51 protein-coding genes and 1 tRNA gene are annotated in these 57,671 nt (G+C 51.2%); 27 read left to right on the forward strand and 25 right to left on the reverse strand.

Features of this window, described 5'->3' with window-relative positions; translation table 11 throughout:
• Positions 1 to 357: 357 nt before the first annotated feature.
• Together B0I18_RS00005 and B0I18_RS00010 are read left to right on the forward strand one after the other, a co-directional pair.
• Positions 358 to 603, forward strand: a complete 246-nt coding sequence (locus tag B0I18_RS00005) for a heavy-metal-associated domain-containing protein (RefSeq protein WP_106520601.1) — start codon at positions 358 to 360, stop codon at positions 601 to 603.
• Between the two features lie 427 nt (positions 604 to 1,030).
• Positions 1,031 to 1,705 (forward strand): hypothetical protein, encoded by a 675-nt coding sequence (locus B0I18_RS00010; protein WP_146146615.1) that lies wholly within the window; start codon positions 1,031 to 1,033, stop codon positions 1,703 to 1,705.
• Between the two features lie 36 nt (positions 1,706 to 1,741).
• Here B0I18_RS00010 and B0I18_RS00015 read toward each other — a convergent pair whose 3' ends face one another.
• Positions 1,742 to 2,899, reverse strand: a complete 1,158-nt coding sequence (locus tag B0I18_RS00015; RefSeq protein WP_106520603.1) for a thioredoxin family protein — start codon at positions 2,897 to 2,899, stop codon at positions 1,742 to 1,744.
• 178 nt (positions 2,900 to 3,077) lie between these two features.
• Between B0I18_RS00015 and B0I18_RS00020 the strand changes: the two genes are divergently transcribed.
• The 7 genes from B0I18_RS00020 (at position 3,078) to B0I18_RS00050 (ending at position 10,496) form a co-directional block, all read left to right on the forward strand.
• Positions 3,078 to 4,175, forward strand: coding sequence for a sensor histidine kinase (locus B0I18_RS00020; protein ID WP_106520604.1), 1,098 nt, complete (start codon positions 3,078 to 3,080; stop codon positions 4,173 to 4,175).
• On the forward strand, positions 4,172 to 4,894 hold the full coding sequence (locus B0I18_RS00025) for a LytR/AlgR family response regulator transcription factor (protein WP_106520605.1): 723 nt from the start codon (positions 4,172 to 4,174) through the stop codon (positions 4,892 to 4,894). The genes B0I18_RS00020 and B0I18_RS00025 overlap by 4 nt, the downstream gene beginning before the upstream one ends.
• Before the next feature lie 185 nt (positions 4,895 to 5,079).
• The gene (locus tag B0I18_RS00030) at positions 5,080 to 5,295 is read left to right on the forward strand and encodes a hypothetical protein (protein WP_106520606.1); all 216 of its coding nucleotides are present in this window, start codon (positions 5,080 to 5,082) and stop codon (positions 5,293 to 5,295) included.
• Between the two features lie 277 nt (positions 5,296 to 5,572).
• Complete coding sequence (locus B0I18_RS00035; RefSeq protein WP_106520607.1) at positions 5,573 to 8,815, forward strand: Ig-like domain-containing protein; 3,243 nt, start codon at positions 5,573 to 5,575, stop codon at positions 8,813 to 8,815.
• Between the two features lie 175 nt (positions 8,816 to 8,990).
• The gene (locus B0I18_RS00040) at positions 8,991 to 9,197 is read left to right on the forward strand and encodes a hypothetical protein (protein WP_106520608.1); all 207 of its coding nucleotides are present in this window, start codon (positions 8,991 to 8,993) and stop codon (positions 9,195 to 9,197) included.
• 130 nt (positions 9,198 to 9,327) lie between these two features.
• Positions 9,328 to 10,083, forward strand: a complete 756-nt coding sequence (locus B0I18_RS00045) for a peptidase associated/transthyretin-like domain-containing protein (protein ID WP_181358264.1) — start codon at positions 9,328 to 9,330, stop codon at positions 10,081 to 10,083.
• Between the two features lie 2 nt (positions 10,084 to 10,085).
• Entirely contained in the window at positions 10,086 to 10,496 is a 411-nt protein-coding gene (locus B0I18_RS00050) for an energy transducer TonB (RefSeq protein WP_106520610.1), read from the forward strand.
• Here B0I18_RS00050 and B0I18_RS00055 read toward each other — a convergent pair whose 3' ends face one another.
• The gene (locus B0I18_RS00055; protein ID WP_106522002.1) at positions 10,497 to 11,048 is read right to left on the reverse strand and encodes an AAA family ATPase; all 552 of its coding nucleotides are present in this window, start codon (positions 11,046 to 11,048) and stop codon (positions 10,497 to 10,499) included.
• 58 nt (positions 11,049 to 11,106) lie between these two features.
• Between B0I18_RS00055 and B0I18_RS00060 the strand changes: the two genes are divergently transcribed.
• Together B0I18_RS00060 and B0I18_RS00065 are read left to right on the forward strand one after the other, a co-directional pair.
• Positions 11,107 to 12,798 carry a S41 family peptidase gene (locus tag B0I18_RS00060; protein ID WP_181358265.1) on the forward strand — a complete coding sequence of 564 codons (1,692 nt, stop codon included), beginning with the start codon at positions 11,107 to 11,109 and terminating at the stop codon, positions 12,796 to 12,798.
• A gap of 139 nt (positions 12,799 to 12,937) precedes the next feature.
• Entirely contained in the window at positions 12,938 to 14,974 is a 2,037-nt protein-coding gene (locus tag B0I18_RS00065) for a T9SS type B sorting domain-containing protein (protein ID WP_106520612.1), read from the forward strand.
• A 75-nt stretch (positions 14,975 to 15,049) separates the two neighbouring features.
• Here the strand turns inward: B0I18_RS00065 and B0I18_RS00070 are convergent, their stop codons facing one another.
• From B0I18_RS00070 to B0I18_RS00090, 5 genes are all read right to left on the reverse strand, one after another.
• On the reverse strand, positions 15,050 to 17,425 hold the full coding sequence (locus tag B0I18_RS00070) for a M14 family metallopeptidase (RefSeq protein WP_106520613.1): 2,376 nt from the start codon (positions 17,423 to 17,425) through the stop codon (positions 15,050 to 15,052).
• Positions 17,426 to 17,578: 153 nt separating this feature from the next.
• Complete coding sequence (gene mdh / locus B0I18_RS00075; protein WP_106520614.1) at positions 17,579 to 18,517, reverse strand: malate dehydrogenase; 939 nt, start codon at positions 18,515 to 18,517, stop codon at positions 17,579 to 17,581.
• 79 nt (positions 18,518 to 18,596) lie between these two features.
• A complete protein-coding gene (locus B0I18_RS00080; protein ID WP_245882017.1) occupies positions 18,597 to 19,295 on the reverse strand; it encodes a YdcF family protein in 699 nt (232 codons plus the stop codon).
• Positions 19,296 to 19,315: 20 nt separating this feature from the next.
• Positions 19,316 to 20,647, reverse strand: a complete 1,332-nt coding sequence (locus B0I18_RS00085) for an MFS transporter (RefSeq protein WP_106520615.1) — start codon at positions 20,645 to 20,647, stop codon at positions 19,316 to 19,318.
• Between the two features lie 5 nt (positions 20,648 to 20,652).
• Positions 20,653 to 21,819 (reverse strand): sigma-54-dependent transcriptional regulator, encoded by a 1,167-nt coding sequence (locus B0I18_RS00090; RefSeq protein ID WP_106520616.1) that lies wholly within the window; start codon positions 21,817 to 21,819, stop codon positions 20,653 to 20,655.
• A gap of 154 nt (positions 21,820 to 21,973) precedes the next feature.
• On the opposite strand from B0I18_RS00090, the gene B0I18_RS00095 reads away from it, so the two are divergent.
• Complete coding sequence (locus tag B0I18_RS00095) at positions 21,974 to 24,304, forward strand: patatin-like phospholipase family protein (RefSeq protein WP_106520617.1); 2,331 nt, start codon at positions 21,974 to 21,976, stop codon at positions 24,302 to 24,304.
• Between the two features lie 194 nt (positions 24,305 to 24,498).
• On the opposite strand, the gene B0I18_RS00100 is transcribed toward B0I18_RS00095, so the two are convergent.
• From B0I18_RS00100 to ruvC, 10 genes are all read right to left on the reverse strand, one after another.
• The gene (locus B0I18_RS00100) at positions 24,499 to 27,234 is read right to left on the reverse strand and encodes a PKD domain-containing protein (RefSeq protein WP_106520618.1); all 2,736 of its coding nucleotides are present in this window, start codon (positions 27,232 to 27,234) and stop codon (positions 24,499 to 24,501) included.
• A 56-nt stretch (positions 27,235 to 27,290) separates the two neighbouring features.
• Entirely contained in the window at positions 27,291 to 27,674 is a 384-nt protein-coding gene (locus B0I18_RS00105) for a hypothetical protein (protein WP_106520619.1), read from the reverse strand.
• Positions 27,675 to 27,799: 125 nt separating this feature from the next.
• On the reverse strand, positions 27,800 to 30,112 hold the full coding sequence (locus B0I18_RS00110; protein ID WP_106520620.1) for a PKD domain-containing protein: 2,313 nt from the start codon (positions 30,110 to 30,112) through the stop codon (positions 27,800 to 27,802).
• Positions 30,113 to 30,140: 28 nt separating this feature from the next.
• Complete coding sequence (locus B0I18_RS00115; RefSeq protein ID WP_146146616.1) at positions 30,141 to 30,554, reverse strand: hypothetical protein; 414 nt, start codon at positions 30,552 to 30,554, stop codon at positions 30,141 to 30,143.
• Between the two features lie 237 nt (positions 30,555 to 30,791).
• The gene (locus B0I18_RS00120) at positions 30,792 to 31,088 is read right to left on the reverse strand and encodes a putative quinol monooxygenase (RefSeq protein ID WP_106520622.1); all 297 of its coding nucleotides are present in this window, start codon (positions 31,086 to 31,088) and stop codon (positions 30,792 to 30,794) included.
• A complete protein-coding gene (locus B0I18_RS00125; RefSeq protein WP_106520623.1) occupies positions 31,085 to 31,870 on the reverse strand; it encodes an SAM hydrolase/SAM-dependent halogenase family protein in 786 nt (261 codons plus the stop codon). The genes B0I18_RS00120 and B0I18_RS00125 overlap by 4 nt, the downstream gene beginning before the upstream one ends.
• Before the next feature lie 52 nt (positions 31,871 to 31,922).
• Entirely contained in the window at positions 31,923 to 33,293 is a 1,371-nt protein-coding gene (locus tag B0I18_RS00130) for an efflux RND transporter periplasmic adaptor subunit (protein WP_106520624.1), read from the reverse strand.
• 63 nt (positions 33,294 to 33,356) lie between these two features.
• The gene (gene metG / locus B0I18_RS00135) at positions 33,357 to 35,474 is read right to left on the reverse strand and encodes a methionine--tRNA ligase (RefSeq protein WP_106520625.1); all 2,118 of its coding nucleotides are present in this window, start codon (positions 35,472 to 35,474) and stop codon (positions 33,357 to 33,359) included.
• A gap of 100 nt (positions 35,475 to 35,574) precedes the next feature.
• On the reverse strand, positions 35,575 to 36,057 hold the full coding sequence (locus B0I18_RS00140) for a hypothetical protein (RefSeq protein WP_106520626.1): 483 nt from the start codon (positions 36,055 to 36,057) through the stop codon (positions 35,575 to 35,577).
• 32 nt (positions 36,058 to 36,089) lie between these two features.
• Positions 36,090 to 36,662 carry a crossover junction endodeoxyribonuclease RuvC gene (gene ruvC / locus B0I18_RS00145; protein WP_245882019.1) on the reverse strand — a complete coding sequence of 191 codons (573 nt, stop codon included), beginning with the start codon at positions 36,660 to 36,662 and terminating at the stop codon, positions 36,090 to 36,092.
• A 72-nt stretch (positions 36,663 to 36,734) separates the two neighbouring features.
• Between ruvC and B0I18_RS00150 the strand changes: the two genes are divergently transcribed.
• Positions 36,735 to 37,697, forward strand: a complete 963-nt coding sequence (locus B0I18_RS00150) for a lysylphosphatidylglycerol synthase domain-containing protein (protein WP_181358266.1) — start codon at positions 36,735 to 36,737, stop codon at positions 37,695 to 37,697.
• A gap of 75 nt (positions 37,698 to 37,772) precedes the next feature.
• Here the strand turns inward: B0I18_RS00150 and B0I18_RS00155 are convergent, their stop codons facing one another.
• Positions 37,773 to 39,176, reverse strand: coding sequence for an MBL fold metallo-hydrolase (locus B0I18_RS00155; protein WP_106520628.1), 1,404 nt, complete (start codon positions 39,174 to 39,176; stop codon positions 37,773 to 37,775).
• Positions 39,177 to 39,290: 114 nt separating this feature from the next.
• A complete protein-coding gene (locus tag B0I18_RS00160; protein ID WP_106520629.1) occupies positions 39,291 to 40,031 on the reverse strand; it encodes a formyltransferase family protein in 741 nt (246 codons plus the stop codon).
• A gap of 195 nt (positions 40,032 to 40,226) precedes the next feature.
• On the opposite strand from B0I18_RS00160, the gene B0I18_RS00165 reads away from it, so the two are divergent.
• From B0I18_RS00165 to B0I18_RS00175, 3 genes are all read left to right on the forward strand, one after another.
• The gene (locus B0I18_RS00165) at positions 40,227 to 40,811 is read left to right on the forward strand and encodes a peroxiredoxin (RefSeq protein ID WP_106520630.1); all 585 of its coding nucleotides are present in this window, start codon (positions 40,227 to 40,229) and stop codon (positions 40,809 to 40,811) included.
• Between the two features lie 110 nt (positions 40,812 to 40,921).
• Positions 40,922 to 41,497: a carboxymuconolactone decarboxylase family protein gene (locus B0I18_RS00170; RefSeq protein ID WP_106520631.1), complete on the forward strand. Its 576-nt coding sequence runs from the start codon at positions 40,922 to 40,924 to the stop codon at positions 41,495 to 41,497.
• A 128-nt stretch (positions 41,498 to 41,625) separates the two neighbouring features.
• Positions 41,626 to 42,294: a M15 family metallopeptidase gene (locus B0I18_RS00175; RefSeq protein WP_106520632.1), complete on the forward strand. Its 669-nt coding sequence runs from the start codon at positions 41,626 to 41,628 to the stop codon at positions 42,292 to 42,294.
• Positions 42,295 to 42,383: 89 nt separating this feature from the next.
• Here B0I18_RS00175 and B0I18_RS00180 read toward each other — a convergent pair whose 3' ends face one another.
• Together B0I18_RS00180 and B0I18_RS00185 are read right to left on the reverse strand one after the other, a co-directional pair.
• Positions 42,384 to 43,106 (reverse strand): pyridoxine 5'-phosphate synthase, encoded by a 723-nt coding sequence (locus B0I18_RS00180; protein WP_106520633.1) that lies wholly within the window; start codon positions 43,104 to 43,106, stop codon positions 42,384 to 42,386.
• Between the two features lie 128 nt (positions 43,107 to 43,234).
• The gene (locus tag B0I18_RS00185; RefSeq protein WP_106520634.1) at positions 43,235 to 43,732 is read right to left on the reverse strand and encodes an RNA polymerase sigma factor; all 498 of its coding nucleotides are present in this window, start codon (positions 43,730 to 43,732) and stop codon (positions 43,235 to 43,237) included.
• A 225-nt stretch (positions 43,733 to 43,957) separates the two neighbouring features.
• Between B0I18_RS00185 and B0I18_RS00190 the strand changes: the two genes are divergently transcribed.
• From B0I18_RS00190 to B0I18_RS00210, 5 genes are all read left to right on the forward strand, one after another.
• On the forward strand, positions 43,958 to 44,599 hold the full coding sequence (locus tag B0I18_RS00190) for a DnaJ domain-containing protein (protein WP_106520635.1): 642 nt from the start codon (positions 43,958 to 43,960) through the stop codon (positions 44,597 to 44,599).
• Between the two features lie 107 nt (positions 44,600 to 44,706).
• Positions 44,707 to 46,173, forward strand: coding sequence for a glycoside hydrolase family 10-like protein (locus B0I18_RS00195; protein WP_181358267.1), 1,467 nt, complete (start codon positions 44,707 to 44,709; stop codon positions 46,171 to 46,173).
• Between the two features lie 64 nt (positions 46,174 to 46,237).
• On the forward strand, positions 46,238 to 46,807 hold the full coding sequence (locus B0I18_RS00200) for a thymidine kinase (protein ID WP_106520637.1): 570 nt from the start codon (positions 46,238 to 46,240) through the stop codon (positions 46,805 to 46,807).
• 36 nt (positions 46,808 to 46,843) lie between these two features.
• On the forward strand, positions 46,844 to 47,872 hold the full coding sequence (gene ruvB, locus B0I18_RS00205) for a Holliday junction branch migration DNA helicase RuvB (RefSeq protein ID WP_106520638.1): 1,029 nt from the start codon (positions 46,844 to 46,846) through the stop codon (positions 47,870 to 47,872).
• 213 nt (positions 47,873 to 48,085) lie between these two features.
• Positions 48,086 to 48,871 carry a T9SS type A sorting domain-containing protein gene (locus tag B0I18_RS00210; protein WP_181358268.1) on the forward strand — a complete coding sequence of 262 codons (786 nt, stop codon included), beginning with the start codon at positions 48,086 to 48,088 and terminating at the stop codon, positions 48,869 to 48,871.
• A gap of 71 nt (positions 48,872 to 48,942) precedes the next feature.
• Here the strand turns inward: B0I18_RS00210 and B0I18_RS00215 are convergent, their stop codons facing one another.
• The 3 genes from B0I18_RS00215 to B0I18_RS00225 are packed head-to-tail and all read right to left on the reverse strand — an operon-like array spanning position 48,943 to position 51,421.
• The gene (locus tag B0I18_RS00215; protein ID WP_181358269.1) at positions 48,943 to 49,425 is read right to left on the reverse strand and encodes a gliding motility lipoprotein GldH; all 483 of its coding nucleotides are present in this window, start codon (positions 49,423 to 49,425) and stop codon (positions 48,943 to 48,945) included.
• 37 nt (positions 49,426 to 49,462) lie between these two features.
• Positions 49,463 to 50,353 (reverse strand): YicC/YloC family endoribonuclease, encoded by an 891-nt coding sequence (locus tag B0I18_RS00220; protein WP_106520641.1) that lies wholly within the window; start codon positions 50,351 to 50,353, stop codon positions 49,463 to 49,465.
• A 39-nt stretch (positions 50,354 to 50,392) separates the two neighbouring features.
• Positions 50,393 to 51,421, reverse strand: coding sequence for a class I SAM-dependent methyltransferase (locus tag B0I18_RS00225; RefSeq protein WP_106520642.1), 1,029 nt, complete (start codon positions 51,419 to 51,421; stop codon positions 50,393 to 50,395).
• A gap of 151 nt (positions 51,422 to 51,572) precedes the next feature.
• Here B0I18_RS00225 and B0I18_RS00230 point away from each other — a divergent pair, with 151 nt between their 5' ends.
• The 6 genes from B0I18_RS00230 to lipB all read left to right on the forward strand — a co-directional run bounded on the left by B0I18_RS00230 (position 51,573) and on the right by lipB (position 56,682).
• Positions 51,573 to 52,415, forward strand: coding sequence for a hypothetical protein (locus B0I18_RS00230; protein ID WP_106520643.1), 843 nt, complete (start codon positions 51,573 to 51,575; stop codon positions 52,413 to 52,415).
• A gap of 67 nt (positions 52,416 to 52,482) precedes the next feature.
• The gene (locus B0I18_RS00235; RefSeq protein WP_106520644.1) at positions 52,483 to 53,445 is read left to right on the forward strand and encodes a LysM peptidoglycan-binding domain-containing protein; all 963 of its coding nucleotides are present in this window, start codon (positions 52,483 to 52,485) and stop codon (positions 53,443 to 53,445) included.
• Between the two features lie 98 nt (positions 53,446 to 53,543).
• Positions 53,544 to 53,625: transfer RNA gene (locus B0I18_RS00240), tRNA-Leu, on the forward strand.
• A gap of 102 nt (positions 53,626 to 53,727) precedes the next feature.
• A complete protein-coding gene (locus tag B0I18_RS00245) occupies positions 53,728 to 55,104 on the forward strand; it encodes a trigger factor (RefSeq protein WP_106520645.1) in 1,377 nt (458 codons plus the stop codon).
• A 209-nt stretch (positions 55,105 to 55,313) separates the two neighbouring features.
• Entirely contained in the window at positions 55,314 to 55,823 is a 510-nt protein-coding gene (locus B0I18_RS00250; RefSeq protein WP_106520646.1) for a calcium-binding EGF-like domain-containing protein, read from the forward strand.
• A gap of 67 nt (positions 55,824 to 55,890) precedes the next feature.
• Entirely contained in the window at positions 55,891 to 56,682 is a 792-nt protein-coding gene (gene lipB / locus B0I18_RS00255; protein ID WP_106520647.1) for a lipoyl(octanoyl) transferase LipB, read from the forward strand.
• 32 nt (positions 56,683 to 56,714) lie between these two features.
• Here the strand turns inward: lipB and B0I18_RS00260 are convergent, their stop codons facing one another.
• Positions 56,715 to 57,599, reverse strand: coding sequence for a ChaN family lipoprotein (locus tag B0I18_RS00260; RefSeq protein ID WP_106520648.1), 885 nt, complete (start codon positions 57,597 to 57,599; stop codon positions 56,715 to 56,717).
• Positions 57,600 to 57,671 lie beyond the last annotated feature (72 nt).

Raw genomic sequence — 57,671 nt, forward strand, 5'->3', positions numbered from 1 at the left:
CTCATGAGCACCAATAAGAAAATAAAAACACAGCGAATAAATGCTGCAGGACGCCGTATAGAAAGAAATACAGTTCCCACAGTCTGGCCCTGTACTTTAATTCGTTCGTCATTCCTTCGTCCATTTTTTGCTACCGCCCGGAATATTTCTTTTAGGCGTACAAGGCATTTTTAGCAATTTTCTACAGTCTTGATTTTTGCTTCTTTGTATCAAGACAAAGAAGAATAAAAAATATCAGGGTAAGTATACCCCCCAGATATTCCACTTGATCCAATAAATGTTGTAAATAAACCCGGGAATAATGTAACAGTACCTTAGCCCTGATACCGGAAATTTGTACTATAAAAAAAGAAGAACATGAAAAATATAACGTTAAGCATACCCGGCATGCAAAGCAGCCATTGCCAATCGAGGGTGCGCAGCGCAATAGAGGCCGTGAGCGGGGCAACCGTAGAAAACCTGGCTGCAGGCGAGCTGACTGCGACTGTAGCCAACAACGAGACAACAGCGACATTGATACAGGCTATCGAAAAAGCCGGATATAAAGTAAGCAATGATGATGAGGGGAGCATCCAGGATAAGGATATAGGCTGCGAGGGCTAACCAATAACCGGAGACCACGGGGACGGCTATATGCTGTCCCCGTTTTTATTACCCGGCCAACAAAACGTTCCCCGTATCAGTCAATCCTGCAATCCATATTGCATGGCTGACCAGGTTCAGCAACATACAACCGGGAGACACATTTGCCACCCGATACAGCCCGCCGCTGAATTAGTACTAATAAACACTATTAAGTACTCTTAAACACTTTATGCCGCAGCCCCGGGATATCTTCGCAATAACCAATTCTATACCGGGCTACCGGTTTAAACCCTGAGCTATGCAAAGATCCTTTCCCCGGGCGGCTTTTATCCTCGCCCTTACGCTTTTGCTGTTACCCGGCGTACTGTCTGCACAATCACCTGCATCCGGACAGCACACACAGGAAACTGATTTATCTGCCTTAAAGGGGCAAAACGTGGACTCCATGTTATTATCCGCCACCCGTAGCCTGCCCCCTGAAAAAAGGCAACAGATCACGGAGGCGCTCGCTGCCATGAAGCAGGAAAACCCGGAGATCAAAACCGTACAGTTAAAAAACAAGACCGTAAAATTTATACCCATGGCGCATGCCGGGCAGTCGCTGTTTTATGACCATGTAAAAGCAGCTATCCTGGCCCATAAAAAAGAAGGCTACACCGTATTCTACGAACAAATAAAAGGCTCAAAACCTGCGGCTAGCGGGGCTGCACCGGCGACGGACAGCCTGCGCCTTAAGTTTCGTAAAATGATCGGCACCGAACCCACCCGGAAGACGTACAGTATGCTCAGGACCTTCTTCCCGGGCATAACGGTGCAACCGGCCTACGACTCGCTGGGCGTAACGGCGACAGATGTGAATGCAGATGTAAGCACCGCGCAGATGGTGCAGCTGTATGAGCAATTATATGGACCTATAACACTTGACGCCTGCGACTTTAAAACACCGGCAGGCTCGGGGCTCTATCCCTGCACGCCCTTAAAACATAACATCGACCCGGTAATCAAAGATTTCAGGAACCGCGAATTGGCTAAAATGATCAAAGCAGCGCCCCAGCGTAAGATCCTGGTGATATACGGCGCAGCACATATCAACCCGGTAATGGACATGATCCGCCGGTAAACGGATGACAGCAACTGTGTTCAGCGGCGCCGCACATCAAAAGCGGGCCAGGGCTTCTTCGCTTTCCTGCGTATCCTCCCCATTTGCTTTTCCCATAGCAATAGCCTGTAGCATGGTTGCTTTAGCTTCGGCTGTATGGCCATGTTTAAACAAGAGGCGGGCATAGGTATCCAGCACCGCAAACGAAGGATTGCGACCGGCCACATCCCTGATCAGCAGCGTTGCACGCCCGGTCGCCTGTTTATCGCTGCACTGTTCATACACTTTCCAGCAAAAATAATTAAGGCTGTTGTCGCTGATGGTCTTGCGGCGTATGCGATCGCCGACCAGGTCGGTTGCTTTAGCCCAGTCGCCCCGGGCCATATACAACTCCAGACTGTAACTATCCTCGCATTCGGCAACCTGTGCGGGCGACAAATACTCTTTTGCAAACTGCACAGCTGCGGCATAGGCCGCCTCGTCCTTCGCTTTAATTGCCGCATGAAAGCGGTCGCTCACCATACGATCCAGGATAAACTGCGCATCCGGTTTGCCATACCGCGCTTCATACTCCGGTTTATGTTGCAGGAAATAATCCCGCACCCGTTCGGGGGCATCACCAAAGTAGGCGAGCACCGCCACGCTTACTTCCGACATCAGGTCCTTATTACCGGCCCAGTACTGCTCCAGGTCGCCGGGCCTGATATCGGCCGTTCTCCGTACAAATTTCTTATAAAAGGCAGGGTATACAGCCGGGTCGATGGGCCCGGAAAAACCTTCGATGTATTGGCCCCGGCTATGCAACGTCCTGCTTTCGCGCAGCAGCTGCCGGTAGTTATCTGTCAGCGGGCCACGACTGCCGGTACCGAACATTTTATGGATCAGCCGGCCATCGGCAGTAAGTATAACCGTGGTCGGGTACGAACAGATATGATGCTTCAGCGACAGGTTAAACACCGAGTCTTTTTCGGCATCGTAGCGGAGCACTACAAAGTGTTTACCGATCTCGGCAGCCATGCTGTCGTTCCTGAAAACGGTCTTGTCCAGTACTTTGCAGGGCACACACCAGGTGGTGTAAAAATCGACGATCAGTAATTTCTGCTGTTGCCTGGCCGTATGCTGCGCCAGCTCATAATCCTGTTCAATAATCGTAAGGGGTTGAGCCCCGGCCCTGCAGGCGAGCAGGACCATAACGGCAATCAGAAGCTGTTTCATATAAATTATCGTTTTTAAGAAGAACAAAGATGAAGCGCCGGAAGCCGCCGTGGACGCATGTTCGGACAAAGGAGCCGCTTACGCCTACGAAATGCGGCACCTGCTCTTCGTCCGAAAAAAACAGGTATTGATATAAGATCAGGAGCATCATTAACCCGTTTCGTATAATTTTGAACCGATGAGGCTGCAAAAGACCGGTACATTTTTTAAATCCTACCTGTTTATCAGGTTATTGCTGAACGCACTGTTTTTATACATCTGGATCAAAGGAACGGCCGGCAATTTCAGCCGGTCAGCAGTAACCGGCAATGACCGTACGCTGCTGCTTTTCCATACCATTTTCTACAACGGCGTCCTGCTGGCAACGCTATATATCAATACGCTGCTGTTTATCCCGAAGCTATTGCTGCGCAAAAAATACGTGCTTTATACCCTTGGCCTGTTGCTCAGTATTACCCTGCACACTGTGATGCTTGTCTTTTACCGGGAGTATGTACTGGACCAGATACCCGGCGTAAAGACCTATGACTTCAGCTATTATTCGGCATTTACGCGGAGCACCCGGGAGCATACGCTGAAATTTTTCTGCTACACCTTTTACAGCTCTTCCTGTTTTACCGTCATCCAGTTTTCCCTGATCTTCCTGGGACAGCATTTTTTTATTGCTGTACGCCAAAACGAACGGATCAAAAGACAACAGGCCGAGATCGAACTATCGGTGCTGAAGTCGCAGATCAATCCGCACTTCCTGTTCAACGTGCTGAACAGTATTTACTCCTTATCCTTACAAAAGTCGGACCGGGCGCCCGAAGTCGTAATGGGGCTTTCGGAAATACTGCGTTATATGTTGTACGAGGCGCGGCATGAATTTGTACCCCTGAAAAAAGAAATACAGATGGTGCGCGATTACACGGATATAGAGAAAATGCGGCTCAGCAACGGCCAGGTGTTGCAGTTCCGGTGCGACGAGCGGATACCGGCCTACCAGGTCGCGCCTTTGCTGCTGATCCCCTTTGTGGAGAACGCCATCAAGCATGGCACCAATACAATGGCAGATGATGCTTTTATCGATATGGAGCTGCAAGTCTGCGATGACCGGCTGCTGTTTCACTGTACCAATAATTACAAACCACAACCTGCCAAACAAGACAGCGGCCTGGGCCTGGAAAATGTAAAAAAGCGACTGCAGTTGTTATACCCCGGCAAACACAGCCTGGAAATTAAACAGCAAAACAATATTTTTGAAGTAACCCTTTCAATAGCGCTAAGCCTATGAATTGCCTGATCGTTGATGATGAGCTGCTGGCGCAGGATGTGCTGGCACTGTATATTTCCAGGATTGATTCGCTCAACCTGGCCGGCCGTTGCAACAATGCGCTGCAGGCTTTTGCCTTCCTCAGCCATACCCCGGTCGACCTGATGTTTCTCGACATCAAGATGCCGGAGATGAGCGGGCTGGACCTGGTCAGAAGCCTGAAACACCCGCCCCGGGTCGTGGTCACTACCGCCTACGACGAGTATGCCCTGGAAGGTTACGAACTCGATATTGTCGATTACCTGCTGAAGCCCATCCGCTTTGAGCGCTTCCTGAAAGCCGTAAATAAAGTGCAGCAATTACAGCATCCGGCACACAATCCTTTACCGGCAACCGACACGGCGCTCCAGGCTATAGACGAAGCTTTTTATGTACGCAGCGACCGCAAGCTGGTCCGTATAGATCCGCAGGAAATCCGTTATATAGAATCGTTCAAAAACTACCTGACCATCCATACCGTCAACCAGGACATTATCACGCATATGACGCTGGCTCATATCGAAGAGGAGCTGAAACACAATCCCAGCTTCGTACAGGTACACAAATCATTTATCGTCAACACCAGGTTTGTCACAGAAGTAGGCAATCATACCATCCGGATCAAGGACCATACCGAGTTACCCGTGGGTGGCAACTACAAAGAAGGCCTGTTACAATCGATCCGCATTTATAATACCTGATCCTGGAATCCGGGAGCTTTGCATAACACACCGTTTGCAATAAAACGCAGGCAGGCCGCGCTGTTATCGGGTATGATGCGCGCTATCCTGAAACAGCTATTTTGCAACGGCATGACAGGAATTGTATAACGTAATAGCTTATCGCGCGGAACATTTATTATTTTTGCGGCTCTTAAAACAAGCATATGGAGCAAAAACCGGCAGCACATTTTGAAAACAGGGAATATTTTTATAGCGTCGAAAGCAAATCGCCCACCGAAATCATCGCGATCCTGTACAGTACCCGTTACCACCTGATCAAAACCAAAGAAGATAAATGGGTCAATCATCCCAGCAATAAAAACAGTATGGCTCCGGGGCTGATCAACGCCCTTGTGGAAGCCATCAACAAAGAAGCCTGAGCCACCTTACGGTGGCTTTTTTTACACCCGGAGTTTTTACCCGGCCATTACCCGATGGCACTCCTCCTCTTTTATGTAGTACCGGCACTGCGGCCGGCTACCTGTTATAAATATCGGTAACTATTGAGTATATTCACGTCCGCCAACGATATCGGGGATACTGTTGCCACTTTCCCGGGGCCTGCCGGAGCGGCCCTAACCAACGTATTGCACAGCAATCCCTGTCCTATCCTGGTGAGATAACACACAACCTTCAAACCTAATCTATGTATCCTTTATGAAATCACTTTTTACAGTAGTTCTTTGGGGCTGCCTGCTCTTTGGAACGCGGGTATCGGCCCAGGTAAGCGTAACCTCTACAGGCGGCACGCCCGGACCCACTACTTATGCAGATTTTGTAGCGGCCTTTACCGCGATCAATAACGGTACTCATACCGGCAGCATTGCCGTACTGGCCACAGCCAGCTTTTCACAGAGTGCCACAGCGGTACTGAACGCGAGCGGCAACGGGTCAGCCAGTTATACCGCGGTGGTCATCAAGCCGGGTACCGGCGCCAGCCCCGTAATTACCAATACGGCAGACAATACCGCATCTATTAAACTGAATGGGGCAGATAACGTAACCATCGATGGCTCCAACAACGGCACTGCCAGCAGGGACATGACTTTCCAGAACAGCAATTCCAGCGGCTCGGGACAAGGCTGTAATATATGGCTGGCCAGTAATGGCACCGATGGTGCTACCAACAATATCATCAAGAACTGCAAAATACTGGGATCGAGTTATTCGCTGGGCGCTCCTTACATGGGTGTTGGCATCTACAGCAGTGCCACTACACTGGCCGGTTACTGGCTGGCCACTTCGGTTACTACTGCGGCCAACAGCAATAACCAGGTATTGAATAACCTGTTTAATTCGGCTAATGCAGCCGTGGTATTCAATGGCGGCTCCGGCATAGGCGAAACCGGCAACCAGGTAGTTGGCAACCAGATCGGCGATGTAGCCTCGGCTACCAACCAGAAATTTACCAATGTCGGCATTTTCATGCTCAATCAGACCAACTTTACCATCAGCCAGAATACCATCGAATGGTTCAATGCGACCAATACCAATGTAGTGCCGGGCGGCATTTCTATCGGTGCGGGTTGTACGTCCGGTACCATTACCCGCAATATTATCCGCAACCTGCGTTTTACCACAACGGTCAACCAGGGAGGCCTTGTACTGAATGCCGGCGCCACCAATAATATCGGGGTATATAACAACTTCATTTACGATGTGGCCTCGGCAGGTTCTGCCACGGCAGCTAACAATGCTTATGGCATAACGATCAATGCCGGCAGCGGGTATAATATCGGATTCAACTCGGTGTATATGAATACCAACCCGACCACTACGGCTACGGGGTACCAGGCCGCGTTATATATCGGCAGCAGCCCCAGCGGCCTCAATATCCGTAACAACCTGTTTGTACATAACGGCACCAACACCGCGAATAAATTCAGCGTTTATTCCGTAAACACAGCGCCCGCATCTTCGACCATCGACTATAATAACTACTATACCAGCGCTGCCGTATTGGGTTATGCCAGTGCCAACCAGACGGGCCTGAGCGATATGCAAACCAATTTCCAGGCCGGTCTTAACCATGCCCGGAATGTGCTGCCCGCCTTTGTTTCGGCAACCGACTTGCACCTGATTGCGACCAATGCCACCAATATCAGCAACCTTGCCGGCGCAGGCACCACCATTACCGGCATTACAACCGACATCGACGGTAATGCCCGCAATGCCACGCCTACCCTGGGCGCACACGAACTGGCGGTAGCCAGTTGCCCTGCACCTACGGGCCCTAATGTTACCGGTATTACCACCACCTCCGCCATTCTCAACTGGACGCAGGCCGGTACCGCTACCACCTGGCAGATCCGGTATGGTGCACCACCGCTCAATACCAGCACCGGTGGTACTGCAATTATTACCACCACCAAACCCTATACCCTGAGCAGTCCGCCGCTTACGGCCAATACCACTTACGAGTTTGCGGTAAGGGCGATATGCGGCGCCGGCGATACCAGCCTCTGGTCGCCCATTACCAGCTTTACCACCACCTGCGTAGCGCCTACGATCACTTCCAAAACAGACAGCTTTAATTGCGGCACCGGCGCTGTAGTATTAAAAGCCACGGCCTCTACCGGTGGTACCATTAACTGGTATGCCAATGCTACCGGCGGCCCGGTACTCGCCTCCAGCAACACCTTTACTACCCCATCGCTGACCACCACTACTACCTATTATATTGCCGCTGCTGCCGGTACCTGCGAGAGCACACCACGCCAGGCCGTAGTAGCTTCGATAAGACCCGTACCCATCGTGAACATCGGCAACGATACCACCATTTGCCCGGGTATAACCTATACCATGAATGCAGGCAATGCCGGCGCTACTTATCTCTGGAATACCAATGCCACCACGCAATCCATATCGGTAAACCAGGCCGGCATTTACTCCGTGCTGGTAACACTGAATGGCTGTAACGGCTCCGATGCCCGCACGATTACCAACGGTGTGGTGCCGCAAAACAACCTGCCTGCCACTACCGATCTTTGCGAAGGCGAAACCGCCAACCTGAATGCAGGCAACAGCGGCAGCACCTTCCTGTGGAGCCCGGGCGGCGCTACTACACAAACCACCAATGTAACCACCGGCGGTACCAAATCCGTAACGATCAAGAGCACTACCGGTTGCGTTATTACCAGCAATACCAATGTGATCATGCGTCCGCTGCCGGTAATAGCCTTAGGCCCGGACACCAGCATTTGCGAAGGCGCTACCATTGTGCTCGATGCAGGCAACCCCGGGTACAGCTACGTATGGACACCGGGATCGAATACTACGCAAACGCTGAATGTAACAGACTCGGGTAAATACTCAGTAACCGTAACTACGCCTTATAATTGTGTAAGCACTGCCGAACGCCACGTGGCATTCCTGCCCTCGCCGCGCGTAGAAGGCTTTAACTTTATCCCGCTGTTTTACGAAAACCTGGGCAAGGTTAAATTCAACCCGCTCAATCCAAGGTCTGTAGACAGCTACCTCTGGAACTTTGGCGATGGCACAGCTACATCGACGCTCAGCAACCCGACCCATACCTATGCCGCCAGCGGTTATTATAACGTAACGCTGAAAGTATTCAACGGCTGCTCGCAATACGAGACCAGCCTGCTGATCCATGTAGACAATGCAACAGGCATCGTAACCCTGGGCAAAGACGAAACCAATGTGGTGCTGTATCCTAACCCCGCATCGCATACACTGACCATCAGCAACCGGAACCCCGATCATAAAATGGAAGAGATACAGGTATTCAATGCCGTGGGCGCTGTGGTCTATCGTCAAAAAGCCAGCAATGCCTATACGCAGGATATACCCGTACAACAACTGGCCAATGGCATGTATATCGTTCGCATCCTCACCAATAAAGGCTGGATCAGGCAACCGTTCCAGGTGCTACGATAAACCAACCAGGAAACGATACTGTATAAAGCCCCGGAAAATATCCGGGGCTTTGTGTTATCAACCAAAGATTTACCTCCTGGCCAACCGGCCATCACATCACACTTTAACATAATCTAACTCTTTAAAATCTTACTTTTAAGGTTACATATTCCTTAACGCAAAAAAATACCGGTACATGAAAAAGAAACATCTGCAGACAAAACTGACCTTATCTAAAAAAGCTATTCTCGGCCTGAACGAAGCGGAGCAGGTAAAAGGCGGTGCTACAGCGGCATGCAATACCCTGTATGCGCAATGCTTTTCGCAGTTGCCCAATAACTGCGGTAGCGTAAAAGTAGCCTGTATCCCTTATTCCGAAGCACGTACCTGCTGGTGCGTGTAAGCAATCTTAAATTTTACGGAGCGCCCCGTCCTGTAAACAGGACGGGGCGCTCTTTTTATAATCCCGTATCAACAGTCATCATTTGCTTTTACCCAGGTATTTTATGTATCTTAACAGCATGGAACAAAGGATGTTACGACTACAGCTACCGGAAGCTTGTAACGAAGACTGGAATGAGATGAAACCCAGGGGCTGCGGGCGCTTTTGCGCGCAATGTAATAAAACCGTGATCGACTTTACGGAGGCCGATGATGCGGCCATCGCACGCTTCTTTGCCAACAAACCGTTGCAGGTTTGCGGCCGTTTCCGGGACGACCAGTTGAACCGGCCTATTCCCTTCCCGGACACGAAAGAACGCGCAGGACTCAGGCTGCAGCTGGCAAAAATAGCCGCCTCGCTTGCGCTGCTGCAGGCAACGGCTACCAACCTGCAGGCGCAGGAAAACCAACAACAGATCGTACTGAGCGGCAACGTTACCGACTATCTCAGCCAACAACCCCTGGCCGGTGTGGAGATTACAATAGCAGGCATCAACTATCCTAAATATTCGGACCGGGATGGTAATTTTTCCTTTGTACTACCCGCTGATTACGCCGGCAAAACCCTGACGGTACAAGCTACCTATCCACTCAACGCTGCGCAGGAAATACCGGGGTTCAAAATCCGGGAAGAACAGGTATTGATCGGGAGCCATACCGCCACGGTACAGCTTAAACGCTACCCCTATACAGCGCTGGAAAAGATTGACATATCGGTGCCGGACACACGACCACGCACCGGCGAGGTTTATATCGAACCGGAACCAAGAACCACTTCCGCTGCTGCCGCACCCCGGGCATCGCTGTCCCAACGGATTAAATCCATCTTTAAAAAGAAAAAACAATAACGATGCGCATTGTGATCTGTATGGTAAGCATGTTGCTGCTGGCGGGTGTGCAAGCCCGGGCCCAACCCGGAAAGAAGCAAAGCGGCAATGTCCGCACGGCGGCCGCAGCGGCACGGTTTATACCACCACAATTCCCGGGTGGCCCCAAAGCATTGGCCACCTTTTTAGACCGCCGTATACGTTACCCTTCCCTTGCCCGGGAAACCGAGCTGCAAGGCACGGTGCTCCTGTCGTTTTTTATTAATGAACAAGGCCTGCCGGAAGACATCCGCATCACACGCGATATCGGCGGCGGTTGCGGTGCAGAGGCCGTAAGAGTGGTGAAGCAAATGCCGCCATGGATACCCGGTACTTATGCGGGCAAAAAGGTAAGGGCATGGTATGAACTGCCAGTTTCCTTTACGCTGCGATAATCATAACAACACCTGCTGTATGGCCGCTACGGCGCATTCCAGCCTTTGTTGCTCATTGCCGGTCACCAGCACAAAGGGGATACCGGACTGCTGTACGATATCTTTATAGATATGAAAAAAGTAGGCGCGCATTTGTGGTTCGGGATGCTCGCGCAGCGGATCGTCCTGCCAGGGCATATCGATATCGGTAAGCAGGTAAAGATCATAAGGACGCATAGCGATCGCTTCGAGTATCCAGGCCGGGCAATGGTTGTATTTATCTTCGCTCCATACCTTAACCACCTGCAGGTCGGTATCGCAGAAGAGCAGGTCGCCGCCGGCCGCTGCTGCGGTCTTATCTTCGAGCGCGATCTGCCCGCGGGCGATCGCTTCCAGGTCGGGTGCCGTATAAGGCCGGTCCAGCTGCTCCAGGTACAAGCGTGCATACTCCGGTACATGCGCTGTATGGAAATAACCGGCCAGCCCGGTGGTCAGGGTACTCTTGCCCGTAGACTCCGGGCCGATGATCACGATTCTTTTCAGCGCATTATCCAAATCAAATTCCTCCTGCATGTTTAATGGCGCAAAAATCGTTATTTTGCTTGTCTGATTCACAATAATTTTTATGAACATGAGCATTTTAAGGAGCAGGTTGAAAACCTGGGGACTTAGCGTAGCGATAGGACTGTATGCATTACCGGCAACGACCCATGCCCAGGCGAATGATGGTACGGATAAATACTTCGAGATCTCCAAGAACCTGGAAATCTTCTCCAATGTATTCAAAGAATTAAATCAGTTTTACGTAGATCCTATAGAGCCGGGCAAAATGGTAAAAACCGGTGTGGATGCCATGCTCAACGACCTGGATCCTTATACCAACCTGATCACAGAGGCCGATGCGGAAGATTACGAGCTGCAGATGACCGGTAAATATGGCGGCATAGGCGCGGCTACGCGTACCAACGACGCCGGCGACATTATTATATCCGACCTGTTCGAAGGCGGCCCGATCGATAAAGCGGGTATCAAACCCGGCGATATCGTGGTATCCATAAACGGGCAGCGTATTAAAGGCAAAAGCTCCGACGATGTGGGCCTGCTGATGCGCGGCGCACCGGGCACCAAACTGACCATGGTGATCAAACATCCGCTCAATGGAAAGGAGAGCACCAAAGAAATTACCCGCGAAGAAATAAAACTCTCGAGCGTACCGTATGCAAGCCTTACCGGCGCCGATAAAAACATAGCCTATGTATACCTGACCCAGTTTACGCAGAACTGCGGCCGCGATGTACGCAATGCGCTCGACAGCCTGAAACGTGCACAGCCGGCGCTTAAAGGCGTGGTGCTCGACCTGCGCAGCAACCCGGGCGGCCTGCTGGACGAAGCCGTAAACGTCTGCAATATCTTTGTAGATCGCGGGCAACTGGTAGTAAGCACCAAGGGCAAAAACAAAGACTGGGACAAACAATACAAAACCCAGACCACCAGCTGGGATACCGAAATACCACTGACCATCCTGGTAAACCATGGCTCGGCATCGGCCTCTGAGATTGTGGCCGGCACTACGCAGGACCTTGACCGCGGCCTGATTATCGGCACCCGGTCCTTTGGCAAAGGCCTGGTACAAACCGTACGTACCCTCGGGTACAACTCCCGCTTAAAAGTAACCACGGCCAAGTACTATACGCCAACGGGCCGTTGCATACAAGCGCTCGACTATTCGCACCGCAACGACGACGGCAGCGTATCGTCGGTACCCGACTCGCTGAAAAAACCGTTTAAAACGAAGATAGGCCGTACCGTGTATGACGGCGGCGGTATAGAACCTGATGTAAAAATGGACGACGAAAGACTGAGCCCTCTGGCCATTACGCTGCTGAGCAAAGGCTTTATTTTCGACTATGCCACACAGTACTATTACAGCCATCCGACCATTGCCCCGGCTGCCGACTTTACCCTTAGCGAAAAAGAATTCAAGGATTTCGAGAACTGGCTGAGCGGCAAAGACTATTCCTATAAAACGGAAAGCGAAGAACTGCTTGCGCTGCTGAAAGAAAAAGCCGACAAAGAAAAGTATTTCGACAATATTAAAAACGAATTCAACACCCTGTCTGCCAAACTCTCGCACGACAAAAAACAAGACCTGAACAACAATAAGGCAGAAGTGATCAACCTGCTGAACAACGAGATCGTGAGCCGCTACTATTACCAGCGGGGCCGCGTGATCAACAAACTGAAGCTGGACGACAACGATCTGAAAAAAGCGATCATGCTGCTGCTGAATACGCAGGAATACAAATCCCTGCTGAAGGTATAAACGGTGGCGGGGTTTGTATCCGTTTGGAAAAAAGGCCATAATCCCTAACACGGGGTTTCTTTTTCCCGTCTTCTTTATTAAGCAGCCGAACAAACCGAAAGAGCAATCGCACGTTCCTATACCGGAAAACCCTTAGCTTATGAAAACCCTGTCTGCCATTCTTATCCTTTTCCTGGTGACCGGCATTGCCGGTACCGTACACGCCAACCACCTGCTGGGTGGCGAAATCGGTTATACCTTTGTTTCCAGTTCGGGCAATAACCAGACCTACCAGGTGCGGTTGGCTTTTTTTGCAGATTGCAGCTCCAACCTGCCCGGTGGCGCGTTTGGAGCGCTGATCGGCGCCAACCCCGGTGTCCGGTTGTTTAAAGGTAATACACAGCTCTCCCTTACGCGGCTGCGGTACGTACCCGCCGAAAGTAATATAGAGATTACACCGGTATGCCCCGACGAAGCCGGGAATACAGCCTGCATCAATATCAACAATCCCCTGCCCGGCATCAAAAAATTTGTATATACCGGAAATATTACGGTGTCCGGCGTTTCGGCAGACTGGCGCTTTGCCTTCGAAGGCGACATCAGTACCAACCCAGGCACTTTTGCCGGCCGGAGCGTGATCGTACAAAACGCAGATGTATTGGGCGGCAGCTCGCAGATGTACCTGGAGGCTACCCTGAACAATACAACAGGCGTTAACAGTTCCACCTTATTTACTTCTTTACCTACCCCGTTCTTTTGCGTCAATAAAGCCCAGACATATAGCCTGGGGGCTGCTGATTCCGATAACGACAACCTGACCTTCAGCCTTGTACCCGCGCAGCAGGTTACAACCGGCACAACAACACCCGAAGATATCACCTATCTCTTTCCCTTTTCGGCCACGGCGCCCCTCCCTGTAGCAACAGGCACCTTTAACTTCAATACCACTAACGGGCAGTTAAACTTTACACCCAACGAGGTAAAGAACTGCGTTGTCGTTAACCTGGTAGAAGAATTCCGTAACGGAGTGCGCGTGGGCAGCAGCATGCGCGAAATGATTTTCATTATCCTCGACAACTGTAGCAACGATGCCCCGACAGGACCTGTTAGCAATATCAAGAATGCCAATATCAAGAGTGAGAATGGCAACCTGATCCTCGAGGTTTGCGAAGGCCAGGAATCCGACATCTCTTTCGACATCAACAGCGCCGACATCAACGGCGACAACATCAACATCACATCGGCCAACCTGCCGGAAGGCGCTACCCTCGACATTGTCAACAACGGCAGCACCACACCGGTGCTGCACTTCAAATGGAACGCAAATAAAGCCACACCAGGCAACTATATCATCTACGTAACCTATACCGACGACGGTTGCCCGCTGGTATCGTCGCAAACCATCGCCTATACCATACGCATACTGCCCTTCAAGACCAGCTTTACACACGATGCTTCGCCGCCCTGCGTCAATACCAGTAATGGTAAGGCCTGGGCCCTGCCCGTTAATGATGCGACTGTATACGAATACCGGTGGCTGGATGCCTCGGGTAATATCATCCGCACGGTAAACAGCGGCGCCGGCGACACCCTCAGCAATATACCCTTCGGTACCTATACCCTACAGATCCGCGATACAGGCGGCTGTGGCAAGAACCTGACGATCACCCTGCCCGACCCGATACCCCTGCCGGAAATCGTGCTACCCCGCGATACTACACTTTGCGAAGGCATGCCCGTGGACCTGAGCGTAAACGATCAGCAGGGCGTAACCTACCTCTGGAGCACCGGCGATACGACCTGTTGTATTACGGTAGACCGGCCGGGAATATACAAACTACAGGCATTCAACATTTGCGGCGTACAAGAAAAATCGGTGAAGGTCGATTATGTGCCTTGTTCCTATTGCCTATTCGTACCCAATGCCTTTAGTCCTAACGGCGATGGTAATAACGATGTATTTAAAATAACCCAGACCTGCCCCCTGGATAAATACAAACTCAAGATCTATAACCGCTGGGGCCAGATGGTATTCGTGTCCTACCGGGTAGACAATAGCTGGGACGGCACCTACCAGGGCAATGCAGCCGACATCGGCACTTATTATTATGTAATCGAAGCCACCATCGGCGCCAACAATACGGAACGGCACAAAGGTGATATCAAGCTGAAAGGCGATATTACCCTTATCCGTTAGCCGATACGGTGACTAGTACTATAAAAGCGGCCGGGACTTTCGACTCCCGGCCGCTTTGTATTGTTAAGGTTTTACTTAGTGCAGTACCACCATCTTCTTTACTGCCGAACTACCCGTACTCGAAACGATCCTGTAGTAATACATACCGTTGGCATAATTCCGCACATCGAGGGTAACCGCGCCTTTTACACCTTGCAGCAATTGCCTGCTGAGCATACGGCCCAACTGGTCGGTGAGCAGCAGGTAATGATCGCCCTGGGCATTACCCAGGTCAAAACGGACCTGCGTTTGCGCCGCACAGGGATTGGGTACGTTATCGAGGTACAGGTTACCTGCAGCCGCATCTTTAATGCCTGTAGGCGTACCGCCATAAGCCAGTACGGCAACATCGTCGAGATAAAAGCCGTCTTTTTCCAAACCGCCGTCGCTGGCAAGGCGGAACTGCAGGGTTATCTTTTTACCAGCGTAATCCTGCAGGCTGATGTATTCCTTTACCCAGGCCTGTTGCAGCCCGTCGTATACCGGCACGCTGCCCTGGTTGTCGTTGCCGTTATGATTGTATAAGCCACATAAGGGCGTATAGGTAGTACCATTTTCAGAGGCCGAAACGGTTACGAAGTCGAAGCCGCGCTCCACATCCCAACGGGCATAAAAAGTAAGCATCGCCATACTGGTAGCTGCCAGGTCGATCTCCTTTTTAGTGGTCAGCTTACTATTGGCATTGGCCGGGTAATTACCGTTGGGACTGTCGGTAAGGCAACCCGTACCCGATGCGGGCGAGGCCGTAGTTACACCCCAGCTGTTGCTGCTCGCCACAAAGTCGTCCATATTATCGCAATTGCTGTAGAAGAGCGTGTCGGGCAGGCCATAATAACGCACAATGGTATCGGACTTTTTAAAGCCCCTGGCATTGACCCACTCCAAAGCATACCTTACTGCAGCGCCCCGCGTTGTGCCGGCCGCCACGGTAAGCGGTATGGAACCGTTGTAAAGCTGCAGGTGCACCGGGCTATGGAATACCACCGGGGCGCCCGTATTGACGATATTGCCCGTAAGGGGCACTATAGAAACTGTAAAATCGCTATTGGTCAGACCGGTTCGCTGGAAGCTAAAACTGGCCAGGTCGCTGCCCATAACGGTTATCGGATCGGTAGCCTTTACCCGGGCATACTCCGCCGAAAGCCTTGCTACATCCAGGTTCTGGTCCATAGTCTGCCTGGCGATCGGGATAATGCGGCTGCTCTGCGGCCAGAAACCGTCGCTTTCGTCGCCAGCTTCCGGGGTAAGGGCATAAATTTTTGCCTTAGTGGTTTGTTCGCCATACATCCAGTCGTCGCTGTCGCCGTTCGATACATAACCGACCGTCTGGTCGCCGGTACCGGAAAGGAAGTGGCTGCATTCCGTCATGTCCTTAGCGAAGGCCTGGAACACCGATGAGTCGGGCGTTTGAACCGACGGCACATGCCCGTACGGATAGATCAGCAGGTTGCTGTAGGTATGGGCGTTGAGTGCTATACCGAAGGGATGGCTGTTACAGAAGTCACGGAGCATCTGGGTTTCCGCTTCCGAGAAACCGGCGGTGCCGCGGTACGTTTCGCTGGAACCGTTGGGCGAGGAGCCTACATTATCATATCCCCAGAACATGCCGTAGTTACGGTTCAGGTCCACACCAAAGGTACCGTTGCCGTTGTTACGCCTGTTCTTACGCCACATACCGCCACCATTCGGATTGGTGGTCTGGTTATAAACATAACCATCGGGGTTAACGCAAGGCACGAAGAACAGTTCCGTATTATCGACCAGGTATTTGATTTCCGCGTCGGTATTGTAGTGTTCGAGCAGGTACCACATATAATAGATCAGCTGCGACAGCGATTGCGCTTCGCGTGCGTGGTGCAGCGCCGTGTACAGGGCCTTGGGCTCGGGTTCGCTGGTTGCTGCGTTATCGCTGATCTTTACATAATACACCGGCCGGCCACCTACCGTAGTCGTCGCGCTGATCGGTTGTTTCAGCGTAATAAGATCGGGATATTTGCTTTTCATACTGTCCAGTATATCGAGCATTTGCTGGTAGGTAAAAAAGCCGCCCATGCTGCCCAGTTGGAAGTTGGCCGGTGTGGGATAGGTAACGCAGTCTTCGCAACCGGTAAGCCCGGTGGGCTTTGCAGCTTCCTGCCTGCGGTTACGTTGCTGGTAATAGGCGCTTACATCTTCGATCAGTACGATATAGGTGAGGCCTGCATCGCGCACCGCAGTCACCTCTTCATCGGAGAGATCGGAAATAAAATAGACATCCTTTTTAAAGCTGCCATGATCTACAGCGATACCGGCGGCCGCGAGGCGTGCCAGCCCGTCTTTCCCCGTATTTACTTTTACCCGGTGATATTTCTGTTCCTGGCTATAACCGGTAATAGCCCATAATAAACTTACGATCGTCAAAAGTTTACGCATAAATCCAAAAGCCCTTTTCCCCGCAATGTTTTTTTAAGGAGGCTTTAACAAAAATAAGCTATCGGCGCTACACTTGAAAAAACGGGCGCAACAAAAAGGCCGGTCACCTTGCGGGACCGGCCTTTTTTTACATTAATTTACACTAATAGCTTATTAAACACCTGCAGGAGCGTTCAGCACGTCGTTCATGCTGCGTACGGCGTCGGCAGATTTAGCGAAAGCCGCCTGGTCTTCAGCATCCAGCTTGAAGTCGACGATTTTCTCCCAGCCATTGCGGCCGATAACGACAGGTACACCCAGGCAGATATCGGACTGGCCGTATTCACCCTCGAGGTATACGCAGGAAGTGATCAGTTTTTTCTGGTCGCGAACGATCGCTTCTACTACAGCAGCTCCGGCAGCGCCTGGTGCATACCATGCAGAAGTACCCAGCAGTTTGGTCAGGGTAGCGCCGCCAACCATAGTATCGGCAACGATTTGTTTCTGCTGCTCTTCGCTCAGGAAGTGCGTAACCGGTACGCTGTTCCAGGTAGCGTGTTTGATCAGCGGGATCATGGTGGTATCACCGTGGCCACCGATCACAACAGCGTTCAGATCAGAAGGACTGGCGCCAAGGTGCTGGCTCAGCTGGTATTTGAAACGTGCACTGTCCAGTGCGCCACCCATACCGATGATACGGTTTTTAGGCAGGCCTGTGCTCTTCAGCGCGAGGTAAGTCATGGTATCCATAGGATTGGAGATCACCACGATGATCGCGTTAGGAGAATGCTGTAAAATATTTTTGGTTACATCTTCAACGATGCGGGCATTGGTACCGATCAGTTCTTCACGGGTCATACCTGGTTTACGCGGCAGGCCGGAAGTAATTACAACCACATCAGAATTAGCAGTTTTAGCATAATCTGCAGTAGAACCGGAAACTTTGGTATCAAAACCAAGCAAAGCGGCAGTCTGCATAATGTCCTGGGCCTTACCCTCGGCAAAACCTTCCTTGATATCCAACAATACGAGTTCTTCGGCAAGTTCCCTGCGGGCAATATTGTCGGCACAGGTTGCACCTACGGCACCGGCACCTACGACAGTTACTTTCATTTTGTACGAGGTATTTTAAAGTGAAAAATTCTGATTTATGCAAAGGTACTAATGAAATACCTAAAAACGGGGCGGAAATTTACAGTTTGGGGGCCTTTTTCTGCTCTTTATCGGGCCAGGGAATATAGGCGCCGAGGGTGCCCCGGAACCGCTTAAAAAAGCCTTCGCGCTCTGTAATGGATTGAAAACCCTCTTTATAGGCCGGGGCCGGATCGATTACCGGCTCCAGGTGGTTACAGGTCTTCAGGCTGTCTTCCACAAAGGGGATGGGCACAACGGGTGTTCCGAATTTCTTCCGGGCAAACTTGCGGGTCATCTTGGCCTGGAAAGGGTCGGTAGCCAGTGCAATGCTTTTGAATCCCTGGCTGCGGGCCAGCTCGTAGGAGTAAAAGATGTTTTCGGTACTGTGCTCGGCCAGGGTGTCGTAAAAGATATGTTCCTGCGGGATACCCAGCTGCTGACCATAGAGGCCCATGATCACCGCCTCGTAATAGGGCGAGTATACCGCCCCGCCCGAGTAGATAATATTGCGGGCAATACCGTGCTTATAAAGCAGATAACTCCAGAGCACCCTACCCTTCATAATAGAGTCCCAGTGCCCGTTGCGGAAGGGCACGCCCGGCACGATAATCGCGTCGAAGGTTTGCTGCTCCTGTTTTATAGTCGCAAACATGCGGCGGGTTTGCTTTTTACTGAAAGCGCAGCCGGTGTGGTACAGCAACAGGGTAAGGCATGCCAGCATAATAAACGAAGAATTACGGTTACGGTTAAGCATCATAGCCAGGTTGCTTAGCCCGGTTACAGTTCCTTCAACGACGCTTTCCGCGCACGGCCATTAGCGACAATCAGGAAAATAAACCCGGCGATGAAAAAGACGGTTAAAGCGAATATAGAATTACGCATATTACCGGTAAGATGTTCAATAAATCCGAAAGAGAACATCCCGATAACGATAGCAACCTTTTCGGTAACATCGTAAAAACTGAAGAACGAGGCTGTGTCGCGGGTTTCCGGCATCAGCTTGGCATAGGTCGACCGGCTGATGGATTGTATACCGCCCATAACCAGGCCCACCAGTACCGCCAGGGCATAGAACTGTATTGCGGTATAGGTTACATAGGCAAATACACAAATGCCGATCCAGAGCAATACCGTCAGCATCAATACCTTCAAGTTGCCAATCTTCTTCGAGAGGCGGGCCATCAGCATAGCGCCGGCAATGGCCACCAATTGGATCAGCAGGATGGTGATGATCAGGTCCTGGGCTTCCATATTTACCCATTTCCCATCGACCTGTTTCTTTACCTCCTTGCTACCAAACTCGGCCGCAGCCAGCATTACGGTTTGTACCCCCATGCTGTAAAAAAAGAACGAGGTAAGAAAGGTCTTTAATACCGGCAGTTGCCTGAGCTGCTGCCATACTTTCTTCAGTTCATGAAAGCCGCCCGACACGATATTATGCGCACGATCCTTTACCGATGCGGTACCATTGGGCAGGATGCGGAAAGTGATCTGCGAAAAGCCGAACCACCAGATACCCACGAGCAGGAACGATAACCTGGGCGCAAAGGTACCGTCGGCAAAGGGCATGAGTACAAATACGAAACAGATGATCTGCAGCAATACACTGCCGATATAACCATAGGCAAAACCCTGCGCGCTGACCCGGTCCTGCTCCGCCTCGGGAGCGATCTCGGGCAGGTAAGCGTTGTAGAATACAAGGCTGCCGCAATACCCCACCGCTGCTATAATAGCCAGGATAATCCCCAATTCGATATTGCCCGGTTTGAAGAAATACATACCGCAACAGGCAGCCGAACCGAGGTAGCAAAACAGCTGCATGAACCTTTTTTTATTGCCCCGGTAATCGGCTATCGACGAAAGCAGGGGCGACAGGAAGGCGATGATCAGGTAAGCCGCAGCCAGCGCATAATTGAGCAGGGCGCTGTTAATGACCTTCCAGCCGAAAAACGAAACATAGTCGACGGTATTGTCTTTATCATCGCCGGTAATGGCGATATAATACACCGGGAAAATGGTGGAGGTAATGACAAGGTTATAGGCCGAGTTGGCCCAGTCGTACATACTCCAGGCACGTTGTAGCTTTCTGGAGGAAGGTTGCTGGCTCATATTTTTTATTTAAGGAAGATATAGCGTTCCACGTCATCCTGGGTAATGACTTTGTCGGAAAGGATGATCAGCCGCTCCACCACGTTGCGCAGCTCGCGGATATTACCGGTCCAGTTGTGTTCCTCCAGTTTACTGATGGCAGCCGCATCTATGCTTTTTGTAGCGATGCCATAATCGTTACAGATTTGCTTGATAAAATGCTCGCACAGTTCCTGTATATCTTCCTTGCGATCGTTGAGCGAAGGCATATGCAGCAGGATCACACTTAAGCGATGATACAGGTCTTCGCGGAAATTGCCCGCGCCGATCTCTTTCTTCAAATCTTTATTGGTTGCGGCAATCACCCGCACGTTCACACTGATTTCCTTATCGCCGCCTACACGGGTTATCTTACCTTCCTGCAGGGCACGCAACACCTTGGCCTGTGCAGACAGGCTCATGTCGCCGATCTCGTCGAGGAAGAGGGTACCACCGCTGGCTTGCTCAAATTTACCGATACGCTGTTTCACCGCCGAGGTAAACGATCCTTTCTCGTGCCCGAACAGTTCGCTCTCGATCAGTTCGGAAGGGATGGCAGCGCAGTTTACTTCCACGATGGGTGCGCGGTTCCTGTTGCTGAGGTCATGCACCCGGCGGGCCACCAGCTCCTTACCCGAACCGTTAGAGCCGGTAATCAGTACGCGGGCATCGGTAGGCGCTACTTTATCTACCATTTCCAGCACGCTTTTCAGCTTAGGCGAACTGCCCACGATTTCGTATCCTTTGGAGATTTTCTTTTTGAGGCTTTTGGTTTCCGATACCAGCACTTTACGCTCCATAGCATTGCGGATGGTAATGAGCAGGCGGTTCAGATCGGGCGGTTTGGAGATATAATCGAATGCACCGCGTTTTACGGCATCTACTGCAGTTTCTATATTACCATGACCCGAGATCATGATAAAAGGGGTATCCGGACAAACCTCCTGTGCTTTCTCCAATACCTCCAGGCCATCGGCCTTGGGCATTTTTATATCGCAGAGAATGCAGTCGTAGGTTACATCTTCACTTATCTTTTTTATAGCGTCAAGACCATCTACCGCTTCTGTGATCCGGTACCCTTCAAAGCCCAGGATCTCGGACAGGGTATTACGGATACTCCGTTCATCATCAATTATCAAAATACTGCCAGCCATAGGTATTCTTTTTTTGTGGTGTACATTTTTCAGGCATTAAAGTAATGCAAATTCTATGATTTAACCTAAGCGGTCAACCGGCACAAAGATAACAGACATTCGCGAGCGGCCAAGGCTGGCCCGCGCCACCGGTCGATGATTTTTCGTTTACCATTTGGATACCGGAACGGGAAGCCACCCAAACAAAATCAGCGATGGCCCTGTTTATACGAACAATATTGCTTACCTTAATATTGCTTTTGCCTTTGAACTTATGCTGCAACGCCTGGATGCCTTATACCGCTTTCTGCCCGTACAGTTGTTCCTGCTACATTTCCGCAAATACCAGGTGATCATGATCTTCTGGGTAATGCTCTTTGCCGTAATCACCGGCAACCTGGCAACGCATTTCGGGGCCATATCATTGTTCCTATCGCCCGAATACCTGGGCAAGATCAATGTGGCGGGCTTTTTCCTGTCGGGTGGCGCTACGGCTATCTTTGCCATGAGCTGGCATATCACCACCTTTATTATCCACAGTAAAAGGGTACCCTTCCTGGGCGCTACCCGGCACTCCTTCCTGAAGTACTGCGTCAATAACTCCGTGATCCCGCTTTGTTACCTGGTGGCCTTTGGCATAGCCGCAGCCCGGTATCTTTCCATCAACGAGTCGGCGGGTACCGGCCGCATCATTTCGCTGCTTGCCGGTTTTTATACCGGTTATATCATTATCCTGCTGTTGTCCTTCCTGTACTTTTTCCGGGTCGACCGCAATATCCTCAAACTCCTGCTGGGCACCATCGCCAACCCTTCCGTGATCCGGGAGTTTATTCCCTACGATTCGCTCGACCGCGAATTCGATATGGTAAGGGCCGATAGTTACCTGAGCACGATGTTCCGGATCGAGAAGGTAAAAACGCCTTACGAATACAACCACCGTTTCCTCACTACCGTTTTACGCCGGCATCACCGTAACGCTATACTTGCCGTTTTCTGCGCGGTGGTCCTGTTGTTGCTGCTGGGTATTTTTATGGAAGAGCCCCTGCTGCGTATCCCTGCCGGTGCGGGTTTCCTGTTGCTGTTCAGTGTAATGATGACAGCCGTGGGCGCCTTTAAATATTTCCTGCGCAGCTGGGAAATTATCGGCTGGATCTTTTTGTTTACCCTTGCCGGCTTTATGGCCAAACACCGCATATTCGATCTGCGCAGCATTGCCTACGGCCTTAAATACGAACACAGCAATAGCCCGGTATATGACTATGCTGCGCTGAAACAAACGTTTTCTGATTCGCTGTACCGGCAAGACAAAAGCCAGGAGGAGCAACGGCTGGGGCTTTGGAAAGACCGGCTTATAAAATCGGGAGATAGCACGGCCCGCCGCCCGCCGCTGGTCATTATTTCGGTGAGCGGCGGCGGCTCCCGCTCGGCCTACTGGACCTTCCGTTGCCTGCAATATGCCGACAGCATCTGCGGCGGCAAGCTATTCGATCATACGGTACTGATCAGCGGCGCCTCGGGCGGTATGATCGGCGCGGCCTATTGGCGCTCGGTACATACGCAATACCTGCTCGACTCTGTTACCAATCCCTACAGCCCGGTATACCAGGACCGTATGGGTAAGGACCTGCTGAATGCCATCATCTTTTCGCTGGCCTGTGTGGATCTTATTTCGCCCTTTAATAAAATTACAATTGCCGGCCGGCGCTACAGCAAGGACAGGGGTTATGCCTTCGACCAGGAACTGGCTTCGAATACCGACGGCCTGCTCGATAAGCGGCTCCGCTACTTCCAGCCACTCGAGGCCAATGCGCTGGTGCCTATGCTCGTGATCGGCGGCACGGTGATCAACGATGGCAGGCGCATCCTGATGTCGCCACTGCCCATTACCTACCTTACCCGGTCGGAAAGCAGCCTGGGTAAGGCCTACCCGATTATTGACGCTATCGACTTTACCCGCTTCTTTAAAGACCAGGACCCGCTTAACCTGCAACTGATGTCGGCCCTGCGTATGAGCGCCACGTTCCCCATCGTGCTGCCCGTAGTGAAGCTGCCCTCTTCGCCCGAGATGAATGTAATGGATGCGGGGCTGCGCGATAATTTCGGCCGCGAATGCGCCGTACGTTACCTGTCTACTTTCCGCAACTGGTTCGGCGAGCAGGCCGGACCGGTAATTATGCTGCAGGTGCGGGATACAAGGCTGCATGAGCCCTCCGAATCGGCAGACGAAAACTCGATGACCGCCATGCTTACCGATCCCCTGTTTGCGATACAGCAGAAATGGAGTTCCTTCCAGACCTATCATCAATCTTACGAAGACGACTATATCAGGGAAGTGTTCGGAGATAAGGTAAAACAGCTTACCCTGCAGTTTATCCCGCAGGACAAAGACAAATCGGTAGCGCTCAACTTCCACCTGACCAGCCGTGAAAAACAGGAGCTCCTGCAATCGGTATTCAATACCGAGAACCAGGAAGTTTTTGCAACATTAAAAGCGTTGTTGCGATAAGCCGGCAATAATGCTAAATGTATTCCCGGACCTGCTTTACATGCTACATGATCGTAGCGCCTCGCTACAATCATGCAGGAATGCCTGATGCAAGGCCTCTTGTTACCGGAACACATACCGCATAGCCCATAAAAAAAGGTTCCGCGAAACATTGCGGAACCCTCTTTTGCGGTTTATTGGTTTGCCCGAATCTTTTACCGGATCAGGGTCACATTGCCGGTGTAATCTTCTGTGCGGCCATTCTTCATCACGACATGGATCTGGTAGATGTACACGCCCATGGGTTGCTCCTGCTGGTTGAACTTGCCATCCCAGCCACGGCCGTCGGTACTGCCGGTTTCAAATACTTTTTGTCCCCAGCGGTTAAAGATGCTCATGGTAAAGGCGTTCACACCTTTTGCCAATAACTGTCTTGGATAGAAGTAATCGTTCTTGCCATCGCCATCGGGCGTAAAGGCATTCGGAATATCGGTATAACAATCTTTGTTGACCACAACTTCTTCGGTAGTGGCACAGTCGAATGCGGTAGCGGTTACGGAATAGGTACCGGGATGTACCACATTGATCGAAGACGTTTTGGCGCCGGTATTCCACAGCCAGGTAACAGCCGGGTTGCCGTTATTGTTCCGGTCGGCCAGGGTTATAGACGGCCCGTCGAGACAAAGCACGCTATCGGGGCCCAGGTAAACTACGGGATAACCGTTAACCACCACCGAGTCGCGGATTACGGCAGCCTCACACACCGGGTAGCTTGCCGTAGCGGTAACCCAGTAGGTACCCGACTTATCATAACTATGGGTCGTACCTTCTTCCTGCTTCCAATGTACGCCATCGCCAAAGTCCCAGTTGACGCTAACCGCAGGGTGCAGGTAATCCAGTTTATAGTTTACGGCATCGCCTTCGCATATCGCATGCTTGTCTGTAACCAGGTGGATAAAGGGCAGCGAATCGACATAGATGTTTTTGTAGGCGGTATCATAACATACGATCGAATCGTTGATTACAAGCCGCACCTGGTGCGTGCCTGCGAGCGTGTACCTATGCGAAGGATTCTGTAAAGCAGAGGTTGCACCGTCGCCGAAATCCCAGTGCCATCCATTGCGAAAACCGGTTGAAGCATCGGTAAACTGTACCGGTGTTACATCGGTCTGGCACAACGAATCCACGCTCATCGTAAAGTTGGCAATCAGCGGGTGCAGGGTGCTCACCACCTTGGTCATCGAGTCGATACAGCCATCCAGGTTTTTCACGATCAGCCGTACCGCGTATTCATCCTGGTTTTGGTAAATATGGGTCGGGTTGATGGTCGTATCTTCCGGCAGGGTGCCATCAGCAAAGTTCCACCAGTACTTACCCGGTTCGCTCAGGTTTTTAAAGTGCACCGTATCCTGTTCACAGGCCGGGGCCAGGTCGTAGGTAAAGTCCATCACCACATCGTTAACTACTCTGAAAGTAATGGTAGCCGTGGTATCGCAATTCCATTTACGCTTGGTATACATGACCTGGTGGTCGCCCACGCCGTTGACAGCAGGGTTAAATATGCCGTTGGCCGATACGCCTGTACCGCTCCAGGTGCCACCCAGCTCGGGGTTACCGCCCAGGTAGTCGAATGCGTTAACGGGGTCCTGGTTCAGGCAAAGTTTTACCAGGGTATCTTTACCGGGGTTACCCGGATCTATAGCATATACGCAAACCGTAGTATCATAAGGACAACCAAAGCTGTCGACTACTTTAAAGGTATAACAGTGCATGCCTTCGCTGCCTACGGGTTTGATCATGATATCTTTTCCGCCGTTGGAGGTAGCTGCGATTTCGGGATTAGCCGCCCAGTGCTGCTGCGGGTAACCCGGCGTAAAGGCGTAGTTACCCAGGCCCTGGTTGAAATTGATATCCCAGTTAAAAATAAAACCGTTATCCGCCCCTTGGTCATCGGTAATATTAATGGTCCAGGGACCGTTGAGCGGGCAACCGATAAGGGCGTTGTAACCACCCTGCGGCAGGTAAGTACCGGCATTGATCGAAGGGCCCGTAGTGGTAAGACCGAAGGACGAAGTATTGGTAACAACGGAGGTATTAAGCGGCATGGCCACCAGCGTACCCAGCGCTGCCGTACTGGAGAAGCAGTAGGTAGCGCCTATACCGGGTTCATTATCGGCAGGACCGTTAAAAGGGTTAATCACACCGTCTACGTCGTTGGGCGTACCGAGATAGGCGCCGCCACCGGGATTGCCATCGAACAACAAGGTAGTCTGCCCGTTGGGACATTGTATCGACACGATAAGGTCGCCTACGAAAGAGTGTTCGATGTTCATACAGATACTTTCGATATCGGCAGCGGAGGCAACGGTATCACAAGGTGTAAAACAGGTTACATCGATCGTGGTAAAATAAGATACCCCGGTGCCATCGGGCAGGTAAGTCGTATCCGAAATAGGCGGGGCACAATCGTATTCGCCCGGCCTGGGCGTTACCACACCCTGTATCGGCGACAACTTATACAGGCATACCGTATCGGGTTTTACGATGTTGGAAAACAAAGGGGTGGTTGACACCTGGATGACCATACGGCTGTCGCAGTTCTTGTTGACGCAACCGGCGGCATCGCGGGCTACGAAGTCAACCACGTAAACGCCTTCGACCGGGAAATTTTTGGAAGCCGTGGTACCGGCAACAACCGTACCGTCGCTAAAGCGCCATTCGTAAGTAGCACCGGCACCGGAGGTGCTGAAGGTAGCTGCCCCGTTAAAGGTAACGGTAGTACCCTGGCATATTTTAACGGTACTGTCTATGGGGTTCATAGCCGGCGAAGTGCTGGTAACATGCGCCAGGATGGTCTGGCAGGGTTGTGCGTAACTGCCCGTGGCAAAGAGCAGCATGGCCAGTGCAGTATAAAAAGCCCGTAAAAGGGCAGGATGTATTTTGTTGATCATATATTAGGGGATTCCGGGTTATACAAAAATGAATACGACTAAAACGCAGACCAGGCTTAGTTTTTCTTCCTGATCAGCAACACGTAGTCTGTGCCATCTATCCTGTACCTGAGATCCTTTTGTTCCTGGAAGGAGATGACATATTTCAGGGGATTAACCTGCTGCGGTTGCGCAAAATTGTCGGCTTGTAAACCGGGAATGTATTTATCTACCACCTTGAGACTGGAAAGCCTTGGATAGGTCTCGCCCTGGGCATAGGGCTCTAATACCACCTGGGACCGTTGCAGTTTTACCTGCAGCCAGGCCAGTTGTTCGGTGCTCAGTTTACTGGCAAAAGTTCCGTATACCGCGGTGATACGGGGATCCGGACTGTTGTTGCTCTGAGCTGATGCCGCAAGTGAGCCGCACAAAAACAGGGCGATGAGGATATTTCTTTTCATTTGATCGAGATTGTGGTGTAGCTGGGTTCTGTTAATAGACTTTTAAGCGGAACAAAAGGTTGGGTAAATAAAAAAAGCCCGTAACCAAAAAGGTTACGGGCTTTTCGCCGGGCAAGGCCTTGTGCTTAACGCACCAGGGTTACGTTTCCGGTATAATCTTCGGTTCTTCCGTTTTTCAGCACCACATGGATCTGGTAAATATAAACGCCCATGGGTTGCTCTTTTTCATTGAACTTACCATCCCAGCCGCGGCCGTCGGTATTCTGTGTTTCGAATACCTTTTGTCCCCACCTGTTCACCACGGTCATCGAGAAGGCGGTCACACCTTTCGACAGGAGTTGTCTCGGGTAGAAGTAATCATTATTACCATCGCCATTCGGTGTAAAGGCATTCGGGATATCGGTATAACAATCTTTATTCACCACTACCTGGTCGGTAGTAGAACAATCGTTAACAGTAGCGGTTACCGAGTAGATACCGGGATGGGTAACCTGGATCGACGAGGTAGTCGCACCGGTGCTCCAACGCCAGGTTGTAGCCGGGTTGCCGGCATTGCCCAGGTCTGCAAGGGTTATCGACGGACCATCGAGGCAAAGTACGCTATCGGGGCCCAGGTATACTGTCGGGAAGCCATTCACCACTACAGAGTCGCGGATCATAACGGCTTCACATACCGGGTAACTTACCGTGGCCGTAGTCCAGAAAGTACCTGTCCTATCGTAGCTGTGTTTGGTTGCGTTTTCCTGCAGCCAGTGCACGCCGTCGCCAAAGTCCCAGTTTACACTTACCGCCGGGTGCAGGTAGTCGAGTTGGTAATTTACCTCTTCGCCTACGCAGATGGCATGTTTATCGGTTACCATATGGATAAACGGCAGCGAGTCGATATAGATATTTTTATAGGCTGTATCGTAGCAGATAATGGTATCGTTGATCACGAGGCGCACCTGGTGCGTACCCGACAGGCTATAAACGTGCGTCGGATTCTGCAGCGTAGAGGTGGCGCCATCGCCAAAGTCCCAATGCGAACCGGCATAAAACCCGGTCGAGGTATTGGTAAACTGTACCGGCGTAGCATCCGTCTGGCACAGCGAGTCGGCGCTCATGGTAAAGCTGGCGATCAGCGGGTGGTTCACGTTTACAAATTTGGTAAGCGAATCCACGCAACCGTCAAGATCCTGCACCACGAGGGTGATCGGGTATACATCCTGGTTCTGGTAAATATGCATCGGGTTGGTAACCGTATCGGTCAATCCATCGCCGAATTTCCAGAGATAGGAGCCTGCTTCGCTATGATTGGTAAGACGCACCGTATCCTGGTCGCAGGCCGGGGTAAACTTATAGTCGAAGTCTACATCGGTATGGTTGATGGTAAGGTGTACGGTCGACGAATCCTGGCATCCGAATTCGCTGCGGCCCACCACCGTATAGGTACCGGTCTCGGTGGCCGTAATCGAAGTACCGGTTGCACCGGCAATAGGTACATTGTTGAAATACCACTGGAAGGTATCGGAAGTCGAAGCGTTAGCCAACGCAAATGTAGTGCTGGGCACATTACACAGTACTTTATCGTTAGGATCGACCAGGGTTACATTGGGCAGTGGGTGGATAATAACCTCGGTTGTAGCCCGGCAGGTATCGCCCTGTTGGGAAACGGCGGTCAGGTTATAGGTAAATGAACCTGCCTGTGCGGGGTTGGCCACCACGTTTTTGCCGGTTACAGCAAAACCACCGGGGCCGGTCCAGTAATAGGTAAATGTTTGCGTGGTATCGGTATTCTGTCCGCTCAGGTTTACATTGTGGCCCAGGCAGAAAGGACCGTTGTTGGTAGCCGACAGACCACATACGATGGCACAGTCAGCAGAGCCGGTTCCGGCGGTCTGGCTGAAACTGATGGAACCCAAGGCATTGGCAGGGTTTACAGAAGCGTAGTAGTTGGTCATCAATACGATATACACCTGGCCTACTACAGCTGCGGGAGGTGTAGATGCGCCTGTACCCCAGCCGCCGGGCATACCCAGCCCCAGGGTTTCGGTAAAGCTGCCGTTGTAACTACACTGTATCGGCGCGGCGCCCGCAAGAATGGCGGCACAGCCGGTAGCCAGGCTGGTAAAGGGACCGTACATGGCAAAATCGATATCGATACCCGTACCTGCTGCATTGGTTTGAGACAGGGTAAGCTGCATGGTACCCGCGGTACCGATCTGCATCCAGTACCAGATCGGGGCCGGGGCCGAACCCAGGCAACCGGAATCTACGGTATTAGGAATATTACCCGAAATCGTATTGGGAAAGTTATAACTGCTGTCGCTGCAGAAAGGATTGGCATCACAGGGAGAAGCAATCTGGGCATGCCCCTGTCCCGTGCTCAGGAACAGGAACAAACAGAGCAGCAAAGCGCCGCTCAGTCTTCCGGCATAGAATAGTAAATTATTTTTCATTCAGTATTTCTATTGGTTAGATACAGGATTAGGGTTGCGGCGCTATCGAAATGATGTAATTGGTATTGTCTACCCTATATTTTTTTACACCGGTACTTCTGTAATCAAAGAAGTATTTCAGGGGATTGAAAGTAACTGGATCGAAAGTCTGGTCGCGGCTCAGTGCAGGATTGCATTTATTACCTACCAGTGGCACCGAGGATAATAAAGGAAAGTTTTCGGCAGGCATTACCGGCTGGGTGCCGATCGTAAACCGGGACAGGGTCACAGCATACTGCGCTACGTATTCATCGCCATAATAAGTAGGACAATCTTTAAAAATCTCTTTGACCATTACTTTGGTTTTGGCCAGAAAGACAGGATCTGCCGTATTCTGCTGGGCCTGCGCGGCCTGCCCGAGCATCAAAACCAGGAATGAAGAAAATACAACTTGCTTCATCATGCTACACTTGCGGTTTGGTTAATTATTGTAAAATGTGAAAGTAAAAATAATAATTTTTTAGCAGGAAAATAGCATCTAATTCATTTATATACATACAAACTACAGCTTTTAGCTTCCGGCTGGTACACGAAAATCATCATTTGTACCTTTTTACAAAGGTACAAGACAGGAAAAAGATGGCACTTGGTTGGTAACCCGTAAAATTCTAAAGAGAAAGAAAAAAGGCAATGGCACGCCTTAGTCCAGGATATGCTCCTGGATCACACTCCAGGCTTCGGCCTTTTCGAGGAATAAGGCCTTCGTTTTACCCCAGGTATCTTTAAAAAAAGCAGAGAAGCGGTAATGGTCCAGCGCCGATTCGGAATCCCAGTGGCTGTACGTAAAAAAAACGTTCTGTGTGCCTTCCTGGCGCCAGAGTTGCAGGTGCCGGCAGCCTTCGAAATTGCGGATAAGGGCTTTGCGCTCTTCAAACAAAGCGGTAAAATCGGTCACGCATTCCGGGCGGAACACCATTTTTACTACACGTACAATCATAGGAATTCAATCTTTATATGCTGGTAAATAAGCTGGGTATCGTCGTGCAGGCGGAAGCCCAGCAACGAGGCCGCATTGCCGCGGTTAATGGCGATCTCGAGGAAACCCGCGCTGTTAAAGAGACAGAGCTTTTCGCCCTGGGCCACATCGGCATAGTGATGGCTTATTTTGGTCACACTTTCATTACGCATAAAAGAGATGCGGAATTTGCGCCCTTTGCGCAGCAGGTCAAATTCGGAACGGGTAATATTCAGCACCACGTTTTCGTAGCGGTCGATATGGATAACCTGGCATTCTACATAATGCTCCTTTACTACGGGCTGCAACTGCAGGGGAAACACTTTCGGACTGGCATCCGGGAAGCCCGACAGGTCGAAGTCGGACTGCTGCAGCTGCCGGATCACACCGGCCGCCATGGCGATCCACTCCCCGTAGGAGGAGGCCGTATGGCCCATGGTCTTTACCTGCATTTCCTGGTCCTTAAAAGAAAGCGGCAACAGCCCGTTATCGGCGCTGATAAAATACTGGTTGCCGACAGCGGCCACCAAAAGGGTGGCCGGCCGTTGTTGCATAATATCAAACAGGGAAAGATGTATGGTCCGCGGCGGGAAACTCCCGTAAGCGCTTACCCACTGGTAGCTGCACTGCAGCAAGTGGAAAGGCTCTACCTCGTGGTTAATATCGATCATGCGGGCATCTGGCAACTGCTCCAGCAAAATTGCTTTCGCCACAGCCAGAAAGTTATCCTTAAACCCAAAATCAGACAATAAAGTAATGATCATTTATTTTCAGTGGCCGATATTCATCCGGCTATCGGCCAGCGCACTATGTATACTATTGCTCCCCTTCCTTAACCTCGTATAGTTTGTCTTTGGGCACTACGGTCACTTTCGACTTATCCTTCAGCAGCCTGGCTACGGTGCCATAAGGTGCGATCACTACCTGCTCTCCCTTCTTCAGCCCTTCGGTAACCTGTATGTATTCGTTGTTCTGGATACCGGTCTTCACATCGCGCAGGCTCACTTCCTTCGTTTTCGGATCGTAGACAAATACGACCTGGCGTATGTTATCGTTAACGAATTCAGGATCTTTGGCGGCATTCTTTTTCTTTACCGAATCGGCATAGTCGCGGGTAGTTACCGCATTGATCGGCACCGACAGGATGCCGCCTTCTTTACGCGTCTGGATCTCCACACCGGCGCTCATACCGGGTTTGAAAGGAAAATTGCCTTTACCCAGTTCGGTACGCAGCCCGGCATAAGACTCGGGCAGGATCAGGATATGTACGGTATAGTTCGTAACCTGGTCGGAGCCGGAAGAGGCCGCTGCCGTGGTGGTTGAGGTATTGAGCTGTACGCTGGATACCGATATCTTGGATACCACGCCTTTAAATTTGCGGCCGCGATAAGCATCTACTTCGATCAGGCTGGTATCGCCTATGGTTACTTTGGTAATATCTGTTTCGCTCACGTCTACCCGTACTTCCATACGGCCCAGGTTGGCAATGGTCATAATCTGGGTACCGTCCATCTGGGCTGTACCCACCACGCGTTCGCCTTTTTTCACCATCAGCTGCGATATGATACCGGAGGTAGGCGCTGTAATAGTGGTACGGCGCAGGTTTTCCATAGCCTGCGAGAGGTTGGCCTCTGCACCCGCCACACCGTAGTTACCACCCGATACATTGGCCACAATGGCCTCGTAGTTGGCTTTGGCACTCAGGTAGTCGGCTTCCATCTGTTCGTATTCCATCCGGCTGATCACCTTTTGTTCGAACAGGGTCTTATTCCGGTCAAAGTTGGCTTTAGTGCGCTGCATCTGTACTTTGGCCTGTACAACCAGTTCCTTGGTATTGCTTACGCCGGCCTTGCTCTGGAACATTGAGGCCTGGGCCTGGGTTACCGCCGAGTTATAGATTACAGGATTGATCTTGATCAGCAGTTGTCCTTTCGCTACCGAATCGCCTTCCATGATCGGCAATTCCACGATCTCCCCGCTCACGTCGGGTTTGATCTTCACTTCTGTTTCCGGGTAGATCTTACCGCTGGCACTCACCGTTTCAATAATGGTACGTTCGGAAGAGGCTTCTACCGCTACTTTCATGCCTTCAGTGCCACCAATCACGCCTTTGCTTTTTAAGATCAGCAACAGCAGGACAACAGCAATCAGGATACCGATAAGCCACCAGAGTGTTTTTTTCTTCATACCGATAGGGCGCTTTAATGGGTGTTGGTTTCTAGGTTTTGGTTATTGGATTAAAAACAAAGTTTAACGGATCTCGCTGCCTGCTGCGATAGCCTGCTCCGGCGACACAAATACCAGTTTGCCCGTAGCGTCTTCTGCCATCAGGATCATACCGGCGCTTTCGATTCCCCTCATTTTACGGGGCGCCAGGTTAACCACTACGGATACCTGTTTGCCTACAATCTCTTCAGGACTGTAATGCAGGGCAATACCGGAAACGATGGTCCGTTTTTCGGTACCCAGGTCTACTTCGAGTTTCAGCAGTTTATCGGCTTTGGCCACTTTTTCGGCCGACAGGATGGTACCGGCACGCAGTTCTATTTTGGCGAAGTCCTCGAAGCCGATCAGCGGTTTGGCCTCGGCTTCCGGCGTTGCAACGGCTTCGGCTTTCGGCGCCATTGCCGCGGCCTTGGCATCCTGCGCGGCCTGCACCAGGCGGGCACGCTCTTCCAGCTTTGCGCGCTGCGCTTCCACCTCTTCGTCCTCTACCTTGCGGAACAGCAGCTCCGGCGCACGCAGGGGATACCCGGTTTTCAGCAGGTCCATGCGGCCGCCGTTTTCCCAGTCCAGCATCTTCTCCACCACTGTAAGCTGATGGCAGATCTTACGTGCCGTGAACGGCAGGAAGGGATTGCAGAAGATGGCCAGGTTGGCAGTAAGCTGCAGGCATATATGCAGGCAGTTATCGATCAGTTTCTGGTTTTCGGCCAGCAACTCGGGCGTTTTGCCCAGGTTCCAGGGCGCTACATCCTGCAGGTATTTATTACCCTTGCTGGCCAGTTCGATCACTTCGAACAGGGCATCGCGGAAACGGTAGTTTTCCAGCGAACTCTCGATTTTTTTCTTGGTATTCAGTATTTCACGGATCAGCTCCAGGTCCCGCTCTTCCTTCACATCGTCGTGGAACCTGGGCACCCGGCCACCGCAGAATTTGTGCATCAGCACCATAGCACGGTTTACAAAGTTGCCAAACTTGGCTACCAGTTCGCTGTTGTGCCGGTCCTGGAAATCTTTCCAGGTAAAATCATTATCCTTGGTTTCGGGGGCATTGGCGCAAAGCACGTAACGCAGGGTATCTTCCATATTCGGGAAGTCGGTTACATATTCGTTGATCCATACCGCCCAGTTCTTGGAGGTAGATACTTTACGGCCTTCGATATTCAGAAACTCGTTGGCCGGCACATTGTCGGGCAATACAAAGCCGCCGTGGGCCTTAAGCATGGCCGGGAAAATAATGCAGTGGAATACGATATTGTCCTTGCCGATAAAGTGCACCAGCTTGGTATCGTCCTGCTTCCAATACGTATCCCAGCCCTGGGGCATCAGCTCCTTGGTAGCGCTGATATAACCGATCGGCGCATCGAACCATACATACAATACCTTACCATCGGCGCCTTCGATCGGCACGGGCACGCCCCAGTTGCTGTCGCGGGTCATGGCACGGGGCTGCAGCCCGCTGTCCAGCCAGCTTTTACACTGTCCGTATACATTCGGTTTCCATTCGTCTTTTTTACCCTCTACGATCCACTCCTTCAGGAAACCTTCATAATTATTCAGCGGGAAATACCAGTGTTTGGTCATGCGCTTTACCAGCGGCGCATTGCTCAACGCGCTTCTCGGGCTGATCAGCTGTTCGGGCGAAAGTGTGGAACCACATTTTTCGCACTGGTCGCCATAGGCATTTTCATTACCGCATACCGGGCAGGTGCCAACGATATAACGGTCGGCGAGGAACATTTTCTTTTCTTCGTCGTAGTACTGTTCGCTTTCCCGTTCTTCGAACAGGCCGTCGTCGTACATCTTTTTGAAAAACGCCTGGGATGTCTGCCGGTGCACTTCGCTGGAGGTACGGGAATAGATATCGAACGAGATACCCATTTGCGCAAAGCTCTCCTTAATGATCGCGTTGTATTTATCCACCACGTCCTGGGGGGTAATACCCTCCTCCATAGCGCGTATCGTAATGGGCACGCCATGTTCGTCGCTGCCGCAGATAAATTTGACATCGCGTTGTTGTGCCCGCTGGTAGCGGACATAGATATCCGAGGGCAGGTAGCAACCAGCCAGGTGCCCTATATGTACAGGTCCGTTGGCATAAGGTAATGCCGCCGTCACCAATATTCTTTTATAATCTTTTGCCATAATTTTTACAGGGAGCAAAAATCGGAATTAATTTGGTAGCAAGGAAGTTTATCTTGCCGGGAAGTCCGAAAAGCGAAAAAATAATCCGGGTAACAGAGGTCTAATAATCCCGGGGCTCGTTTTGCTGTTGTTGTACGGTACGCGCATCGCCCAGGGCACGGAACAGCAGCACCAGGATAATCACTTTAACGAGGACGCCACCGAACAGGGCCTTTACCAGGCCGCTCAGTCCATCGGTATATGCATTAACGGCTATAGCCAGCACCAGCACCCCGATAAAGGCGATAATGCCGCCGATTATAGCAGAGTAGGGCTTTTTACGCGTCCACAAGGCAAGGGCAACAAATACGCCGCTTTCTACCAGCGCAATCAATAATACATAACCGGTAAAGCCGTAACCCTGCTGGTAGGCAGAGAGCAGCTCCGATGCAAAGAGCAATGCAGCAGCGAAGAAGAGGGCATTACGCGCTTTACGGATACTGACCCGCGCATAATCGAGGTCCATTTGCCGCACTTCGTTTACATAATCGGAAATAAGGTCTTCCTGTTTTTGCGGATCCCGGGGTTGAAGGTTGTCTTCCATGATAAAGGGGTATGGTGTTTTAATCAATAGGTTTACTGTTTTACTTTACCGGGGTTGGCGGCGATAAAATCGGCCCAGCCTCCCCCCGCTTTTTTGCGGCCTGCCGTTTTCCTAGGCGCCACAACGCTGCCTGTACGGCTCTCGAGGTGATGACAATACGCGGCGGCTACGGCATCGGAAGCATCCAGGAATTCGGTATCTTCCTTAAACTGTAACTGGTGCTGCAACATTTTCCATACCTGCTCCTTGGAGGCATTACCATTGCCCGTTACGATCTGTTTTATTTTACGGGGCGCATATTCTATCGTGCCGCTGCCATGCGCCATAGCGGCCGCCATGGCTACGCCCTGCGCCCTGCCCAGCTTGAGCATACTCTGTACGTTCTTTCCAAAGAACGGCGCTTCGAGCGCAACGATGGCCGGGCGGTGGATCTGCACCAGTGCACTTACCCGTTCAAAAATATAATGCAGCCGCTCGGAATGATCTTTGTATTTCGACAGGTGCAATACGCCCATTTCGACAAGGGATACCTTACTTTTGTCAATCGAAATAATGCCGTAACCCATTAAAAGCGTACCGGGATCTATACCGAGGATGGTGTGCAATGGAATGAAATTTTAAAAATGAGCAGCAGCAGGAGCCGGCATGCATAAACTCCAGACTCAATATTTGCTTTAGTGAACAAAACTACCAAAAAAATAATTCTCAATTATATACTTGCCCCGCTGTTGCTGGCTGTACTCCTGTGGCTCATTTACCGGCAAATAACCGCTAAAGGCTCTTTCGCCGACCAATGGGCCGACTTTAAAGCCCACTGGCATGCCGGCAACAAGGTACTGCTCGGGATCGTGCTGTTGCTGGCGCCCCTTAACTGGATGCTGGAAGCGAAGAAGTGGCAACAGCTGTTGCGCAAAATAGAACCCCTGCCCTTTCGCAGGGCATTCGCCTCAACCCTTACCGGCATTGCCTTTTCGCTGGTTACCCCCAATAAGATCGGCGACTTTGCCGGCCGTATCCTCTACCTCGACGATAAAAACAAACTGCGTGCCGCCATTGCCACCCTGGTGGGCAACCTGGCTCAAACCCTGGTCACCTTTGCCTTTGGCATTGCCGGGCTTATTTATTTCAACCTGTTCCACCCGGGCCCCTGGCAGGGCATCGTACTGGTGGCGGCCCTGCTGGCGGCGGCATTGCTGGTATTCCTTTACCTGCGTATCGACCTTATTGCCCGCTGGTCTGAAAAAAGAGCCTGGCTGCGCAAGGTCATTATCTCGATCCGTATCCTGAAGCGGTATTCGCGCGGCGACCTGCTCCAACTGCTGTGGATCTCGCTGATCCGCTTCTGTGTATATAACCTGCAGTTCCTGGTACTGGCCAATGTGCTGGGCGCCGGTATACCCTGGCATACGGGCTTCCTGGTATCGGGGCTTATGTTCTGGATGATCACCGTGATCCCTTCCATTTTCGTGGCCGACCTGGGTGTTCGTGGTTTTATAGCGGGCCTGCTCTTTACCGATACCGGCATCAGCGCCAACAGCATGGCCATCCTGGCAGGCAGTTATATGATCTGGTTCCTCAACCTGGTGATACCCGCCATTATCGGCAGCCTGCTTATCCTTACCGTACGGATCATACGCTGAGCCCTTCCCGGTATACCTCATAAAAAAGCCTGCCACATTTTTTTGCGGCAGGCTTTTACGTACCAGGTACGCGGGTTATATCTTCTGGGCTGCCGGTACTACGATCGGCATCTCTTTGATGTCCTTCATTTTACCATAACCACCCAGTACATTTCTCAGGTTATGAAAGCCTTCGCGCTTCATCAGCGAACAGGCGATCACGCTGCGGTAGCCGCCGGCACAGTGTACATACAGGTTGGCCTCTTCGTCGATCTGTGCCATATGCAAAGGATCGGACAGGATATTGAGCGGAATATTGTCGGCGCCCTTTACATGCCCGGCTTCAAACTCGGCAGGTTTACGCACGTCGATCACCTGTAGTTTCAGGTCGAAAGGAATGTCCATCGCCAGCTCTTCGGGCTCTACATCGATAATGAGGTCGATAGGCTTGCCCGCAGCCTGCCAGGCTTCGAAGCCGCCTTCGAGATAACCGGTTACCTTATCCAATCCTACCCGGGACAGGCGCACTACGGTTTCTTCTTCCTTACCCGGTTCGGTAACCAGCAGTATGGGTTGATTGAAAGGCAGGATACTACCCGCCCATTCGGCAAAACGGCCATCGAGGCCAATACTTACAGAAGCCGGTACAAAGCCTTCGGTAAATACCGTAGAGGCCCGGGTATCAAGGATGAGCGCGCCTGCTTTCGCTTCCTGCTCAAAAGCATCGGGGCTTAAAGGCCGCAATGCGCGTTGCAGCACTTCGTCCAGGTCGCTGTAACCGCTTGCATTCAGCTTGGCATTAATGGGGAAATAGGCCGGCGGTGTATTCAGGCCTTCGGTAACGGCTTTTATAAATTCTTCTTTGCTCTGGTCCTGCAGTGCATAATTGGTTTCCTTTTGGGTACCGATGGTGCTGAAGGTTTCTTTGCCCAGGTTCTTGCCACAGGCCGAGCCCGGTCCATGTGCCGGGTATACGATAAGATGATCGGGTAAGGTCTTGATTTTGGTATTCAGCGAATCGTACATCATCGCCGCCAGTTCTTCTTTGGTCATATTACCGCTGAACAGGTCGGGACGGCCCACATCGCCTACAAACAGGGTATCGCCGGTAAAGATGCAATAAGGCGCGCCTTTATCGTCGGACAACAGGTAGCAGGTGCTTTCCAGGGTATGCCCGGGGGTATGTAAAACCTTTATTTCCAGGTTACCTACAGCAAACGTTTCGCCGTCCTGCGCCAGTTGAAAATCGAAGGATGCACGGGTACGCGGACCATACACGATCGTAGCCCCGGTTTTACGGGCCAGGTCGAGGTGGCCGCTCACGAAGTCGGCGTGGAAATGCGTTTCAAAAATGTATTTGATCGTTGCATTGTGTTTTTCCGCCAGTTGGATATAGGCATCCGTATCACGTAAAGGGTCCACAACAGCGGCTTCCCCGTTATCGGCAATAAAATAAGCGGCTTCGCTCAGGCAGTTGGTATATAATTGTTCAACAATCATAGATATAAAATGATTTATAAGTATACCCGGGTACACTTTCCGCAAAAATACGCATTATCTGCGGGCTATGGTACAGGCAGGCCCAATACAGGAATAGACAAAGTAAATGGGGGATCAGGGCTTAACCAATAGCATTTTCTGACCGTTCACCATAATATACGGCGGTTCGAAGCCCGGCATATAGGTGGCCCGTATCTTTTTATCGATCAGGGCTTCCGGATCATCCAGGCTGATCGCTTTCAGATCGCCGATCTCGTCGCGAAAATGCAGGCTGGTACCGCGTTGCTCCAGCAATGCGGCCTGCGGTACTTTTTGGTAACGCCCGGCCATCAGGTCGGGCAACGACGACTTGAACAGTTCGGTTGCCGCTACGAAAGTAAGTTCGTACAATTCGTTGACCCAGCAGCTTTCGGGTACCGAAAAGCGGCTTTCGAAAAGAATAGCGCCGTGGTCGATACGGGTATCGATCTCGTGCAGGGTAACGCCAAACTCGCGTACCTCATCCATAATGGCAAAGGAAAACTGGTTGCAGCCGCGGTATTCGGGCAGCGGCGCCAGGTGCAGGTTTACGGCAATTGTACCGGCACGGCTGATGTGCCGGGCCTGCAGCAATTCGTGGTGCTGTACGGAGTAAATGAGATCACATTCGGGGATATCGTCGAGCGAAGCCAGCAAGGGTATACCCGCCTGTGTTGCCAGGGCTGCAAGATCATTGCCCTCGGCGCCAAACTCTTTGCGCATACGGGTACGTACCGCTACTACTTCTATATCCAGCGCCTGCTGCTGCGCGATCAGGTATTGTAAACACTGGTAGCCTATAGGCTTGGACCCTAAAAAAACAACGCGTTGGGACATGAAACAAATGTACGGATTCGGCTTTTGCCGCCGCTATTAAATTTGCGGCTACTTTATAATACTCCATCCTTTTCCGGTAGCCGATTGAAAATTCTTATTTTTTCATAGGCAAATTTATAAGCCTGTTCGGAAAATGAAACCGACCTTTGCCCTGCAAAAAAAACAAATTCATTTTTCTAATCAAAAAGTCAACAAATGAGCAACAAAACAGCATCAGTAGGCAGCAAGTTCCCTGAATTTAAGAAAAAAGCAGTAGTAGCAGCAGCACTGAGCGCAGACGCACCCGGCAAAGAATTTGCAGATATTACCAATGGCATTCACACCGAAAGCAACCAGTGGATGGTTATGTTCTGGTGGCCTAAAGATTTCACATTCGTATGCCCTACCGAAATCGCGGCTTTCAATAATGTATACGGCGAATTCGCCGACAGGGACACCGTACTGATCGGTGCGTCTACCGATTCTGAGTTCGTACACCTGGCCTGGCGCAGGGAGAACAGCGATCTGCGCGATCTGAAGTTCCCGATGCTGGCCGATACCTCTAAATCACTCGCTGAAGAACTGGGCATTTTACAGGCTGAAGAAAAAATTGCTTACCGCGCTACCTTTATCGTAGACCCACAAGGCATTATCCGCTGGGTAAACGTAAACGACCTGAGCGTAGGCCGTAACGTGGAAGAAGTACTGCGCGTACTGGATGCCCTGCAAACAGACGAACTGTGCCCTTGTAACTGGAAGAAAGGCGAAGAAACCCTGACTGCCCAGATGCAGGAAGCATAATCTGCCGACGCCAACGGGAAGCATACCGCTTCCATTACTTCATAAAAAAAGGCTGCCTTTTGTACCAAAATGCAATCCGGCAGCCCTTTTTATAAATACCCGTTAATAAAATGAACGAAACCATTCAAAATCTTTTCGCAGATCTGAAGATCCCTGCGGATTATAAAAGCGAAGGCCTCGAAAAGCTCGCCGCTGCCGACAACCGGTTCCTGAAGGACCTGAAACTCAATATCGGCGCGGTATTGAAAAGCAATAACATCAATAAAAAAGAAGCCTTCCTGCTGGCGCTCTCCGTAGCCGCCAACGAAAAATCGGCCGTCCTGATCCAGGCCTTCGAAACCCTGGCCCGCGGCGAAGAAGCTACCGATGCCGAACTGGCTGAAATACATGCCTGCACTGCGCTGATGAATACCAATAACGTGTTCTACCGCTTCCGCCACTACCTGCCGCAAAACCAGTATTACAACAATACGCCGGCCGGGCTGCGCATGAGTATTATGATGAACCCGGTACTGGGCAAGGAACTGTTTGAACTGACCAGCCTGGTGGTATCGGCGCTGAACGGTTGCGAACTGTGTGTGACCTCGCACGAAGCATCGGTAAAACAACACGGCGCCTCCGAAGCACGTATCTACGACGCTATACGCCTGGGCGCCGTGATCAAAAGCCTGGCCGTGATCCTGTAAAGGACACCTGTTTTCCTGTCCGGGAACAGTACCGGATAAAGCCATGGCCTCATGAGCGCAAACATATTTTCAGATCATTCCGAACTGCACTTTACCAGAGTGCAGTTTTTTTTATATTTTCAGCAACTATGAAATACCTGTTTTGTATGTTCCTGCTGGCCCTGTGCCGGCTCAGCTATGCCCAGCCTCCCACGCAGGATCTGGCTGCCTACCGCTTATCGGTTGCTCAAAACAGCAATAACCAGCTGATAAAAATTGATAAAACCCAACAGGGCATACAACTGGACCTGGTATACGGCAGCACCAACAATTTTGTAAAAAAGCCCGTGTATCCCCGCGGGCTGGCCTATACCTTCCTGCGCAAACCCGCTTACGAAGCGCTGCTGGCCGTGGTTCAGGAACTGCGGCAACAAGGCCTGGGTATTCAACTATTCGACGCCTACCGCCCTTATGATGTTACGCGCATTCTATGGTCTATCGTGCCGGACGAACGGTATGCCGCCAACCCTAAAAAAGGCAGTTATCATAACCGGGGCCTGGCCGTAGACCTGAGTGTGTATGACTTAAAAACAGGTAAACTGTTACCGATGGGTACGGGTTTCGATAATTTTTCGGATACCGCCCATCATAGTTTTACCGACTTGCCCCAGGCTCAGCGCGATAACCGGGCATTGCTCAAAAACGTGATGGCGCGCCATGGGTTTACCGCGCTGGACAGCGAATGGTGGCATTATACCTTTAAGACCGATACGGTATACCCGGTGTTGAACATACCCTTCGCCGAGCTGGCCCGCTAACCGGGACAAGCCCGAAGCAGCATTATACGTAAACAGCCCCGGCACACTTATCAAGGCCGGGGCTGTTCTATTTTCAAAAGGCGCGTCACTTATACCGCCAGCTGCCGTTTATACAATTGTACAGTATTCTGCAGGCCCAGGTACAGGGCATCGCTGATCAGCGCATGCCCGATAGACACTTCCTGCAGGTTGGGTATATGCTCCGCAAAATATTTCAGGTTATGCAGGTCGAGGTCGTGGCCGGCATTAAGTCCCAGGCCCACTTCGGCTGCAGCCTGCGCCGCAGTGATATAGTCCTTGATCGCCGTCTCTTTGTTACTGTGGTAATTATGGGCATAAGCCTCGGTATACAGTTCTATACGGTCGGTGCCACAGTCTTTGGCAGCCCTTACCAGTTCGGCTACCGGGTCTACAAAAATGGACACCCGGATGCCTTTTTCCCTAAACACCGCAATGATGCTTTTCAGGTACTCCGCTTCGCGCAGGGTATCCCAGCCATGGTTGGAGGTAAGCTGGTCGCGGCTGTCGGGCACCAGGGTTACCTGTGTAGGCTGCTGCTCCAGCACCAGTTGCACAAAGCTGTCCTCCTGCGGGTTGCCTTCGATATTGAATTCGGTGCTTACTATTTTTTTCAGTTCGCGTACGTCGGCATAGCGGATATGGCGTTCGTCGGGCCGTGGATGTACCGTAATACCTTCGGCGCCAAAGCGTTCGATATCCATTGCTGCCTTGATCAGGTCGGGATTATTGCCACCGCGGCTGTTGCGCAGCGTAGCGATCTTATTGATATTTACAGAGAGTTTTGCGCCCATAGTTCCTAACTTTTGCCAAAAGTAAGCAATCCCCGGGAATGGCTTCCGGCGCCGGGGACCTGTAAAAAAAGAAGCCGTCCTTTTCGGGGGACGGCTTCTCTTGGGTAAAACGGCCTTCAGGGCCATTATTATCTTGTCAGTTTGGAGGACAACATTTTGCGGGCAAAATGTATCCTGCTTTTAATCGTACCCAGGGGTTCTTTGAGCGTATCTGCAATTTCCTGGTATTTATACCCGAGGTAATGCAGTTCGAAAGAAAGCCGGAAGATATCGGGCAGCCGGTTAATGGCGCCTTTAATTTCCCGCAATCCCGCGTTCATGACGCCATCATTCTGCGCTACCTTATCGGTCTGGTACATAAAGTAATCCTGTGGGGCATCGGAAGTGACCTTCGAGAATTTTTTACGACGGCGGTAGTTGTTAATGAAGATGTTGCGCATGATGGTGTACAACCAGGCCTTGATATTGGTTCCTTCCTGGTACTTTTCCCGGTTTGCCATGGCTCTGTAAAGCGTCTCCTGAATTAAATCTTTTGCTTCCTCAGTATCGTGGGTCAAGGATACTGCAACAGGTTGAAGAAAATCACTGTTTTCGACGAGCATCTGGTTAAAAATAGGTTCTGTCATAGCTTATGGTTTTTGTTTCTGAGCATAAATTTACGGAGTTTTGTTTCCCATGCAATACAACACTTAGTTAATAAATATTGTCCAAAAATTTCCCCAAATACACCTAAGCATCTAATTAACAAACGACTATAAATAAAACAACTTTTAACAAATTTTCCGTTAGGGAAATTTTTAAGTTTTTCATTAAGACAAAATTTTGTTTTCCTTAATAATAACGGGGTATTTATCAAAGACTATTACCAAAATCTTGAAGTGCAGCCCGATGCAAAACCGGAAGAGATCAAAAAGGCCTTCCGGAGGTTAGCGCATACCTACCATCCCGACAAGAACCCCGACGATCCCTTTGCCGAGGCCAACTTCCGGACGATACAAGAAGCCTACAGTGTGCTTTCCGACCCGGGAAAGCGGGCCGCCTATGATGAAGAACGCTGGTTGTCGGGCAAGATCAATGCCCGCACCGTGGTAATCAGTCCCGAATACCTGCTGCGGGAAATACGGAAACTCAACAACCATATCAATTCGGTAGATGTACACCGGATGAACAAACAATTGCTGCACGAGTACCTGCTGTTTTTTCTTACCGACGAAAAAATAGCCATTATCCGCAAACAGGCCGATGCATCTTATCTCGGGCATTTTATCCCGGCTATGCTGGATGCTACCCTGCACCTTCCTTTTTATTTTGCAGCGCCTGTATATACCCGCCTGCAGCTTGTAGCAACGGGCAGCGCGCACCTGTCGGAGCTTGTCGACAAAGCCAGGCGGCGTATGGCCGGGCAAGCCAGGCGCCAGCGTTACCTGCCCTTACTGATGGTGCTTATCACCTTATTGTTATGTATCGCGATGTACCTGTTCAGTAAAAAGTAAACACTTTTGCATACGGTGCTTCCGCCCGTTTAGCAGGCAAACCCTATCTTTGCGCCAGTTATCAATTCCGGCCTTTCGTGCGTACATACTTCTTTTCCTTTTTATTTTTGATTACCGCCTACCCCCTCTTTGCCCGGGAAACCAGCCCGAAAAGAGAGCTGCGCGCAGCATGGATCGCCACCGTCAGCAATATCGATTGGCCATCCAGGCAAGGCTTGTCGGCACAGCAGCAGCAGCAGGAATTTATCAACCATCTTAATTTCCTGCAGGGTTGCGGGTTCAATGCAGTAGTGGTACAAGTGCGCCCGGCGGCCGATGCCTTTTATGCGTCGCCTTACGAACCCTGGAGCAAATACCTCTCCGGCAAACAGGGCCAGCCGCCCTTTCCCAAATACGACCCGCTGGAATTTATGATCAGCGAATGCCATAAGCGGAATATGGAATTTCATGCCTGGTTCAACCCCTTCCGCGCCCTGGTGGCCAGCAACAGCAATCCCAACCCTGCCGATCACGCCACGCGTACGCATCCCGACTGGATCATCCATTACGGCGGCAAATCTTATTTCGACCCCGGCAATCCCGAAGCCCGCGAATATGTACTCAAAGTGATCCTGGATGTGGTGAGCCGTTACGACGTGGATGCCATCCATATCGACGATTATTTTTACCCTTACCCGGTAGGCGGTATGACCTTCCCGGACCAGGGCAGCTATGCCAAATACAATACGGGCATGAGCCGCGACGATTGGCGCCGTAACAACGTAAACCTGTTCATCTCCCAATTGAACATGATCGTGAAGAAAGAGAAATCCTGGGTGAAGTTCGGCGTAAGTCCTTTCGGCATCTGGCGCAACGACAGTAAAGATCCGCGCGGTTCGGCTACGAGAGGCACCAGCTGTTACGACGACCTGTACTCTGATGTAAAACTGTGGGCCGAAAAAAAATGGGTGGACTACCTGGCGCCGCAGCTCTACTGGGAGCGCGGGCACCGCGTAGCAGCCTACGATGTATTGCTGCCCTGGTGGAAAGAAAATATAGCGCAACGCCAGTTGTTTATAGGCCTGGGCATATACCGCATGGTCAATGCCAAAACCTACCCCTGGAACAGTCCTAACGAAATACTGGCCGAAATGCAGGCTGCGCGGGCCGTTCATGCCAACGGCTTTATTTTCTACAGCGCATCGAGCTTCAATAAGATAAAACCGGCGCTGGCCGATAGCCTGCGCCTCAGCTATTTCGGCAATATCGCCATCCCGCCCGCTACCCCCTGGCTGGATAATACGCCGCCTGCGGCGCCAACGGTAACGGTTATCTCCTCGGCGCAGGGCAATTTTGTACGCTGGGAGCAAAACAATACTGCCAACGAGCCTTTGCGCTACCTGGTATACCGCTTCGAACTAAACGAGAAGACCGACCTGACCAATTCGTCGAAGATACTGGCGCTGACCCGCAGCAAGTCGTTTACCGACAAAGACTATGATGCCGCTAAGAGTTACCGGTACGTAGTTACCGCACTGGACCGGCTCTGGAACGAAAGTGACCCGAGTAATATCGCCGCTTCCTCCACAGACTGATGCCTGCTTCCCGCGAAAATCCTTTTAAAAGAAAAGGATTAAAATTCGTTTATTTTGTACCCTGATGTTTATTGAACCTTTCAAATCGAATAATAGTGCCGGCTGGATCGAAGTGATCTGCGGGTCTATGTTTTCCGGTAAAACGGAAGAATTGATCCGCCGCCTGAAACGCGCGCAGATCGCTAACCAGCATGTGGAAATTTTTAAACCGGCTGTAGATGTCCGTTATCATGAAACCGATGTGGTATCGCATGATGAAAACCGGATACGGTCTACCCCCGTTACCGCTTCGCAGAATATACTGCTGCTCGCCGAAGATGCCGCCGTGATCGGCATTGATGAAGCGCAGTTTTTTGACGACGAATTACCCAATGTAGCCGATACCCTGGCGCAGAAAGGCGTGCGCGTAATCGTGGCAGGCCTGGATATGAACTTCCAGGGACAACCCTTTGGCCCGGTGCCCGCCTTGCTGGCCAAGGCCGATTATATTACCAAGCTGCACGCCATTTGCGTGGTATGCGGCAATATTGCCAGCTACTCTTATCGCCTGTCGCCCGAAACCTCGCAGGTAGTACTGGGCGAAAAGAACAAGTACGAGCCCCGCTGCAGGCGGTGTTACCATATGCATGATTAACACCCGGCACAGCACAAAATACCTTAATTTTAGTACATGGAATCATCTGATCTTCGCCCCAAAGGCAACCTGAGCCCGACAGAGAGAGAGTACGAGAACAGCATCCGGCCCCAGTCGATCGAAGATTTTTCGGGCCAGCCCCAGCTTATCGAAAACCTGCGTGTATTTATAAAAGCGGCAAATATGCGTGGAGAAGCATTGGACCATGTGCTCTTTCACGGACCTCCCGGCCTCGGCAAAACAACGCTGTCGCGCATTGTAGCCAACGAGCTGGGCGTAGCCATCAAAGAGACCAGCGGCCCTGTGCTCGACAAACCCGGCGACCTGGCCGGCCTGCTGACCAATCTCGAAGAACGGAATGTATTGTTCATCGATGAGATACACCGGCTGAACGTAGTGGTGGAGGAATACCTCTACGCCGCCATGGAAGATTACAAGATCGACCTGATGATCGAAAGCGGCCCCAATGCCCGGTCCATACAGATCAACCTCAGTCCCTTCACCCTCATTGGCGCCACTACCCGCTCGGGCCTGCTTACGGCGCCGCTGTTATCCCGCTTCGGTATTAAATCGCGGCTGGATTATTATAATGCAGAAGTATTGCAGCGCATCGTAATGCGTGCTGCCGGCCTGTTGCAGGTAAGAATCACCTCGGAGGCCGCTGCCGAAATTGCCCGCCGCAGCAGGGGCACCCCCAGGATCGCCAACGGGCTGCTGCGCCGTATGCGCGACTTCGCACAGGTACTGGGCAACGGCGTTATCGACCTGGGTATTACCGAACACAGCCTCAAGGCCCTTAACGTGGATGCCAGCGGGCTCGACGATATGGACAACCGCATCCTGGCTACCCTGATCGAGAAGTTTAAAGGCGGGCCGGTAGGCATCAGCAATATCGCCACGGCGGTGGGCGAAGAGGCCGGAACCATTGAAGAGGTGTACGAGCCCTTCCTGATCCAGGAAGGTTATATCGTACGGACACCGAGGGGCCGCGAGGCCACCGAAAAGTCGTACCGCCACCTGGGCAAGGACCGTGGCCCGCAGGGTATGGTCCAGGTATTATTTTAACCTACACCAATCATTATTCCGATTTCAGAAGTCATCTCTACCGGGATGACTTTTTTTTATCCTGCCGGCAGGGCAATCTCCTCAAAAGTGCAATTCACACTAATTCCCGCACTGCTTACCTAACTATTTTGTATTTTGTTGCATGAAATGCTATCCGGGAATGATGCGCCTGTTTGTATATCCCGGATAATCCGTTACAAAAAACACCCGACCATGTTTGCTAAAATTAAGATGACCTGTGCCCTGCTCCTGTTATTGTCCGGCTTCGCAACCCGCGCACAACCCGTATTTTCCATTACGACCACACCCGTCGACTCGACGACTATGGGCACTCCCCAGTATACGAGCGTCCTCGAAGTCGTTACCTATCTCGTTAACCAAACGGCTATACCCCGGAAATTAAAATGGCAGTTAATTACCGGTACTTCATCATTTGCCCCCGACTGGGAACTTATGGGCGTTGCGGATAATTACCTGGTGCGTGCGCCCGGGCCGCAAAGCCCCTTGGTGAACCACGTTATTATGGAAACCGATACGATCCAGCCCGGCGATTCTTCCATACTCAAACTCCTCGTATGGGTGCCGGATACTTCGCCCAATGGCAGCAACGGTATTTTTAAGATCAGGGTATTTGACAGCCTGCCGACCCAGGTCGACACGGCGGTATTCAGAATTTGCAAAGGCGTAGGTTGTATTTACCCGCCGATCTATGGTCCGGGGGGCGGTGGTAATACCGCCACTCCCGATATTACAAAAGGCGCAGTTGCTTTTTCCCTGTATCCTAACCCGGCCACCGGCAAAGTATACATCCGGCTGCCGGATGGTAAGGTACTGGCAGGCGCTATACGGGCAGAGGTATATGATTATACGGGCCGCCTGTTGTTGCAACAAAACGCAGGCGCCGCGATAGACCTGGAACATATACGCCCGGGTATGTACCTGGTTCGCTTATACCAGGGCGATCAGTACCTGGGCTGCCGTAAATTAAACAAACAGTAAACAGTTTTGCAAACAAGAAGGCCTGTACATCATGTGTACAGGCCTTCTTGTTTATCGTTCTTTATCGTTGTCTATTCTGCCCTGCGTTCTATATTCAGCCCCACGTTCAGCACCGAGGGCAAAGGATCTTCACGCATGATCTGTTCGATGCGGATATGATATACACCGGGCTTTTTGAATTGCGGCGCCATAGCAGGGGCCAGGGCCACTTTGTGCTCCCAGATGCCGCCCATACCCCGTCCCAGCCATTTGCCTTCGGCATCGGCCAGGCCGATCTCGGCCCGCGACATATGCCGGAACGTACTGTCGCCCGGGCCTTTTACATTAAGCCGGATCCAGAGATTGGCATTCGGGTAAGCCTCATCGTGGCGCACCAGGAAGTAAAAGGCATAGGGGGAAACGGTATCGGTGATATTGATACTGAATTCAGGCTGGAAGCTGCTTTTCCAGGCAGCCTTGGGTATGCCTTCCTGTTTCTGGTAATAAGGCGATTTGATACCGCAGGATGCAGCGGCCAGCAAAAGGCAGAAAAGCGTAAGCGTACGTAGTTTCATTCCCTGTTTTAAATAAGTATGATCGGTATTCGCAAAATTAGAGCACATTCAGGACTTGTTCTTTGGCTTTTTCCAGGCCGTCTTTCATATTCACCACAATCTTCTGGATATCGGCATCGTTGGCTTTGGAACCCAGGGTATTGATCTCGCGGCCTACTTCCTGCAATACGAAGCCCAGTTTTTTACCGGCGCCGTTGTCGTCGCCCTGTGCGGCCAGGTCGGTAAAGTAAGCGCAATGCGTGCGCAGGCGTTGTTTTTCTTCGGAGAAGTCGATCTTTTCGATATAAAAGATCAGTTCCTGTTCGAGCCGGTTGATGTCGATCCGTTCTTTTTCCATCCACTCCTGCAGCGAACCGTTGATGCGCTGGCGGATACGGTCGATACGGGCCGGTTCGTATTGCTCTACTTGTTTCAGCAGGGTCTCGATATTGGTAATGTTCATGAGCAGGTCCTGCGCTATGGCCTTACCTTCCTCTGCGCGGTGCTGCATCAGCTGTTCTGCCGCTTCATTGATCAGTTTCCTGATGGCCATCCATTCCGCTTCGGGCAGGCTGTCGCTTTCGGCGGCCACCACTTCGGGCATCCGCATCAGGGTGGTCATGATCTGGTCGGGGCGGGCGCCGAACTCCAGCTGCAGGTCATCTGCAATCGCCATCATCGCATTGTAGTAATAGCGGGCCAGCTCGGTATTGACCTGCATGGGTTTGGCGGCGCCATCCTGCTTGATGGTTACCGTAAGATCGACCGTACCTCTTTTCAGGATACGCATCAGGTCGTTACGGATATCGGCTTCGTATGCTTTAAGCAAAGGCGTAAACCGGTTGTTCAGTTCGAATTGTTTCCCGTTAAGCGACTTTATCTCTACCGTTACCTGGCGACTGCCGGCTGTTCCCTCTGCACGGCCATAGCCGGTCATCGAATATATCATGTGCTCTGTTTAGTTTGTTCCGAAAAACGAAAGTATCTATTATTTCTTTTCGGCGATAATATAAATGAAGGCCGTGGTCTTCAGACCCGCCTTATCCCCCAGCAGTTTGCCCACTGTATTCATAACTTTACCTACGGTGTTTTTCAGCCCGCTTTTGTTGTGGGTATCCCAAAAGGCCGGGATAACGGACACCTTGTACCCCTTAGGGCCGATTATCTTTTGATAGTCGCTTACGGGAATGATATGCTCCGACCATAATCCGTTGGAGGGATCGCAGGTATTGGAGTAATGCAATCCCGGATCGGGCAAGGTATTATGGGTTGCGTACTGGTCGATGGCCTTGTCCAGGTCGTGCATGGCCAGGCCCCGCGTAGCTGCGGCCAGTTGCTCCTGCTGCGCTTCGGTAATGCCCGGCAGCCGCTTACGGATAAGCGCTTTACGCTGTGGCAGGAAGGTCAGTTCGGCTTTGCGGTGCAGCCTTTTATGAAAGACCAGCATGGCCGGGTTGTGGAAATTGGCCGTGGTAGAAAAGTAAATAAGCGCCTCTGGCTGCCCCTTGGCCATATCGCCGTAAAAGTCGTCGAGATCGTAAATGTGCTCGACTACGTTACGGCTGAGGATAATGTCGCATTCTATATGCTTGTCGCGCAATACGCGGATGGTTTCTTTATGATCGCCGGTAATAAATAGAGAAATGGGAATAGCCAGGTACTCGGCCATTACCCTTGCGCCTTCGGTCATTTCGGGTATGATATCGTTATACACCACCGTTTTACAACCGATCATACTGGCCAGCAGGAACAGGCTACCCATGCCTGCACCGTAATCCATGATCACCAGTTCGGAAACCGGTTTATTTTTCAGCTTGATGGAACGGTAGAGCAATTCTGCAGCGGTTTGCACCGAAAAGAACTTGCGGTCGTTATGCCTTCCTTCGTAGTAGTCGCGGGCCAGGTCCGGGAAGGGCAGGGTATCGACCGGGAGCGTCGATATTTTATGATACAGGATGCGTGCTTGCGCCTCGATAAGCAGGGCCAGTTCATCTTCCTGCTTTAAAAATTTATCCATGACTTTAAAAATAGAGCGCAATATAACTAAATAAGCGCCCATTTCGGGAACCCGTCCCCATGTTTCTAAAATTAGCGTTAAAGTAAAAGCATTTCCCTGATATCCAATTCAATAAATTCATAGCTTTACTGATTCAAAAACACAGCCATTTATGAATCTGAAATCTCTTGCCGTAACCAGCGCGTCTGTGGCCCTGCTGGCCCTGACTGCCTGTAACAATGGCGGCTCCAATACTACCGAAGCACCTACCGATACTACTGCAGCCCAGCAACCCGCTGCACCTGCCGGTCCCATCACCATCAAACCGGTAGCGGGCTCACCCGAATTCCCGGATGCACAGCTCGGTATTAAAAACGTAAAAGCAGAACTGCAGGGCTCCGACTCGGTAAAGATCACCATCGACTATGATGTAAAGAATTACGAACTGAAGAGCCAGACCAGCGATGCCGGCACCAAAGCATGTAACAACTCCAAAGACGGCCAGCACATCCACTTTATCCTGGACAACCAGCCCTATACCGCGCTGTACGAGCCTACACGCACCTTTACTGTGGCCGTTAAATCGGAGCACTACCTGATGTCGTTCCTGTCGCGCTCCTACCACGAATCCATCAAAACGCCGAAAGCCGGTGTACTGTACCATTTTTCCGTAGACGAAAAAGGTAAACTGAGCAAACTCGAAATTCCGAAAACACCAATGATCTTCTACAGCCGCCCTAAAGGCGAGTATGTAGGCCAGGACACCAAAAACCTGCTGCTTGATTTCTATGTGTATAACACGACGCTGGGCGCAGACGCCAGCAAAGTAAAAGTAGACGTAAACGGCACAACTTTTGATATTGATAAATGGCAGCCTTACTTTATCGAAAACGCGCCTATGGGCGATGTAACCGTTAAGGTACAGCTGACCGACAAAGACGGCAAGGCCATCGAAGGCGTAAATACTTCGGTAAGCCGCAGCGTTAAGCTGGCCGCCCAGGAGCCTGTAAAATAATGCTTCTCATCGTTAAACATACTGCGGTTGGGGTGTTACATACAGGCACCTCAACCGTTTTTTTATTATGACCAGACACTACCTGCTTTCCGCATTGCTCCTGCTCTTATTCTTTGTGCCGGCAAAGGCCCAGGATACCCTATGGGTACAGCAGCAGGACAACAAGCCCTACCTATCGCACAGGGTCCGGAGGGGCGAAAACCTGTTCCTGTTGTCGCGGCGTTATTCCGTACCGCCCGCCGTACTGGCCGACGTCAACGATGTCAACTACCAGGACGGGCTCGTAGCCGGCTCGCGCTTCCGGGTACCGATAGACAAGTACAACTATATCCGCATCGAAAGTATGGTAGACAGCAGGGCGCTGTACTACCGGGCAGAGCCGGAGGATAACCTGCATAGCATAAGCCGTATGTTTAACGTATCGCAGGGCACCATACAACGCTGGAATCATATGCAGGACGCCGACGTAACCGGCGGCGACGTATTGCTGGTAGGCTGGATCGCCTACGACAAATCGCAGCAACCATTTATAACCGCAACGGCCGCTGCCGCCGATACCCCTGTGGGCAGGGACACCAAATCTACCAATGTAAAAACGCTGCCCACCGTAAAAACCGGGAAACCCGTACCCGCCCCCGTACCGGTGCCGCTGAACAAACCGGTAAACGACAGTGCCGGCAAAGCGACAGCCATATCCACGCCGGAAGAAGAGGAAAGCCATGCGCTTGCCCGCCAGTTTAAGGAGGAGGACCAGGGCGGTCCCGTAACGGAAGAGTCGGGAGCGGCCGTGTTCTATACGCTGAAAAGCGCGGCAGCAGGCGTTTACTACGCCTTTCACAACAGCGCCCGCAAAGGCTCTGTAATCAAGGTGCTGAACCCGGCAAGCAACAAAATGATCTACGCAAAAGTGATCGGTCCCCTGCCCCAGCTTAAGGAATACCACAATGCCGTTCTGGGGCTCAGCAGCAATGCGATGAAGACCCTGGGAGCACGCGACCGGCGCATGTTCTGCAAGCTGAAATACCGGTAAAATACGGCCCGGACGGCCTGCGCAGGAATTTAAAAAAAATATAACCGTTTTTACTTTTTATCACAAATTCCCGTACTTTTGCAATCCTTTTTGGAATAGCGGGTGTGGTGAAATTGGTAGACACGCTAGACTTAGGATCTAGTGCTGCGAGGCTTGGGGGTTCGAGTCCCTCCACCCGCACAACGATGAAAAATCCCCGCGACAGCGGGGTTTTCCGTTTTCAACGAAGAGATATACTAATTAGCAATATAGCAAGATAACCTTTTAAAAAATACAAAAACTATGGCAACGGTAACTCGTGAACCCATCGGTAACTTACACGATAAACTGGTCGTAAAACTTACAAAAGAGGATTACCTGTCTTCTTTTGAAACCGCGTTGAAACAATATGGTAAAAACGCGAATGTACCCGGTTTCCGCAAAGGCAACGTACCATCCGGTATGATCAAGAAAATGTATGGCCAGTCTGTATTCGTGGATGAAGTGCTGCGCAGTGCCAACCGTGAACTGGAGAACTACCTGAAAGAAAACAAACCGGAGATCTTTGCCCAGCCCCTGGCTATCGAGAGCAACGATCTTAAATTTGATATGAACAACCCGGCTGAATTCGATTTCGCATTCGAAATAGGATTGAAGCCTGACTTCGAGGTAACCCCGCTGAACAAAAAAGGCGCTATTACCCGTTATAAAATTGCAGTAAGCGACAAACTGGTTAACGACGAGGTAGAGAACATCTCCCGCCGTGCCGGTAAAGTAGAAAACCCGGAAACTTTCGAAAAAGATACCGATATCGTTTACGCTTCCTACGAAGCCTGCGATGCGGAGGGTAATGTAGCCGAAGGTACCGCTAAAACAGAAGACGTAGTAACCATCGACCAGATGCCAAAAACACTGGGCGAACAACTGCGTGCGAAGAAAGCAGGCGAAACCATCGTGTTCAAACCTGTTGAAGTATGCACCGAAGAAGAGCTGGCCGACTTTATGAAAAGTGCGCTGCGTAAAGACGCCGCTGACACCGAAGCTGCCAACTGCTACTACCTGCTTACCCTGACCAAAATCGGTCGCCTGATCCCACGCGAACTGAACGCCGACTTCTTCGCCGAAGCATTCCCCAATGCGGATGTTACCGACGAAGCTGCTTTCCGTGAGCGCGTAAAACAGGAACTGGAAAAAGAAACCGAACGTATCGCTAAAGAGCGCATCCAGAACGAACTGTTCGAAACACTGGTGCACGAAACACCGATCGAACTGCCGGTAACCTTCCTGAAAGCCTGGATGAAAAAAGGCGGCGAGCAGGTTAAATCCGACGAAGAAGTAGAAAAAGAATTCCCGTCCTTCGACCACCAGCTGCGCTGGACCCTGATCTCCGACAAACTGGTTCGTGAAAACGAAATCCAGGTATCTTACGACGAGGTTATGGAAGATATCAAAGCCAAGGTAATGGCTTACTTCGGCCTGCAATCGGCTGACGACGCGCCATGGATGGATTCTTACATGGAGAAAATGGCCAAAGAAGAAAAAACCATCGACGAAACGTATCGCAGGCTGTTGTTCGACAAACTGTTCGACAAACTGGAAAACGTAATGGAAGTGAAAAAGGAAGAGATCAGCGAGGAAGAGTTTTCCAAACTGGCCCCTGCACACCACCATCATCACTAGTCAATCCGTTCCCGGCATAGCCGGTAAATACAGGCGGGCAGCTCATTACGGGCTGCCCGCTTTACTTTTGTACCGGCGCATGCAGGCTCTTTTACACGTACAGCAAGGTGTTTCAATTATTTTTTTATGACGTTTCATTTTTTTTTGTATCTTGAAACCAATTTCTGGTAAACACTAACATTATAGGCTAAACACTTTACACGCTTTTTATGAAAAATTGGAAATCCTTACTGATTACCGTTTTTGGCTTTTTCAGCATTGCCGGCATGCTTTTGCTCAACTCCTGTACCCAGGATCCCTGTACGGACCTGGTGTGCCAGAATGGTGGCGCCTGCAGCGACGGCTTTTGCCAATGCCCTACCGGCTTTGAAGGCGCCGAATGCGAGATCGAGGCAGCCAATCGTTTCGTAGGTAAATACGCAGGTTCTATCCGCTGCAATAATTTCCCGATCCAGGCCGATACCGTGACGATTGAATACGTATCCAAACCCAACCAGGTCATCCTGAAAATGGGCGCCGGAACTACCTCTGTACTTTCTTTTACCGGTACTGCTCAAACACCCGAAACTCATTTTGAAACCCGTGTAATGCCCGGTGTAACCGTTCATGCCTATGTTACCGTTGATGGCGGCCTGCTTGCCGTATACCTCGAAACTATCAACGACCAGGTACACACCCGCCAGATCTGCCGCTTTTCCGGCATAAGGCTACCCAACTAATATTTACCGATATCCCTATAGCGATATTGCATAGGCTGTACCCCGGCGGTACAGCCTATTGTTTTTTATGACTAAATTTGCAGACAGCCCGGAAAAAGGCTGTACAAAAGCATCGACGATGAATGTACTTTTTGAAGACCTGGGAAAGATAGAATATGGTGCAGCCTGGGACCTGCAGGAGACTTATATGAAACAAGGCCTCGATATCAAATCGGCCCGGTTTAACCAGGAGGCCGGCGGCATTACCGAACAGGCGGCCATTCCCCACTACCTTTTCCTTTGCGAGCATCCGCATGTATACACCCTTGGCAAAAGCGGCGTACCCGAAAACCTGCTGATCAACGATCAGCGCATGAAAGACCTCGACATCTCGTATTATAAGACCAACCGCGGCGGCGATATTACCTATCACGGCCCGGGACAAATGGTAGCCTATCCCGTACTGGACCTCGAACAGATCTTTACCGACCTGGGCCGTTATATGCGGTCGCTGGAAGAAGCCGTGATCCTGGCGCTGGCAGAATATGGCATCAGCTCGGGCAGGCTCGAAGGCTCGACCGGCGTATGGCTGGACGCCGGCATTCCCGGTAAAGCCCGCAAAATATGCGCAATGGGCGTACGCAGCAGCCGTTGGATCACCATACACGGGCTGGCCTTAAATGTAAATACCCAGATGCAGTACTTCGATTATATCGTACCCTGCGGCATCAGCGATAAAGGCGTAACCAGTATGCAACGCGAGCTGGGCCGGGAAGTGGATATGGAGGAAGTAAAGGCTTTATTCCTGAAAAAATTTGAACAGGTATTCGGGCTCGGTATCGTAGCCCTCACCGATAAAGAAAAAGCAGAGGCTATTTAGTCCTCTGCTTTTTGTTGCTGATACGTTTATGCTTATTCTTCTTCCGTTTTTTTAACTGCCGGCCGGGTTACGATAATATAATCGGCAAGCGGGGCATAAGCAGCCCAATCAGGCGCTGCAAAGTCGGCAGGAGCAAAGGTACTGATCGTTGTTACTTTCTTCTTATAAACGCGCTCCAGGCGGCCCGCAAGGCCACTGTGGTATTCGCTGTGGAAGCGGCCGTTCATCTGGAACACAACGGCATGTTTGTTTTTCTTCATGGCTTCGGCAATCGAATAAGACATGGTCGCATCCCAGAAGTTTTGCGACTGGTAGAGGTTCATACCCGGTGTGGTATGCCCGCCCATGGCTTCCAGGAACTTGTCGTAATAGATACCGGTAAGCGTATCGACCGGCAAGGGCGCAATATATTTCTTCTTTACTTCCTTGCTTAGGCCATCGAGCGCTCCCAGCCCCTTACGGGTAACCAGGTTGGTATAACGCGAAGGCGCGTTGGCTGCAATTACGGGCAACCCGTGCTCTTTGGCAAACTCTACGGTAGGCCTGTAGTCACTCTTATAAGTATCCCATGCACGGGCCTCTTTTATAAAATTCTTCTCGCTGATCTGTCCGGCCAGGTATTCGTCTACGATATACTGTACATCGCGGTGAAACATTTCCATAGATAATACCAGGTCTTTACCGAAACGGCCTTCCAGGGCGGCAAAGATATTGCGCTCCAGCAGGTGACCGATCGAGTCGTCATGCTGTTCGCCAAAGATCAGGACCTGTCCGGCGACTACGTCTTTAACGATATCGTCAATGGTTACTTCTTTTTTAAGCGTGGTACTGTATACTTTATAATCGACGCCTGCAGACTGGGCGAATACAGGGGTTAAAGCGCAGGAAAACAGGATCGGGAGGAGGAATGAACGCATACGGGTAGTGAATTTGATAAGGACCGCAAAGGTAGGTCAATCGGGACAAAAAAAGCGGCAAACACGATTGTG

It is taken from the genome of Taibaiella chishuiensis (assembly GCF_003014535.1).
Classification (GTDB): domain Bacteria; phylum Bacteroidota; class Bacteroidia; order Chitinophagales; family Chitinophagaceae; genus Taibaiella; species Taibaiella chishuiensis.

What these genes read in the sequence shown, in the direction of transcription:
- B0I18_RS00200 (WP_106520637.1), top strand. Translation starts at nt 46,238, where the DNA reads ATGTTTATTGAACCTTTCAAATCGAATAATAGTGCCGGCTGGATCGAA.
- B0I18_RS00065 (WP_106520612.1), top strand. Translation starts at nt 12,938, where the DNA reads ATGAAAACCCTGTCTGCCATTCTTATCCTTTTCCTGGTGACCGGCATT.
- B0I18_RS00130 (WP_106520624.1), bottom strand. Translation starts at nt 33,293, where the DNA reads ATGAAGAAAAAAACACTCTGGTGGCTTATCGGTATCCTGATTGCTGTT.
- B0I18_RS00170 (WP_106520631.1), top strand. Translation starts at nt 40,922, where the DNA reads ATGAACGAAACCATTCAAAATCTTTTCGCAGATCTGAAGATCCCTGCG.
- B0I18_RS00090 (WP_106520616.1), bottom strand. Translation starts at nt 21,819, where the DNA reads ATGGCTGGCAGTATTTTGATAATTGATGATGAACGGAGTATCCGTAAT.
- B0I18_RS00230 (WP_106520643.1), top strand. Translation starts at nt 51,573, where the DNA reads ATGAATCTGAAATCTCTTGCCGTAACCAGCGCGTCTGTGGCCCTGCTG.
- B0I18_RS00225 (WP_106520642.1), bottom strand. Translation starts at nt 51,421, where the DNA reads ATGGATAAATTTTTAAAGCAGGAAGATGAACTGGCCCTGCTTATCGAG.
- B0I18_RS00260 (WP_106520648.1), bottom strand. Translation starts at nt 57,599, where the DNA reads ATGCGTTCATTCCTCCTCCCGATCCTGTTTTCCTGCGCTTTAACCCCT.
- metG (WP_106520625.1), bottom strand. Translation starts at nt 35,474, where the DNA reads ATGGCAAAAGATTATAAAAGAATATTGGTGACGGCGGCATTACCTTAT.
- B0I18_RS00235 (WP_106520644.1), top strand. Translation starts at nt 52,483, where the DNA reads ATGACCAGACACTACCTGCTTTCCGCATTGCTCCTGCTCTTATTCTTT.
- B0I18_RS00245 (WP_106520645.1), top strand. Translation starts at nt 53,728, where the DNA reads ATGGCAACGGTAACTCGTGAACCCATCGGTAACTTACACGATAAACTG.
- B0I18_RS00040 (WP_106520608.1), top strand. Translation starts at nt 8,991, where the DNA reads ATGAAAAAGAAACATCTGCAGACAAAACTGACCTTATCTAAAAAAGCT.
- B0I18_RS00125 (WP_106520623.1), bottom strand. Translation starts at nt 31,870, where the DNA reads ATGATCATTACTTTATTGTCTGATTTTGGGTTTAAGGATAACTTTCTG.
- B0I18_RS00010 (WP_146146615.1), top strand. Translation starts at nt 1,031, where the DNA reads ATGTTATTATCCGCCACCCGTAGCCTGCCCCCTGAAAAAAGGCAACAG.
- B0I18_RS00115 (WP_146146616.1), bottom strand. Translation starts at nt 30,554, where the DNA reads ATGATGAAGCAAGTTGTATTTTCTTCATTCCTGGTTTTGATGCTCGGG.
- B0I18_RS00025 (WP_106520605.1), top strand. Translation starts at nt 4,172, where the DNA reads ATGAATTGCCTGATCGTTGATGATGAGCTGCTGGCGCAGGATGTGCTG.
- B0I18_RS00060 (WP_181358265.1), top strand. Translation starts at nt 11,107, where the DNA reads ATGAGCATTTTAAGGAGCAGGTTGAAAACCTGGGGACTTAGCGTAGCG.
- mdh (WP_106520614.1), bottom strand. Translation starts at nt 18,517, where the DNA reads ATGAAAGTAACTGTCGTAGGTGCCGGTGCCGTAGGTGCAACCTGTGCC.
- B0I18_RS00175 (WP_106520632.1), top strand. Translation starts at nt 41,626, where the DNA reads ATGAAATACCTGTTTTGTATGTTCCTGCTGGCCCTGTGCCGGCTCAGC.
- B0I18_RS00045 (WP_181358264.1), top strand. Translation starts at nt 9,328, where the DNA reads ATGTTACGACTACAGCTACCGGAAGCTTGTAACGAAGACTGGAATGAG.
- B0I18_RS00140 (WP_106520626.1), bottom strand. Translation starts at nt 36,057, where the DNA reads ATGGAAGACAACCTTCAACCCCGGGATCCGCAAAAACAGGAAGACCTT.
- B0I18_RS00035 (WP_106520607.1), top strand. Translation starts at nt 5,573, where the DNA reads ATGAAATCACTTTTTACAGTAGTTCTTTGGGGCTGCCTGCTCTTTGGA.
- B0I18_RS00210 (WP_181358268.1), top strand. Translation starts at nt 48,086, where the DNA reads ATGTTTGCTAAAATTAAGATGACCTGTGCCCTGCTCCTGTTATTGTCC.
- B0I18_RS00105 (WP_106520619.1), bottom strand. Translation starts at nt 27,674, where the DNA reads ATGAAAAGAAATATCCTCATCGCCCTGTTTTTGTGCGGCTCACTTGCG.
- B0I18_RS00020 (WP_106520604.1), top strand. Translation starts at nt 3,078, where the DNA reads ATGAGGCTGCAAAAGACCGGTACATTTTTTAAATCCTACCTGTTTATC.
- B0I18_RS00030 (WP_106520606.1), top strand. Translation starts at nt 5,080, where the DNA reads ATGGAGCAAAAACCGGCAGCACATTTTGAAAACAGGGAATATTTTTAT.
- B0I18_RS00005 (WP_106520601.1), top strand. Translation starts at nt 358, where the DNA reads ATGAAAAATATAACGTTAAGCATACCCGGCATGCAAAGCAGCCATTGC.
- B0I18_RS00015 (WP_106520603.1), bottom strand. Translation starts at nt 2,899, where the DNA reads ATGAAACAGCTTCTGATTGCCGTTATGGTCCTGCTCGCCTGCAGGGCC.
- B0I18_RS00080 (WP_245882017.1), bottom strand. Translation starts at nt 19,295, where the DNA reads ATGATGCTTAACCGTAACCGTAATTCTTCGTTTATTATGCTGGCATGC.
- lipB (WP_106520647.1), top strand. Translation starts at nt 55,891, where the DNA reads ATGACTAAATTTGCAGACAGCCCGGAAAAAGGCTGTACAAAAGCATCG.
- B0I18_RS00185 (WP_106520634.1), bottom strand. Translation starts at nt 43,732, where the DNA reads ATGACAGAACCTATTTTTAACCAGATGCTCGTCGAAAACAGTGATTTT.
- B0I18_RS00085 (WP_106520615.1), bottom strand. Translation starts at nt 20,647, where the DNA reads ATGAGCCAGCAACCTTCCTCCAGAAAGCTACAACGTGCCTGGAGTATG.
- B0I18_RS00100 (WP_106520618.1), bottom strand. Translation starts at nt 27,234, where the DNA reads ATGATCAACAAAATACATCCTGCCCTTTTACGGGCTTTTTATACTGCA.
- B0I18_RS00180 (WP_106520633.1), bottom strand. Translation starts at nt 43,106, where the DNA reads ATGGGCGCAAAACTCTCTGTAAATATCAATAAGATCGCTACGCTGCGC.
- B0I18_RS00110 (WP_106520620.1), bottom strand. Translation starts at nt 30,112, where the DNA reads ATGAAAAATAATTTACTATTCTATGCCGGAAGACTGAGCGGCGCTTTG.
- B0I18_RS00215 (WP_181358269.1), bottom strand. Translation starts at nt 49,425, where the DNA reads ATGAAACTACGTACGCTTACGCTTTTCTGCCTTTTGCTGGCCGCTGCA.
- B0I18_RS00160 (WP_106520629.1), bottom strand. Translation starts at nt 40,031, where the DNA reads ATGTCCCAACGCGTTGTTTTTTTAGGGTCCAAGCCTATAGGCTACCAG.
- B0I18_RS00155 (WP_106520628.1), bottom strand. Translation starts at nt 39,176, where the DNA reads ATGATTGTTGAACAATTATATACCAACTGCCTGAGCGAAGCCGCTTAT.
- B0I18_RS00050 (WP_106520610.1), top strand. Translation starts at nt 10,086, where the DNA reads ATGCGCATTGTGATCTGTATGGTAAGCATGTTGCTGCTGGCGGGTGTG.
- B0I18_RS00165 (WP_106520630.1), top strand. Translation starts at nt 40,227, where the DNA reads ATGAGCAACAAAACAGCATCAGTAGGCAGCAAGTTCCCTGAATTTAAG.
- B0I18_RS00120 (WP_106520622.1), bottom strand. Translation starts at nt 31,088, where the DNA reads ATGATTGTACGTGTAGTAAAAATGGTGTTCCGCCCGGAATGCGTGACC.
- B0I18_RS00055 (WP_106522002.1), bottom strand. Translation starts at nt 11,048, where the DNA reads ATGCAGGAGGAATTTGATTTGGATAATGCGCTGAAAAGAATCGTGATC.
- B0I18_RS00070 (WP_106520613.1), bottom strand. Translation starts at nt 17,425, where the DNA reads ATGCGTAAACTTTTGACGATCGTAAGTTTATTATGGGCTATTACCGGT.
- B0I18_RS00220 (WP_106520641.1), bottom strand. Translation starts at nt 50,353, where the DNA reads ATGATATATTCGATGACCGGCTATGGCCGTGCAGAGGGAACAGCCGGC.
- B0I18_RS00250 (WP_106520646.1), top strand. Translation starts at nt 55,314, where the DNA reads ATGAAAAATTGGAAATCCTTACTGATTACCGTTTTTGGCTTTTTCAGC.
- ruvB (WP_106520638.1), top strand. Translation starts at nt 46,844, where the DNA reads ATGGAATCATCTGATCTTCGCCCCAAAGGCAACCTGAGCCCGACAGAG.